The sequence below is a fragment of the Secundilactobacillus silagei JCM 19001 genome (assembly GCF_002217945.1).
GTDB classification, from domain to species: Bacteria; Bacillota; Bacilli; order Lactobacillales; family Lactobacillaceae; genus Secundilactobacillus; species Secundilactobacillus silagei.
The window spans coordinates 115,344-159,007 of sequence record NZ_BCMG01000006.1; the positions used below are offsets into that span (position 1 = coordinate 115,344).

General features: G+C 46.6%; 38 protein-coding genes, 11 tRNA genes, 1 rRNA gene, 1 riboswitch and 1 other annotated feature (1 of these 52 only partly in view). Of the genes, 12 read left to right on the top strand and 38 right to left on the bottom strand.

What is annotated here, in order from left to right; translation table 11 throughout:
* Positions 1-23: the 3' portion of an AEC family transporter gene (locus tag CES79_RS06935; protein ID WP_089136726.1), read on the top strand. 889 nt of this gene lie to the left of the window's left edge; 23 of the gene's 912 nt are visible here — the last part of the coding sequence; the start codon falls outside the window, past its left edge; its stop codon occupies positions 21-23.
* A 116-nt stretch (positions 24-139) separates the two neighbouring features.
* On the opposite strand, the gene CES79_RS06940 is transcribed toward CES79_RS06935, so the two are convergent.
* Positions 140-457 carry a hypothetical protein gene (locus CES79_RS06940; protein WP_089136727.1) on the bottom strand — a complete coding sequence of 106 codons (318 nt, stop codon included), beginning with the start codon at positions 455-457 and terminating at the stop codon, positions 140-142.
* Between the two features lie 135 nt (positions 458-592).
* On the opposite strand from CES79_RS06940, the gene CES79_RS06945 reads away from it, so the two are divergent.
* Together CES79_RS06945 and CES79_RS06950 are read left to right on the top strand one after the other, a co-directional pair.
* On the top strand, positions 593-1,144 hold the full coding sequence (locus CES79_RS06945; RefSeq protein ID WP_089136728.1) for a biotin transporter BioY: 552 nt from the start codon (positions 593-595) through the stop codon (positions 1,142-1,144).
* A gap of 130 nt (positions 1,145-1,274) precedes the next feature.
* Positions 1,275-1,739 (top strand): MarR family winged helix-turn-helix transcriptional regulator, encoded by a 465-nt coding sequence (locus CES79_RS06950; protein ID WP_089136729.1) that lies wholly within the window; start codon positions 1,275-1,277, stop codon positions 1,737-1,739.
* Between the two features lie 68 nt (positions 1,740-1,807).
* Here the strand turns inward: CES79_RS06950 and CES79_RS06955 are convergent, their stop codons facing one another.
* From CES79_RS06955 to CES79_RS06965, 3 genes are read right to left on the bottom strand one after another with little or no spacing between them, the layout of a single operon-like run.
* A complete protein-coding gene (locus CES79_RS06955) occupies positions 1,808-2,515 on the bottom strand; it encodes a CPBP family intramembrane glutamic endopeptidase (protein WP_089136730.1) in 708 nt (235 codons plus the stop codon).
* 38 nt (positions 2,516-2,553) lie between these two features.
* Positions 2,554-2,802, bottom strand: a complete 249-nt coding sequence (locus tag CES79_RS06960) for a hypothetical protein (RefSeq protein ID WP_054654355.1) — start codon at positions 2,800-2,802, stop codon at positions 2,554-2,556.
* A gap of 21 nt (positions 2,803-2,823) precedes the next feature.
* Complete coding sequence (locus CES79_RS06965) at positions 2,824-3,420, bottom strand: hypothetical protein (RefSeq protein ID WP_089136731.1); 597 nt, start codon at positions 3,418-3,420, stop codon at positions 2,824-2,826.
* A gap of 187 nt (positions 3,421-3,607) precedes the next feature.
* Here CES79_RS06965 and mscL point away from each other — a divergent pair, with 187 nt between their 5' ends.
* The 4 genes from mscL (at position 3,608) to pgmB (ending at position 10,046) form a co-directional block, all read left to right on the top strand.
* The gene (mscL, locus tag CES79_RS06970) at positions 3,608-3,973 is read left to right on the top strand and encodes a large-conductance mechanosensitive channel protein MscL (protein ID WP_054654359.1); all 366 of its coding nucleotides are present in this window, start codon (positions 3,608-3,610) and stop codon (positions 3,971-3,973) included.
* A gap of 152 nt (positions 3,974-4,125) precedes the next feature.
* A complete protein-coding gene (locus CES79_RS06975; protein WP_089136732.1) occupies positions 4,126-6,423 on the top strand; it encodes a glycoside hydrolase family 65 protein in 2,298 nt (765 codons plus the stop codon).
* A gap of 210 nt (positions 6,424-6,633) precedes the next feature.
* Complete coding sequence (locus CES79_RS06980; protein ID WP_089136733.1) at positions 6,634-9,351, top strand: glycoside hydrolase family 65 protein; 2,718 nt, start codon at positions 6,634-6,636, stop codon at positions 9,349-9,351.
* Positions 9,352-9,374: 23 nt separating this feature from the next.
* On the top strand, positions 9,375-10,046 hold the full coding sequence (gene pgmB, locus CES79_RS06985; protein WP_089136734.1) for a beta-phosphoglucomutase: 672 nt from the start codon (positions 9,375-9,377) through the stop codon (positions 10,044-10,046).
* A 76-nt stretch (positions 10,047-10,122) separates the two neighbouring features.
* On the opposite strand, the gene CES79_RS06990 is transcribed toward pgmB, so the two are convergent.
* The 3 genes from CES79_RS06990 to CES79_RS07000 form a co-directional block, all read right to left on the bottom strand.
* Positions 10,123-10,773, bottom strand: coding sequence for a TetR/AcrR family transcriptional regulator (locus CES79_RS06990; RefSeq protein ID WP_054654376.1), 651 nt, complete (start codon positions 10,771-10,773; stop codon positions 10,123-10,125).
* A gap of 32 nt (positions 10,774-10,805) precedes the next feature.
* On the bottom strand, positions 10,806-15,158 hold the full coding sequence (locus CES79_RS06995; protein WP_089136735.1) for a 2-hydroxyacyl-CoA dehydratase: 4,353 nt from the start codon (positions 15,156-15,158) through the stop codon (positions 10,806-10,808).
* Positions 15,159-15,431: 273 nt separating this feature from the next.
* A complete protein-coding gene (locus CES79_RS07000) occupies positions 15,432-16,202 on the bottom strand; it encodes a Cof-type HAD-IIB family hydrolase (RefSeq protein ID WP_089136736.1) in 771 nt (256 codons plus the stop codon).
* Between the two features lie 234 nt (positions 16,203-16,436).
* On the opposite strand from CES79_RS07000, the gene CES79_RS07005 reads away from it, so the two are divergent.
* Positions 16,437-17,096: a deoxynucleoside kinase gene (locus CES79_RS07005; protein ID WP_089136737.1), complete on the top strand. Its 660-nt coding sequence runs from the start codon at positions 16,437-16,439 to the stop codon at positions 17,094-17,096.
* 68 nt (positions 17,097-17,164) lie between these two features.
* Here CES79_RS07005 and CES79_RS07010 read toward each other — a convergent pair whose 3' ends face one another.
* Together CES79_RS07010 and pepV are read right to left on the bottom strand one after the other, a co-directional pair.
* Positions 17,165-17,659 carry a universal stress protein gene (locus CES79_RS07010; protein WP_225362343.1) on the bottom strand — a complete coding sequence of 165 codons (495 nt, stop codon included), beginning with the start codon at positions 17,657-17,659 and terminating at the stop codon, positions 17,165-17,167.
* Positions 17,660-17,671: 12 nt separating this feature from the next.
* Entirely contained in the window at positions 17,672-19,087 is a 1,416-nt protein-coding gene (gene pepV, locus CES79_RS07015) for a dipeptidase PepV (RefSeq protein ID WP_054654380.1), read from the bottom strand.
* A 180-nt stretch (positions 19,088-19,267) separates the two neighbouring features.
* On the opposite strand from pepV, the gene CES79_RS07020 reads away from it, so the two are divergent.
* On the top strand, positions 19,268-20,092 hold the full coding sequence (locus tag CES79_RS07020) for an NAD(P)H-hydrate dehydratase (RefSeq protein ID WP_089136738.1): 825 nt from the start codon (positions 19,268-19,270) through the stop codon (positions 20,090-20,092).
* A 124-nt stretch (positions 20,093-20,216) separates the two neighbouring features.
* Here the strand turns inward: CES79_RS07020 and CES79_RS07025 are convergent, their stop codons facing one another.
* The 13 genes from CES79_RS07025 to leuS all read right to left on the bottom strand — a co-directional run bounded on the left by CES79_RS07025 (position 20,217) and on the right by leuS (position 36,180).
* A complete protein-coding gene (locus CES79_RS07025; protein ID WP_408005825.1) occupies positions 20,217-21,881 on the bottom strand; it encodes a putative polysaccharide biosynthesis protein in 1,665 nt (554 codons plus the stop codon).
* Positions 21,882-22,192: 311 nt separating this feature from the next.
* Positions 22,193-23,440 (bottom strand): phosphoribosylamine--glycine ligase, encoded by a 1,248-nt coding sequence (gene purD, locus CES79_RS07030; protein ID WP_089136739.1) that lies wholly within the window; start codon positions 23,438-23,440, stop codon positions 22,193-22,195.
* 22 nt (positions 23,441-23,462) lie between these two features.
* Positions 23,463-24,992: a bifunctional phosphoribosylaminoimidazolecarboxamide formyltransferase/IMP cyclohydrolase gene (gene purH / locus CES79_RS07035; protein WP_089136740.1), complete on the bottom strand. Its 1,530-nt coding sequence runs from the start codon at positions 24,990-24,992 to the stop codon at positions 23,463-23,465.
* A gap of 1 nt (position 24,993) precedes the next feature.
* A complete protein-coding gene (gene purN, locus CES79_RS07040; protein ID WP_225362344.1) occupies positions 24,994-25,584 on the bottom strand; it encodes a phosphoribosylglycinamide formyltransferase in 591 nt (196 codons plus the stop codon).
* Positions 25,556-26,593: a phosphoribosylformylglycinamidine cyclo-ligase gene (purM, locus tag CES79_RS07045; RefSeq protein WP_054654382.1), complete on the bottom strand. Its 1,038-nt coding sequence runs from the start codon at positions 26,591-26,593 to the stop codon at positions 25,556-25,558. Before purM ends, purN begins: the two co-directional genes overlap by 29 nt.
* A gap of 1 nt (position 26,594) precedes the next feature.
* Positions 26,595-28,046, bottom strand: a complete 1,452-nt coding sequence (purF, locus tag CES79_RS07050; RefSeq protein ID WP_054654384.1) for an amidophosphoribosyltransferase — start codon at positions 28,044-28,046, stop codon at positions 26,595-26,597.
* On the bottom strand, positions 28,031-30,250 hold the full coding sequence (gene purL, locus CES79_RS07055; RefSeq protein ID WP_089136742.1) for a phosphoribosylformylglycinamidine synthase subunit PurL: 2,220 nt from the start codon (positions 30,248-30,250) through the stop codon (positions 28,031-28,033). The genes purF and purL overlap by 16 nt, the downstream gene beginning before the upstream one ends.
* A 5-nt stretch (positions 30,251-30,255) precedes the next feature.
* The gene (gene purQ, locus CES79_RS07060; protein WP_290123383.1) at positions 30,256-30,930 is read right to left on the bottom strand and encodes a phosphoribosylformylglycinamidine synthase subunit PurQ; all 675 of its coding nucleotides are present in this window, start codon (positions 30,928-30,930) and stop codon (positions 30,256-30,258) included.
* The gene (gene purS, locus CES79_RS07065) at positions 30,927-31,184 is read right to left on the bottom strand and encodes a phosphoribosylformylglycinamidine synthase subunit PurS (RefSeq protein WP_054654386.1); all 258 of its coding nucleotides are present in this window, start codon (positions 31,182-31,184) and stop codon (positions 30,927-30,929) included. Before purS ends, purQ begins: the two co-directional genes overlap by 4 nt.
* 12 nt (positions 31,185-31,196) lie before the next feature.
* Positions 31,197-31,907, bottom strand: coding sequence for a phosphoribosylaminoimidazolesuccinocarboxamide synthase (gene purC / locus CES79_RS07070; protein WP_408005826.1), 711 nt, complete (start codon positions 31,905-31,907; stop codon positions 31,197-31,199).
* Positions 31,908-31,927: 20 nt separating this feature from the next.
* Positions 31,928-33,049: a 5-(carboxyamino)imidazole ribonucleotide synthase gene (purK, locus tag CES79_RS07075; RefSeq protein ID WP_054654390.1), complete on the bottom strand. Its 1,122-nt coding sequence runs from the start codon at positions 33,047-33,049 to the stop codon at positions 31,928-31,930.
* On the bottom strand, positions 33,033-33,518 hold the full coding sequence (gene purE, locus CES79_RS07080) for a 5-(carboxyamino)imidazole ribonucleotide mutase (RefSeq protein ID WP_054654392.1): 486 nt from the start codon (positions 33,516-33,518) through the stop codon (positions 33,033-33,035). The genes purK and purE overlap by 17 nt, the downstream gene beginning before the upstream one ends.
* A 238-nt stretch (positions 33,519-33,756) precedes the next feature.
* The gene (leuS, locus tag CES79_RS07085) at positions 33,757-36,180 is read right to left on the bottom strand and encodes a leucine--tRNA ligase (protein ID WP_054654394.1); all 2,424 of its coding nucleotides are present in this window, start codon (positions 36,178-36,180) and stop codon (positions 33,757-33,759) included.
* Between the two features lie 71 nt (positions 36,181-36,251).
* Positions 36,252-36,455 (bottom strand) — a binding site (T-box leader).
* 147 nt (positions 36,456-36,602) lie between these two features.
* Here leuS and mnmM point away from each other — a divergent pair.
* Positions 36,603-37,169: a tRNA 5-(aminomethyl)-2-thiouridylate-methyltransferase MnmM gene (gene mnmM, locus CES79_RS07090; protein WP_054654396.1), complete on the top strand. Its 567-nt coding sequence runs from the start codon at positions 36,603-36,605 to the stop codon at positions 37,167-37,169.
* Positions 37,170-37,230: 61 nt separating this feature from the next.
* Here mnmM and CES79_RS07095 read toward each other — a convergent pair whose 3' ends face one another.
* The 3 genes from CES79_RS07095 to metK all read right to left on the bottom strand — a co-directional run bounded on the left by CES79_RS07095 (position 37,231) and on the right by metK (position 40,392).
* The gene (locus CES79_RS07095; RefSeq protein WP_054654398.1) at positions 37,231-37,536 is read right to left on the bottom strand and encodes a DUF960 domain-containing protein; all 306 of its coding nucleotides are present in this window, start codon (positions 37,534-37,536) and stop codon (positions 37,231-37,233) included.
* Between the two features lie 61 nt (positions 37,537-37,597).
* Positions 37,598-39,064: an MDR family MFS transporter gene (locus CES79_RS07100; protein WP_089136744.1), complete on the bottom strand. Its 1,467-nt coding sequence runs from the start codon at positions 39,062-39,064 to the stop codon at positions 37,598-37,600.
* 119 nt (positions 39,065-39,183) lie between these two features.
* Entirely contained in the window at positions 39,184-40,392 is a 1,209-nt protein-coding gene (metK, locus tag CES79_RS07105; protein ID WP_089136745.1) for a methionine adenosyltransferase, read from the bottom strand.
* Positions 40,390-40,486: riboswitch (SMK box riboswitch) on the bottom strand. (Overlaps the previous gene by 3 nt.)
* Positions 40,487-40,609: 123 nt before the next feature.
* Here metK and CES79_RS07110 point away from each other — a divergent pair.
* Both CES79_RS07110 and CES79_RS07115 read left to right on the top strand, forming a co-directional pair.
* Complete coding sequence (locus tag CES79_RS07110) at positions 40,610-41,329, top strand: hypothetical protein (protein ID WP_089136746.1); 720 nt, start codon at positions 40,610-40,612, stop codon at positions 41,327-41,329.
* Positions 41,330-41,428: 99 nt separating this feature from the next.
* Positions 41,429-41,794, top strand: a complete 366-nt coding sequence (locus CES79_RS07115; RefSeq protein WP_054654404.1) for a hypothetical protein — start codon at positions 41,429-41,431, stop codon at positions 41,792-41,794.
* A 51-nt stretch (positions 41,795-41,845) separates the two neighbouring features.
* Here the strand turns inward: CES79_RS07115 and CES79_RS07120 are convergent, their stop codons facing one another.
* From CES79_RS07120 to rrf, 13 genes are all read right to left on the bottom strand, one after another.
* The gene (locus CES79_RS07120) at positions 41,846-42,256 is read right to left on the bottom strand and encodes a hypothetical protein (RefSeq protein WP_054654406.1); all 411 of its coding nucleotides are present in this window, start codon (positions 42,254-42,256) and stop codon (positions 41,846-41,848) included.
* A 160-nt stretch (positions 42,257-42,416) separates the two neighbouring features.
* Positions 42,417-42,501 (bottom strand) — tRNA-Leu (locus CES79_RS07125).
* A gap of 49 nt (positions 42,502-42,550) precedes the next feature.
* Positions 42,551-42,621, bottom strand: a tRNA-Cys gene (locus CES79_RS07130).
* Positions 42,622-42,648: 27 nt separating this feature from the next.
* Positions 42,649-42,720, bottom strand: a tRNA-Gln gene (locus CES79_RS07135).
* Positions 42,721-42,729: 9 nt separating this feature from the next.
* Positions 42,730-42,804: transfer RNA gene (locus CES79_RS07140), tRNA-His, on the bottom strand.
* Positions 42,805-42,817: 13 nt separating this feature from the next.
* Positions 42,818-42,888 (bottom strand) — tRNA-Trp (locus tag CES79_RS07145).
* Position 42,889: 1 nt separating this feature from the next.
* Positions 42,890-42,975, bottom strand: a tRNA-Tyr gene (locus CES79_RS07150).
* A 5-nt stretch (positions 42,976-42,980) separates the two neighbouring features.
* Positions 42,981-43,053, bottom strand: a tRNA-Phe gene (locus CES79_RS07155).
* A gap of 37 nt (positions 43,054-43,090) precedes the next feature.
* A tRNA-Asp gene (locus tag CES79_RS07160) sits at positions 43,091-43,164 on the bottom strand.
* An 8-nt stretch (positions 43,165-43,172) separates the two neighbouring features.
* Positions 43,173-43,245, bottom strand: a tRNA-Val gene (locus CES79_RS07165).
* A 44-nt stretch (positions 43,246-43,289) separates the two neighbouring features.
* A tRNA-Glu gene (locus tag CES79_RS07170) sits at positions 43,290-43,361 on the bottom strand.
* A 17-nt stretch (positions 43,362-43,378) separates the two neighbouring features.
* A tRNA-Ser gene (locus CES79_RS07175) sits at positions 43,379-43,470 on the bottom strand.
* Between the two features lie 66 nt (positions 43,471-43,536).
* Positions 43,537-43,653 (bottom strand): 5S ribosomal RNA (gene rrf, locus CES79_RS07180).
* Positions 43,654-43,664 lie beyond the last annotated feature (11 nt).

Sequence of the window (43,664 nt, forward strand, 5' to 3'; positions counted from 1 at the left end):
CGTTCTTAGTCGCACTCGGTTAAAAATTCTCAACAAATAACCAGCCTAGTAACTCATTTCCTATACTCAGGAACCTAGCTACTATGCTGGTTATTTGTTGGCTATTGAATTAAGAAATCGGTTTTATAGTTGGACAACCTCAGTTATGACTCTCATCCGTCGTTGTATCTTTGGCTGCTTTTTTCGGCAATGCGATTACGGTGCCGTAACCGTGGACCACGAGAAACTTTGGTGCAACGTTCATCCGCACGACCTCAGTGTTGAACGAAACGTCCACCACCCCGTCACCATTGCGCTTCTGTGCTTGTTCAAACAGTTTTTGCTTGGCTTGATCAAACAGGTCATCAAACTTTGAAAATTCATCCGGTCTTTCCGAACTCAGCATCGTGGAAACCGTTACAGCAATCACGCCCTTAATAATATGGGCCTGATTAAAACTACCGGTTGACATAAACATTTTACCAACCCCTCTTTCATTAATTATACCGAATTTGATGATTTAGCGCAGGATTTCATAGAAAAAGCTCATCTTAATACTTGACTATTTCCAGTTTATGCTATAATTTTAATATCCCTTATTTGGAGGTTAATCATGAATCCCAATCATTCTTTGCTCAGTTGGATCCTCGCAAGTCAATTTGCGGCTATTCTGGTCGTCTGTTCCAAGCTGACCATTCCGCTGGGACCAATTCCGCTCACTGGTCAGACACTTGCTGTGGGCATAATTGCCTCACTTTTAACCGTCAGAACTGCTCAAAAAGCCATCTTTTTATACTTGCTGCTGGGCTTAATTGGACTGCCAGTATTTGCCGGTAGTGCCACCAGTCTGGCTGCCCTGTTTGGTCCGACGGCTGGGTATCTGTGGGGCTTTTTCCTCTACGTGACACTTACCAGTTGGTGGTTACGGTCGCGTCGTAAAACCACCATTAACCTGCTAGTCGCCAATTTACCTGGCGCCCTTATCCAATTAGTGCTTGGCAGTCTCTGGCTAACCGTTAGCAACCAGTTAAACTTGACCGCTGCTTTGCTAACCGGGCTTTTTCCCTTCCTGATCCCAGCCGTCATTAAAATTATCATGGTGGCCGCCATCGTTCAATTGGTGCAGCAACGGGTATCATTACCGTTGGGACGCGGAACGAATTAATCGCATAAATGTGATACTAATTACGCCAGGTTGATAGACAAATTAGTCGGAACACGATAAAATAATAGCGACAGAGCAATTTAGTTGCACACGATTAATTACCTGCAATACTCGAAAGGAAGGTTTTCACATGCCTAACTCAACGCCACGCCGATTAGACGACCAGCTGTGCTTCGCCTTTTATAGCGTCAGCAAAAAATTTAACCATTTCTATCAGGATGCTTTAAAACCGTTTCATCTGACTTACCCGCAGTACATCACTTTATTAGCCCTTTGGGAGACTTCCCCCATGACCGTTCGCGAACTTGGCAGTCACTTAAACCTTGATAGTGGCACTTTGACCCCGCTGTTAAAACGGTTAGAAAAACAGGGCTGGATCTCACGCAAGCGTAGTGATCAAGATGAACGCCAAGTCAACGTGGCCCTGACTGATTACGCGCTGCAAAAACGCGATGAGGTGTACGCCCGCGTCAATAGTTGTGTCGATCTCATCTCATTTGATAATATGGACTACCAGCAATTTTTAGGCAGTATTCACCACGTTATGGATGAACTGGATACGATCAGTGACAAAAATCTCATTCACGAATCTTAATTAACCTCACATTGAAAAGGGCTTTGACACCGGTGATTATTCGCTGTGTCAAAGCCTTTTTAATGTCGTTAATGAATCATAGCTGCCATTCCAACCATGGCAATTAAATTATTCAACATATGCAGTCCAATCGACGCCGCTAAATTGTTGGTGCGGCGATACGTGTAGGCCAAAAAACAACCTAACGTCATGTAGATCAAATAACTGATGATCGTGGTACTGGCATGGGCTAACGAAAAGAAGATTGCGCTCACCAGGATGGGCAGCCAAAAGCTCTCCGGTTTAAAGAAGGCATTCATGAGGTAGCCCCGAAACAGCAGTTCTTCGGCAATGGGCGACAGAAAAATACCGGAAAACATCAGCAGATAAAAGATCCAGTGGTCACTGGACAGTAAATACTTAATCGCCTCGTTGTTAGCGGTCTGCGTTTGATGAAAGACACTGCGATTAACCCAATTTAAAACCATTTCAAGGGCAATCGCGCAAACAAACGCCGTCACGATCAACTGAATGTCCTTCAGTGTCGGCCAATGCCAGTATGGCTGACTGGTCACCCGTTTCAAACTGGCATTTAAGGCCAAAATAATGACGATAAACCCACCAATATAAAGTACCGCCAGTAAACTGCGCAGCAAAATCTGGTTTTGAGCTGCTTTGCGGACCCATAAAAGCACCACTGGGACTGCCTCAATCGCAACAAAAAACGTTGCAAATAATAGGATTCTCGTGAACATCGACGGTCTTGCCGGATCACTTGGAAGTTTAAACTGTTGCATGTCACTACCCCTGTTCTATGTAAAGTCAGTCAGCAAGATCAATGCTGGCCTTCCTCGTTATTTTTATTTTGTTCAGCTGTTTTGGCAGCTTTATGCCGTAAAGCGTTTGGCCGATAGATCAGTAACAAATACAAAATGGTCACTAAAATCATCGAAACTAACCAAGCAATCAACCAGGTAATGATGGTCCCCACGCTGGTAGGCACCCAATTGCGAGTCAAATACACCGTGCTGCCAATGATCACTACTGGCAGTAAAACCATTAAAAAATAAGCTAAACCCTTCAAGTGAGAACCTCGGTTTCTAAATTAATGAAAATCTTGTGCCATATAACGTTCCAAAATAGCCGTCATCCCGTAAGTCTTAAAGCTGCCGACCTCAACGTAATTCAAATCAGCGTAGGCTAACTTGACCTGCCAACGAGCTTCTAAATCAGTCGGTTCGACTTCATTGAGCTGCAGCTTGTCGTGCTTTAGAGAAGCAATAAACCCAGTGTAAGTCTTCTCGCTGCGACCCGGGTGAACACCGAGACTAACGACCTGGTCAGCTTTAAACGCCCATCTTAACGTGGCTTTCAAAAGCGAATGCTGACTAAAATCAACGTAACTTAATAGTTTTTCAACGTGCCAAACATCATCATAATGCCGTTTGCAGGCCAGTGCAATGATGGCCATTAGTGATTTTAGATAGTCAGATTCCGTTATCAGCTTAGAAATCGTATTCGTCCGAATGACAATGGCGCCATCCGTCGCCCCATTTTGATTCACCCGCTTGAATAACACAAACTTCTTATCCATCGCAATCACGTTACCAGCTAAAAAATGATCCTCATCACCGTACCGAAAGATGGCCACCAAGCGGCCATCTTCCTGGGCAACTGATAATTGTTCTCGAATTGTTTCCATAATGTTTATCCTCCATGTAAAACATCGATCAGGTCCACTATTTGCCACTTTCAACTTGCTCTGTGATTTAAAGGTAGCAAGTTTAAAACAATAGTTCAAGCAAATAGTCGCCAAACTGCATTTTTATTGCGAAACCAGGACTAAATTCGCTATGATTAAGGTATCAAATTAGACTGAGGTGAACCCTATGTTAAAAGAGTTTAAAGCCTTTATTGCCCGCGGTAACGTGGTCGATCTAGCGGTCGGTGTCATTATCGGGGCTGCCTTCACATCAATCGTCACGTCGTTAACGAAAAACCTGATCAATCCGCTAATTGGCCTGTTCATCGGTAAAATGGATCTGTCAGGTTTAGTTTTCACCGTTGGCAGTGCTCATTTCCGCTATGGGTTGTTTATTGATTCAATCATCAACTTTTTGATCATTGCGCTGGTCGTTTTCCTCATGGTGAAGCTCATTAACCGGCTGATGCCTAGTACTGAGAAACAATCACCAGCACCCTCCGCATCCGAAACTTATCTAAAAGAAATTCGCGATTTACTTCAAAATAAATAGTTTTCATTCATAAAGGCAGCCTGAACTGAAGTTCAGGCTGCCTTTATGAATCCAATCAACTCGTGATTCACCCAATTTAAGATTAAGGGTTAACATCGCAAGCCTTTGCCTTATAATGAGCGTAAATTACCAAATTGATTGGAGATCACTAAATGGACGAAAATAATACCTTTCAGATTCACTTGCAAAAACTCGCACACCAGGATGAAAAAACCTTTGAAACGATCTACACCTTGGGTAATGGTCACTTTGGTGTCCGTGCGTCCAACCCGCTGCAGGGCAATAACAGCCATTATCCCGGCCAGCCAGGACTGTTTGTGAATGGTTTTTACGATTTAACCCAGCTGTCCTACGGTGAGAATTACTCCGGTTACGCACAAAATTCTCAGACCATTTGTGAGGTACCGGACCCGCGGTTCATTATCTTTGAGGTCGATGGCGTCCGTTCTGACGAAACCCCGTATAACGTTAGATTAGTCGATAAAAACCTGGATATGCGGACCGGTGTTTTAATGGATATTTTTGACGTTAAGACGCCGACTAACAAGCAGTTCCGTTTAACGCTGCAATCCTTTGCTTCTCACGCCGATAAACACTTATTTGTGATCAGGTACAGTGTCTCAGCGCTGAACTTTACTGGCCCGATCACGATTATTAAGCAACACCCCTACATCAAGCAGCAAATTCAATCAAACACCACCGATATGCGGGCTGCTCAGCGACAAACCGTATTGGACCGAACATTTATTCAAAGTAAATTGCCGATCATGATGATCAGCACCCGTAAAAGTCAGTTAGCGTTAATCGTCGCTCAGCAGGCGTTAAGTGACAACCCGATGCACGTCACCATGCTCGATGACCTGCCAAGCTACAGCAAAACCTTTGATCTCACTCAGGGGATGACTCAGAGCTTTAGCTTTGCGTATGCCATTAGCTACCCCCATCCGCTGTTGAAGGCCACCCTGTCGCAGCCGGCCATTGCGGCTTCGGCCGAAAAACGTCTGGCAAATAAATCCTTTAAACAGCTCTTAGATGATTCGGCAGCCAAAGTGAATCAGTTTTGGAAGAACAGCGATATCGAATTGACCGGTGATGACGCGCTGGCCAAAGGAATTCGGTTCAATCTCTTTCACTTGTATCAAGCAGCTGGCGGTGACGGGATGACCAGTATTCCGGCGAAGGGGCTGACCGGTCCCGGTTACGAAGGTCACTTCTTCTGGGATGCTGAAATGTTCATGCTGCCATTTTTCACCTATACCGAACCTCAAATGGCCCGACAGCTCCTGCTCTACCGTTACCATACTTTGCCGCAAGCACAGCACCGTGCGCGCGAAATGGGTGTCCATAACGGGGTCATGTTCCCCTGGCGGACGATCAACGGCGAAGAATCCAGCAGCTACTATCCGGCCGGTACCGCCCAAGTTCATATCAATGCCGATATTGCCTATGCCATCGACACCTACGTTCGGGTCACGGGTGACACTGATTTTCTGATGGATTACGGCTATGAGATCATCGTCAAAACCGCTCGCTTCTGGCTGGCATACGGTCATTGGGCAACTGACGATGCTCACGCTGGTAAGTTTGTGATCAACGACGTCACTGGTCCCGACGAATACACTGCAATGGTCAGCAATAATTACTTTACGAACCGGATGGCCCAAAATAATCTCAGTATTGCCGTCAAATATTTTAATCAGATCAAGCACAGTCACCCAGAAAAATTAGTGGAATTAAACGTCACTGATGAAGAAATTGCCCAGTTTAATCACGCCGCTGATGAGATGTACCTGCCCTATGACGAAAAGTTAAAAATCAAAAAACAAGACGATCTCTCCACTAGCAAGCCCGTTTGGCCGATTAAGGAAACCCCACGCAACCTGTTTCCGTTACTCCTGCACTTTCACCCCATGACGATCTATCACTATCAAGTCAATAAACAGGCCGATACGGTCATGACCGACTGCCTGTTTCCAAAGGATCAAGACGAAGCTCAGCTTAAGCGCGACTTTGACTATTACGAAGCCATTACCGTTCATGATTCGTCACTTTCCCGGGCTATCTTTGGCATCCTGGCTCACCGCCTGCACCACGCCGATGACGCCTATGACTATTTCATGCAAACGGTCATGATGGATCTCTCTAACTCGCAAGGCAACACCGGTGACGGGATTCACGCCGCCAATATGGGCAGTACTTGGCTCAGTTTAATTTACGGCTTCGCGGGTCTGGGACTAGAAAAAGAAAGTTTCAACCTGTCACCGGAACTGCCAGCAGCTTGGAACAGCCTGCGTTTTCGGTTCTGGTTTCACGGCCGGCAAATTGAGATCACCATTACTCAGCCCGCCGTTTCGATCAAGTTATTATCCGGTCAGCCCCTGCAATTTTACTTTAAACATAAACCCTTTAAGCTGACTAAGGATCATCTTGTGAATCAATATTTAAAATGACTTTAAGCAAGTCATGCGCATCTTTATACCAGTCCACCCCCTTCTTTGTATTAATTGCACCTTGAGTAAGACGCATCAAAATGATAACCAATCCCTTAAGCATAAGGGATTGGTTATTTTTTCGAGACGTGTTGTTTGCGATATTTCTAGCAAAACTTTATCATTAAGTTATGAGGCATTTAGCATTACTCATAGAAAAGAGGACTGATTATGAGAACAATTGCACTACGAGTCAAACAGGATTCCCTGGAACTGCTGTATTCTGAAAAGGACAATCAAGCCCCTTTCAGAAACTTCATTATCACCTATAATCCTGAACAGACAATTGGCGATAATCTGGAGAAGATCAAGGTCGTGCTGGCCGGTTTAAAAATCGATGCCGCCGTCCTTTTGAATTCCCTAGAATACGAATTTTCGGATACGATCATCGGCATTAATCATAATCGCATCGACATTGGGTTAGCATTAACCAACATGTTGAATATTCCCGTCGTTTCACAAGGCGACGTTGAACGCAACGGCCTGCTTAAAGCCGTTAAACACAAGGAACACTACAATGAATGGCACCTAGACTACTTCGGTGAATACGAGAAGAAACGTAATTACGGTCAAGAAGCCATGCTGACCGTTGGTAACGGCTATTTCGGCCTGCGTGGCGCCTACGTGGAATCACACGCAGATGCGGATAATTATCCGGGTACGTACGTTGCTGGCGTCTATAACCAATTGACTACTAAGATCGGTGACCGCGACGTCACTAACGAAGATCTGGTCAACCTGCCTAACGCCCAATTCATGACGTTTGGGGTCGATGATCAGCCGCCCTTTACGATCAATAAAAAAGACATTCAAGATATCTACCGCAGTCTGGACCTGAAACACGGTGTGTTAAGAACAGCGATGCACGTCCAGCTATCAACTGGCCATGATCTGTCCATCGTCACGACCAAAGTGGCCAACATGAAGAACTGGCACAACTATGCGATCCACTACGCGGTGACCCCGTTAAACTTTAGCGGGTCATTACAAATTTATTCCGAAATTGATGGGACCGTAACTAACGGTAACGTTGAACGCTACCAGGATTTCGACCAACATCATTTACAGATCACTGGCATGAGCTCGCGTGAAGACAAGATGTACATGACCGGTGAAACCAAAAACTCCCACATTCAATTTGTTGTTGGGAGTAATTTGCGTGAATTGAATCAAAAAAAGCAGCCCCAAATTAAGGTCAACAATCTGGAAAACCGGCTGCAGCAAGTCCTTTCAACGGATGTCAGCGTCCATCAGACTTACGAGTTTGAAAAAAACGTCACCATCTACACCGACCGGGAAACCCCAGCTGAGTCACTGATCGATAACGTTAATCACGATATTCAAATCAGCTCTTATGAACAGACCGCTAAACAAAGTGAAGACTACTGGAAGAATGCTTGGAACAACTTCGACATTAAGATCGACACGGATATCACCAGTCAAAAACTGACCCGGGTCAACCTATTTCACACCATGGTCTCCGCTGCTGCGGTGGGTTCTGGTAAATTAGACGCTTCCGTGGGTGCCCGTGGTCTTCACGGTGAAGCTTACCGGGGCCACGTATTCTGGGACGAAATGTTCGTCCTGCCATTTTACACGCTGCATTACCCAACGTTAACCAAACAGCTGCTAATGTATCGCTACCGGCGCTTGGATGCTGCTAGGGCTTATGCCAAGCAGGAAAATTACGAGGGTGCCATGTATCCTTGGCAGTCTGGCGAAACTGGTGATGAGCAGTCGCAGTTCCTGCATTTAAACCCAATCACCCACCAGTGGGATCCCGACAACAGCCGCCTGCAGAGACACGTGTCTCTGGCAATTGCTTACAACGTCATCAACTACACGCAAGTTTCCGGCGACCACGAATTTATGGATAAATACGGTCTGGAAATGCTGCTATCGATCGCTAAATTCTGGATCAGCGCGACTACCTATGATCCTAAGGAAAAGCGTTACAGCATTTCACACGTCATGGGCCCTGATGAATTCCACGAAAACTACCCTAACGCTGACGAACCAGGTCTCACAAACAATACTTATACCAATATTATGGTGGCTTGGTTATTCAACTACCTGGTTGAATTACAGCCACAAGTCCCAAAGAACACTTTCAAGAACGTTCAAAAGAAGAGCGAATTTGATGATTCACTCTTCGATAAGATGACGGATATTTCACATAAACTCAAGCTTGATATCAACAAGAACGGTATTATGGCCCAGTTTGAAGGTTACTTCGACTTACCAGCCTTAGACTTCGATGCTTACCGGCGCAAATACGGTGACATCTCTCGGATAGACCGGATCTTAAAGGCCGAAGATAAGACTCCGGATGCCTATCAAGTTGCCAAACAAGCTGATACGCTGATGGCCTACTACGTACTGAACATCAAGGAAGTCGACCAAATTCTGAATCAATTAGGCTATCATATGCCAAAGGAATACCTCACCAAGAATATTCAGTACTACTTGAACCGAACAACTCATGGTTCAACACTTTCACGGATCGTTTATTCCGTACTGACCGAAATGGACGACAACATGGATCAGTCATGGTCACTGTTCAGTCAGGCCCTGTTCTCTGACTACTATGACATTCAAGGCGGCACTACCGCTGAAGGCATTCACCTGGGTGTCATGGGCGCCACCTTAATGATTGAGACGCGTAACTACGGCGGTGTCGATAGTTTGGGTCGGGAGATCAACCTGCACCCTAACCTGCCAGCCAAGTGGACCTCAATTACCTTCAAGCAGTTCATCCGCGGTCACTGGTATAACTTCATGATCACTCAGTCTCAGATTCACGTCACGGCAGACGCAGATTCCACCGTTCAATTCAAGAACAAACCAATTGAATTGAAGGCTAATCAAGAAAAGGTCATTGATTACTAATTAAACTAATGGGAGTGATTCATATGGCAACATTCAAACAGATTAAGGGTTTCGTATTTGATTTAGACGGTGTCATTACCGATACGTCACTGTATCATACTAAGGCATGGCGGCAATTAGCCGAAAAGCTCGGCGTCACCTGGAATAAAGACTTAGAGGAAGGTCTGAAGGGAATTTCCCGGATGGACTCCCTGGAACTGATTTTAAAGACTGGCGGCAAGCAAAACGACTATTCACACGATGAAAAGGTTGCGTTAGCCACCGAAAAGAACACCAACTACGTTCACGAGATCAAACAAATGACCCCAGAAAACATTTTACCTGGAATTAAAGACTTTCTAGACGACCTACGTGACAAGGGCTACTTGATCTCGTTAGCCTCCGCATCTAAGAACGGTCCTACCGTCTTGAAGCAACTGCAGCTTACCGACTACTTCCCTAAGGTCGTGGACCCTGCAAGTCTCTCAAAGGGCAAGCCGGATCCTGAAATCTATACTAAGGGTGCCGAATTACTGGGCTTAGCACCAGAAACCTGCATCGGTGTTGAAGATGCCGCTGCTGGTATTCAGGCCATCAACGCCGCTAACGAAACGTCAGTCGGCATTGGGAGCGCTGATACCCTGTCGGCTGCGGATGTTCGCTTTGATGATACCTCGCAGATGACCTTAGCCAATATCGAAAAAGCAATGGCTTAGTTTTAACAGAATCAAAAAAGGTAACGTTATCCGCTCACTTTGAGCTGGATAACGTTACCTTTTAATTTACCATAAACTAGTTTCTGGGTCTCAAACCATCCATCAAGAATTCACAAACTTCATCCGTGGTTTTATCCACGTCTAGCGGTGTATCACTCATAATGATGTTGGGAATCAAATACCCAACAATCACCCCGCTGACCATCCTGATAATCCGCATGGAATCCCAGTCAACCAGCTGACCCTTTTTCTTATAATCGCGAAACAGGGTGTCAACGCCGCCTTGAAGCAACTTACCCAGCCGCTTGGTCAGACTAGTCATAATCGAGGGGTCCTTAACCATTTGCTGAATGAAGATCTTCATCTCTGGGCGATTATCCATCGCGTAGACCATGCGATCATGCACGGCATACCTTAAGAAGGAGTCAAAATCATCAAACGGACTTTGGTGTAAGGTAATTAGGAATTCGTCAGCCACGCGGGGAAAAATATCGTGAATAAATGGTTTCAAAATGGCTTGGAGTAAACCATCTTTCGTCTTAAAGTGTTTAAAAACCGTGCCTTCTGATACTCCTGCTAAATGAGCAATATCCAGCGTACTGGTATTTTCATAACCCTTCTGGGCAAACAACGTTAAACTTGCTTGTAAAACCTTCCGCTGCTTCGGTGATAAACTTGTTGTTTTAATATTATTCGCAAATAGCGTTTCAACATCAGTATGTTTCATGGCATTGTCTCCAATTTTAATCTGTCATTTTGTTATCTGCCACTGACCGTACTCCCAACTTCAGACGGTCGTGATCGCACAGCGCGACGATTGTCTGCCGCTGGCGTTGTTTCAGTTGCTGCAGCCGTTTCAGCTGCCAGGTTCTTATTGGCTGTTGCCAGCATCAACCGAATCCGGTTCAGCTGGTTGACCACTGAGGTACCGGGATCATAGTCGATCGGGGCAATGTTAGCACCCTTAAACTGACGTCTGATCTCCTTGATCATGCCCTTACCAACAATGTGGTTTGGCAGGCAGCCAAATGGTTGCATACAAATGATGTTTGGCACACCGCTCTTCAATAGCTCGATCATTTCACCGGTCAAGAACCAGCCTTCACCAGTTTGGTTACCCAGCGATAAGATCTTGCTGGCATCATCGGCCACCTTTTTAATGGCTTCGATACCTTCGAAGCGTTTCGAAGCGTTCAAGGCTTTTTGCATCGGCTGCTCACACCATTTAATAACCTGCATGGCAAATTCAGCAAACCACTTAGCCTTAACAGACGCTCCCAGATGCTGATACTTATAAATTTGATTATACAACGAATAGTTCATGAAACCAACAATATCAGGTACAACTGCTTCGGCACCCTCTTTTTCAAGCAGGTGGACAATGTCGTTGTTCGCAATTGGTGAATACTTCACCAGAATTTCACCGACTAAACCGACTTTTGGTTTACGGACTTCATTGAGTTTAACGGTATCAAAATCCTGGACGATTTCGTTAACGTTACGTTTGAATTCCTTAAAGCTGCCCTTTTCAATGGACGGCCGAACCACCTTTAGCCAATCGGCATGCATTTTATCGATCTGGCCTGGCTTGGTTTCGTAAGGTCTTGTCCGATAAACCACTTGTTCAAACAAGTCACCATACAGGAAGGCAATGGCGACCCGTCGCAGCAACGGTATGGTCATCTTAAAGCCAGGGGTTTCTTCCACACCCTGATTGCCTAATGACAAGGAGACCACTGGTACTTGACCAAAGCCGGCATCCTTTAAGGCTTTACGAATCAGTGGAATGTAGTTAGTCGCCCGACAGCCACCACCGGTTTGGGTCATCATAACAGCGGTGTGGTTCACATCGTACTTACCACTTTGGAAGGCCTCAACCATTTGACCAATGGAAATGATGGCAGGGTAGCAGGCATCGTTGTTCACGAAGCGCTGCCCCACATCGACTGATTTCCGGTCCTTCATTGGCAGATTGACCACGTTGTACCCGGAAGCCTGCAATGCCACGTCAACCAGTCCATGCTGGTGAATGGGTGACATCATTGGCAATAGTAAAGTGTAGCCCTTTTTGTGCATTTCTGGGGTAAAATCAACTGGCGTGTCATTTTCATGGAGCTTCATTGGCATGATCTTACGCTTTTGCCGTTCTTTGACGGCGGCCTTTAATGACCGTAACCGAATCCGGATAGCGCCCATATTGGTGCCTTCATCAATTTTCAGCGACGTGTACAGCCGGTTATACTGGTTCATGATCTCTTCAACTTGATCCGTATCAATGGCATCGATCCCGCAGCCAAAGGAGTTGAGCTGAACGAATTCCAATTGGGGAATCTTAGCAGCCACTCTGGCAGCAGCGTACAAGCGTGAGTGATAGACCCACTGGTTGACGACCCGGAGACCCTTCACATCGCCCAAATGAGCAATTGAATCTTCAGTCAGGACGTGAAAGCCTTCCGCCGTCATGATCTGAGAAATCCCGTGGTTGACTTGTGGATCCAAGTGATAAGGCCGACCAGCTAAAACGATCCCATGCTCGCCAGTGGTCATCAGCATCCGTAAGGTATCTTCACCACGGTTACGAATCTTTTGCTTAAAGTCTTCGAGCGTCTTGTAACCGGCTTCCAGCGCCGTTTTGATCTCAGCTTTACTGATGTCAAACTTACGCAAGGCTTCATACAGATTATCGGTAGTTCCCTTTTTATCTGCTAAGTTCAGGTAAGGTGAAATCAAATCAACCTGACCGGAAGTGATCTCATCGACGTTATTGCGAATGACGTTAGGATAAGACTGCACAATTGGGCAGTTGAAATGGTTATCCGCGTCACCGTTTTCAGCAACTTCATAAACCACGGCAGGATAGAAGATCGTCTTGTAGCCGCGGTCGATCAAAGCTTGAATGTGTCCGTGAACTTGTTTAGCGGGATAGCAAACCGTATCGGAAGGAATGGTTTCCATCCCTTTTTCGTACTGTTTCTCATTGCCCTTTGGTGAAAGCTGTGCCCGAATACCTAAATGACGGAAGAACGTCTGCCACAGCGGGTAGTTTTCGTACATATTTAAGACTCGTGGAATCCCGATCGTGCCGCGGTACGCTAATTTCTTGCGCAATGGCCGGTAGCTGAACAATAGTTTGTATTTTTCAGCAACCAAGTTGACCTTGCCGTTATCCTTTGGTATCCGTTGCTTCATCCCACGGGCTTCGCCACGTTCGCAGCGGTTCCCAGTCACAAAGCGACGGCCATCATTAAAGACGGTAATGGTCAGCGCACAGTTGTTTTCACAGATCCCGCAATGCATGTATTCCTTCTTGAAGCTTAAATTATCCATTTGATCAACGGAGAGTAAGGTCGTCTGGTCGCCAGTCTTATATTCGCCCTTCGCAATCAGAGCAGCACCATACGCACCCATTAAACCGGCAATGTTTGGCCGAACAACTTCCACGCCAGCAATCTTTTCAAAGGCTCGTAAAACGGCTTCGTTGTAAAAGGTCCCGCCTTGGCAAACGATATGGTGACCCATATCTTCTACCCGGCGCATCTTGATCACTTTAAACAGCGCGTTTTTAATAATCGACACTGACAGACCGGCCGCAATGTCACCGATCGTCGCCCCTTCTTTTTGAACTTGCTTAACTTTGGAATTCATAAAGACGGTGCAACGTGAACCGAGGTCTGAAGGATGCTTTGCCAGCAAGGCTGCTTGAGCAAAGTCCTGGATCTTGTAATGTAACGAGGTGGCAAAGGTCTCCAAAAATGACCCGCAGCCTGAAGAACAAGCTTCGTTTAACTTAATCGTTGATAACGCGTTATTCTTGATGGTCATGGCTTTCATATCTTGACCACCGATGTCTAAAATAAAGTCAACGTCTGGTTGGAAGTAGTGCGCAGCGCGATAATGCGCCACCGTTTCCACTTCACCAATATCGACCATCAAGGCATTTTTGATCAAATGTTCACCATAACCGGTAACCGCGGTTTTACCAATGGTGACTCCGGCAGGAATCTTACTGTACATATCCCGTAAAATTTCCTTAGTTTTTTCCAGCGGGTCACCGTCATTATTGTCATAGTAGGTATAAAGAATCTTATTATCGTCGCTCATTAAGGCCACTTTAGTGGTTGTAGAACCGGCATCGATTCCCAAAAAGGCGACACCCTGATAACTATCGAGATCACGGGTCTCAACCTTGGCTTTAGCGTGACGCTTACGGAATTCCTGTAATTCATTGTCATCCTTAAATAAGGGTTCCAGTGAAGAACTGGGATGCATGCCAGAATCGTCACCGTTTAACAATTGATCCAAAAGACCGCCTAAAGTGGTTTCTGGCTGGTCAAAGGCATACAGTGCCGCTCCCTTAGCCACGAACAATTGCGGATCTTCTGGGAAGACCACTTCTTCTGGCGTTAATTTTAACGTTTCAATAAACCGGTAACGCAGTTGATCCATAAAGTACAGCGGGCCACCTAAGAAAGCCACGTGGCCGCGAATCTTATGGCCAGCAGCCAATCCGGAAATCGTCTGATTAACCACCGCTTGGAAAATGGAAGCGGCAATATCAGCTTTACGGGCCCCGTCGTTGATCAGTGGCTGGACATCGGTCTTCGCAAAGACCCCGCAACGACTAGCAATTGGATAAATCGTCTGGGCATCTTTAGCCATCACGTTTAACCCGTTGGCATCCGTCTTTAACAGGGTTGCCATTTGGTCAATAAAGGCCCCGGTACCACCAGCACAGCTCCCATTCATCCGCTGTTCCAGTGAGTCGCCAAAGAAGGTGATCTTAGCGTCTTCACCGCCTAGCTCGATGGCCACGTCCGTTTGCGGGATCAAAGTCTCAACGGTTTTGGTGCAGGCAATCACTTCCTGCACGAATTTGAGCTGCAGCAGATTGGCCAAGCCAATGCCGCCTGAACCGGTGATCGTGCAAGCCAATTTGGCATCTTTGCCAAGTTCGCTAATTGCCTCACGCAGAATTTTTTCAGTGGCACCTTTTACATCTGAATAATGACGTTCGTACCGTGCAAAAACAGTTTGGTTAGCTTGATCCATGACCACGAGCTTGACCGTGGTTGAGCCAACATCGATACCGCCAAAATAATTCGTTTTTGTCATTTCACTCACCTCTACTTATCTGATAACGTGTTGCAAAGTAACTTTTCGTTTGATTATCTAACGTTTTTCTTAACTTTACCCAAAAAAGTAAAGTGACTACTCACTTAGAGTAACCCATGGCTGACACTGGTTTCAATAGCATATACAGTTATTAGTTTTCTAAATAACTAGGCTGGAATTTTTTACCAGAATATTACTGGAATATTATTCCTGAACAAAAAAGACTTGAAGATCGCCCCTTTTAGGAACCTTCAAGTCTTGGTTAACCGTTACTTATTTAATGAGATTATAGTGCTTCAACCCATTAACGATCCCATTATTCATATTGGAAGTCGTTACATAAGCAGCCTTTTCCTTAGCTAATTTGTGGCCATTCGCCATGGCAATTGGGGTATCCACCATGTCAAACATCTGCAGATCGTTTAACTGATCACCAAAGGCGTAAGTCGGTACGTTGCCTAAGTGAGCAGCTTCCAGCAAAATTTGAATCCCGGTCCGTTTAGAAACGCCGGCCTTCATTGTGTCCAGCGCCCGTGGGTTGTTCCGAACCAAAGAAAGCACACCCTTGAACCGTTCTTGATACTGTTTTTCCTTATCTTCATTAAAGACGTTCATAAAATTAATCGGTTCATGATGATAGAAATCGGGGTCAACTTGGGCATCCAGGCGCAACAGCTTAAAGTTCGCGGTCGTCGCGTCATTCGCCTTGTTCAACCGGAAACCGCGGTTATTGAAATAGCCGACCGGGTCTCCTTGCTGATTAGCATACTCGGTAAAGTCGTTCAAAACATCCTCATCAATCACTTCTTGGTGAAGTTTCTTACCTTGGTATTGAACGTAACTGCCGTTGGCACTGACGATGGTATCCAGTCCAGTTTCGTCTAACACATACTGCACTTCAAAAACGTTTCGGCCGGTAGAAATGACAGAAAGAATATTATTCTTTGACATTTGCTTGATTGCCTCAATGCTAGCAGGCAGAACATTCTTCTGGTCATCAAATAAAGTACCGTCCAAATCAAAAAATACGATTGCATCATACATTTCTCAGCCACACTCCTTTTCCCTTTACACTAATTATACTACTAGTCGTTTTTTCAACGGTCACTGACGCTTACCAATCCCCTGCTGCCAATAAAATCACGAATTTAACCCCCGTTAAATGCTGTTTTAACGCGCTTTAAGGCATCAAAACTAAAAAAATAAAAAAGAACATATGGTATCTTGGAAAACTATGGTACACTATATGTTGCATATTTTATTAAAAGAGGGGCTATTATGGTGATTATTACAGCCGGAATGATTGGTGTCGGAAAAACAACTTTAACTGGAATGCTTGCGGAACACTTAGGAACCAAGGCATTCTTCGAACCAGTGGGTGAAAACCCAGTACTGCCGTTATACTATTCGAATCCGAAACAATACGGATTTTTGCTACAAATCTATTTCTTAAATAAGCGTTTTTCGATGATCAAGCAGGCCTTGGCTGATGATAATAACATCCTTGACCGTTCGATCTATGAAGATGCCTTGTTTACTAAAGAAAACAACGCTGAAGGCAACATTAGCGATACCGAATTATCCGTTTACCTGAAGTTACTGGATAACATGATGGGTGAATTGGATCGGTTGCCTAAAAAGGCACCGGATCTACTGGTCTATGCCAACAGTGATTTTGATACGATCCTTTATCGCATCAAGAAGCGTGGCCGGGATTACGAACAAATTGCGAGTCATCCTGAACTGGAATCTTACTACTACAAGATGTGGTCAGCTTACCAAAAATGGTTTGATGACTTTGACGTTAGCCCAAAGATCAAAGTTGACCTGCAGCGCTACAACCTTGAAGATCCCAAGAACGTTGATATCGTGTTAGGCCAAGTGGACGATGCGCTTCGTGACATCAGAAGCACTGACTCCGTTCCAAACGCGATGTAATGTAATGAATACTTTAAATTAAAAAAGTCTCGGTGCATAAATCATGCATCGAGACTTTTTAATTTGCGCTAAAAGACCTTAATCTGCTGATTATCTAAATCCGTTCGTACAATTAAAACATCAACGGCAGCGTTGGTCACAACGTAACTGGCATTGGAGCCCATCATCATCCGTTCCACAACGTTAGCACCAGTCGCACCAAGAACGATCAGATCCGCTCCCAGCAATTGGGGTAAATTCTTAGCCAGCTCCAATTTGGAGTTGCCAAAGGTGACGTGGATCTCAACGTGTTTCAGACCAGCTTGAACGGCAGCATCGCGATACTTGGCAGCCACTTGATCCATGTTGTGCTTAAAATCATCCAGCACCTCCGGATCAACCGCACCAAACCCAAACCGGGACTTGCCGAGACTTGTCAGCTCGCTCACATTGAGAACACTCACGATATACAGGGTGGCCTGATTGCGTTTAGCAACCGCGATTGCTTTTTGAACCGCCCGTTTCGCCTGTTTTGAACCGTCTACACCGACCATCACGTTTTGATAATTACTGAGCTGTGCCAATGCCATCACTTCCTAGTCTGCTAATTCGTTTGCGAGTGCTTCAATTGAACGGCCATAGATCGCCATGGCCAGCATCAAATCAGAAATTGGTTGGAACTCATCCACTTGGTGCATGGTATCTGGTGTGTGATCTTGGAAGAGTGCGCCAAAGGCCACGCCCCGCTTCATCAAACGGCCATAGGTACCGCCGCCGACAACTTCGGGTTGCACCGTTTTATTACCCGTCATTTCCTGGTAAGCACCCATTAAAGTCGTCACAATTGGGTCCTTAGGATCAACGTAGTGCGGTGCCATTTCCCGGCCTTTGCTCAGTTCAAAGTGGTTTTGATCGGCAACCTGCGTCAATTTGGTTTGCAGATCGTCGGCAGTCATGCCCTTTGGATAACGGAAGTTCAGGACGATCTTACCTGGCTTGCCGGCATCAAAGACCATGACACCCACGTTCATAGTCAATTCACCCATGATTTTATCGGTGAAGGCCAAGCCCAGCTTGTGAACTCGGGAATCATCATGCAGGTCGCCACCGAGCAGTTCCAAGAAGGCCCGTGCGTCACCGCCAAAGTCCAACGTCTTTAAGAATGATGCCAAATAAGTACCGGCATTGATCCCGTTTTTAGGCTCCATCCCATGAGCAGCTTTGCCGATCAAATGGAAGTGGACGCCATCTTTGTCAATATTAACGTCACCGGTAACTGGGGCTTCATCCAGAAAAGCCGTGAAGTCACTGACCAAGGCTTCGTTATCGTCAGTTTCAACCACCGCGTGCGCATCACGGGGTACCATGTTTTCACGTAATCCCGCGGTAAATGAGTTCAGCTTATACTGACCGCCATTTGACCCCTGCGTCGTTAACGTAAAGGTAGCGTTCCCCTTTTCACCGTTGATCAGTGGAAATTCAGCATCCGGTGAAAAGCCCATAGTGGGTTCCGGCTGCGTCTTGAAGTAGTGCGTCATGCCAGTCCAGTTACTTTCCTCATCAGTTCCGAGAATAAAGCGGACCTTCTTATTTAGTTTAATGCCCTGTTCTTTTAAGATCTTCAGGCCATAATAACAAGCCAGTGCGGGACCCTTGTCGTCAGAAGTACCACGACCATACAGGTTACCGTCTTTTTCAGTCAGCGTAAACGGCTCGGTGGACCAGCCTTCCCCAGCTGGCATCACGTCAACGTGGGCTAAGATGGCAACGGTCTCGTCACCTTCACCGTATTCAACGAAACCGGCTAAATTATCCAGGTTAGTTGTCTTGAAGCCATCGCGTTTAGCCATGTTTAAAAAGGCCTGCAGTGCCTTAGCTGGGCCTGGTCCTAATGGTGCTTCAGCAGTTTTTTTAGCATCGTCACGGACACTTTGAATGGCGACTAGTTTGGTTAAATCGTCGATGTAAGCTGCTTGGTGTTTCTGCGCAGCTGCTTTCCAATCAATTGACATTTAAGTTTCCTCCAATATTGATTTCTCAAGTACCATTCTAGCATACAACGCCCCTCATGGGGAGCAGACCGCCGGGGGTTCAGGCAAAATTTACACCGCTCTAATCATTAAAATTCGTCACAGGTTTAAACCAGCATGCTATACTCGACTTAAGGATCAATAAATAGGAAGGCGATAATTGTGGAAACACTTACAGACAAAATTCTCTCCGAAACGATTCGGGTTCGGCCCAAAGAAAGTCATAAGGGCACTTATGGCCGGGTCTGTTTAGTTGGTGGCAACGACCACTTTGGCGGTGCGATCTTAATGGCTACTGAAGCCAGCGTATACAGCGGTGCCGGCTTGAATACCACGCTGACAGATTCAAGTAACTCTGTGAGCCTGCACGCTAGAATGCCTGAAGCCATGGTCGCAGATTATACGCACCATCAGGAACTCGTCGAACTCGTTGCCGCTGCCAACACCGTGGTCATTGGCCCCGGGCTGGGAACAACCGCGACGAGTATGACTGTGCTGCGGACGGTCTTCGACACTGTTAAACCGGATCAAACCCTGATCATTGACGGTTCAGCAATTACGTTGGTATCCGAACGCCACCTTAGCTTGCCTAAGGCCAACCTCGTCTTTACCCCTCACCAGATGGAGTGGCAGCGTTTATCCGGTATCAAGATTGCCGATCAGACCGATGACGCTAACGAGGCCGTTCGTCAGCAATTGGGGGGTATCGTTGTGCTCAAATCACATCAAACTAAGGTCTACACCCCCACTGGCAGTTTCTTAAACACGGCTGGCACGCCCGCTCAGGCTACCGGTGGCATGGGCGACACTTTGGCGGGAATGATTGGCGGCTTTACAGCGCAATTTGCGGATCAGACCAAGGCAGTTTTAGCTGCCGTTTATGCCCACAGCGCCATTGCGGACGAATTAGCCCAGACCCAGTACGTCGTTTTACCCACTCAGATCATCCATCAATTACCCCGTTTTATGCATGATCATCAGCACTAAATCAATAACGCGATCAACTTTTAGAGCGTAATCAAATAACGACTGATTTCCCAAGTTTAGGAAAATCAGTCGTTATTTGATTATTCGGCCGAGATCTAAATGATATCTCAGTCCCTTATTCATTTCACTTAATGTGCAGCATGGTTCTTAAGCGACTGGTTCGATCACCAAGGACGGTATCGGCCAAGCGAGTGTGCAGCACCAGATAAACGTAAAGGTAGCCAGCAATACTAACTGCGATGAGGACCACTATCAAACTGCCGATTCGGGAGTCAACCACCATAAAGGTGCCCAGAAGACGTGTTGTCAGTTGAACCAGCAAGTTAGCAACCACGCACATCAGCAACGAGAAGGCCAAAATACCATTGGTCTTCTTGGCAATTCCCGCAAAGTCCACGCCAAACGCCTGATTTAACCAGCGCAGGATCAGATAATTAGCGACCAGGAACCCAAACGTAGTCGCAACTAACGGGCCAAAGACACCCATGTAATGGATGCATGGCCACTGCAGCGCTAATTTTACAATTGTCCCTACCGCAAAGTAGCGAACCGCCCGCTTGTTTTGCGAAACCCCCTGCATAATGGCAGACGTTACACTAAACAGACCTAGCATGATTGAAACAAACGATGAGAAAGCCAGTACAGCAGTTGCCAGTTCCTTGTGTGAGGTCCCATAAAAAATAATGTTTAACGGGTGAGCGATTGCTGCCATACCCAAAGCACTGGGCAGCATCACAAACTCAAATAACAGCATCGCGTTGGTGAGCTGATGGCTGATATCCTTACGGTCGTTACGGGTAAAGGCTTCAGACAGTAGCGGTACCACGGTAATTGCCAAAGCGGAAGACAGTGACACGGTAATCATGATCAGCTTATTGGCGTTCACACTGAACATGGCGAATAAGTTATTCAGCATCACCGTTGAGGTCACCCCAGTACCGCGCATAAAGTTGAAGAACGTGTACTGATCGATCAACTGAAAAATGGTGATTCCAGCACCCAAAACAATAAACGGCAAGGCTTGCTGTAAAATTTCTTGGTAAAGCTGTTTAGCCGGCACCACAATTTCATTTTTACTATTGGCCACTAAATAGTTAAAGTTGGACCGATTCTTTAAATAGTACCACCCCAGCGTCAACGTCCCGGCAATGGCCCCAACACAGGCCGCAAAAGTTGACTGGGAAACCGCCGTGATCCAGTTACCATGCAAAACGCGCATAATAACAAAAGCTGATCCCAGCATATAGGCCACTCGCGCAAGCTGCTCCACAAATTGCGAAATCGCGGAAGGCGCCATTTGCTGATACCCTTGGAAAAAGCCCCGCGAAAGGCTCATCACCGGAATGATCAGCACCGCCCACGCCAGTGAATGCAAGACCGGTACCACCCGTGGATCGCCGCCATCAAACAGCGGTGCGCCAAAGTAGAGCAGACTAGCACAAATGAGACCCGTTATGGCTGCTAAAACAAACCCATGCTTGTACAGTCGAAAGCCCACGCCATACTCATTCATGGCATTATAGTGCGCCACCTGTTTGGCAATTGCTGAGGGAATTCCCGCAATCGCTGCAATCAGGAAAAAGCTATAGATGTTATAGCCCTTCCCATACAGCGCGTTTCCTTGGAAGAAGTAACTGCCAAACCAGATCCCCCAAGGAATGATGTAGATTGCGCCAAGTATCCGTGAAAAGATACTGCCGGCAGTCATCCAGGCAGACCCTTTCACCATTTGGTCCTGTGAATTTGGCACTGTATTACCACCGTCATTATGATTTGACATTTCAGTCATTTTTTAAAAACCTGCTTTCATTCGTCCATTTTTGCAAATTACATATTATTTTAATATTTTTTCGACCATTGAGCAACGTTTATATGTATAAGTCGTTCAATTACTTAACCATGAGCCTAAAGCATAACAGTTTTATGACCAGTCATATCAATATTTAAACATATTTAACAAATTATAAAGATTGTCAAAATTTAAAAGCACTATGACTTCCTCAGCAATGCTGCTGATGGGATCATAGTGCTTTTTTGTCTTCTCTATTTAATCAATTCTCTTAACGTTATGCCGTGTTTTCTCATTATTAACCGTATTAATCAGTCAATCGCGTGAAACCCAATGTCATGTCGAAACGTATAAGCCGTTTGATCGACGTTCGCGTCCAGCACGCCATTCACTGCTGTCCGAGCCGCTTTCAAGTCCTTGGCGTGGGCCGTTACCATGAGTACGCGACCGCCATGACTCACGATTTGACTGCCAGCTTGGCTGACACCCGCATAGCTGACCGTCACTTTAGCATCCGTAATGGTGGGCAACTGCCGACCGTTCACCACTGAACGGGGATAGTCACGGGAGGCAACGACCGTTCCAAGATAAAATTCGTCTTGCTGCCACTGAACCTGCGGCCGTTTCCCCTGCTTCAGTTGCAGAATCACGGCCCCTAAATCAGTTTGCAGCTGCGGCAAAACGACTTGGGTCTCCGGATCCCCCATACGGACATTAAATTCAATCACCTTAATCCCAGCTGGCGTTTTGATCAAGCCAGCGTACAAGAACCCGTTAAAGGGCGTCCCAGCATCGGCCATACCAGTCAAAATTGGTTTGATAATTTCATCAACAGCCGCCTGTTTCAACGAATTATTAATATGCGGGACTGGACTATAGGCACCCATACCACCAGTGTTAGGTCCCTGGTCGCCATCGGCTAAGCGCTTATGGTCTTGCGCAATTGGCATGGTGATAAACGTGGTGCCCTGCACCATGGCGAATAAGGAAAATTCCTCACCCTGCAAATAATCTTCAATCAGTAACTTGTCAGAACCAGCCGTCATCAATTTTTGAACGGCCTCAGCGCCTGCTTGAACCGTGTTGGCAATGATGACACCCTTCCCCGCAGCCAGACCATTAGCCTTGATCACGAGGGGGGGCTGCTGTGTTTGAACGTAAGCTAAAGCAGCCGCCTGATCTGTAAACTCACGGTAATTTGCCGTTGGCACGTGGTGTTGCTGCATCATCTGTTTGGCAAAGACTTTGGATGATTCCAACTGTGCTGCCTGCTGATTAGGCCCAAATATTGGCAGGTCCCGTGCTTCAAAATAATCCACAATACCGGCTGATAAGGGCTGCTCCGGTCCAACAACCGTACATTGAACATGGTGGCCACTAGCAAAGTAAGCCAGCTTTGAAAAGGCCATCTCATCGATTGCAACCGTTTTAACTCGCGGTATTTGATTCATCATCACGTTACCAGGTGCGACGTATATCTGCCGGTCGGGTGCTTTGGCTAACGTTTGTGCTAAAGCATATTCGCGGCCGCCACCGCCGATTACTAACCAGTTTTCCATGTTCACATCTCCCAGTCTGAAATCAGTGCTTAAAGTGCCGAACACCAGTGAAGACTAATGCTACGCCATACTCGTCAGCTTTATCGATGGAATCCTGATCCCGAATGCTGCCACCCGGTTCAACGATTGCTTTAATGTTGTGCTTAGCGGCGTATTCAACGCAGTCATCCATTGGGAAGAAGGCGTCAGAAGCAATAATGGCGTTACCATAATTGGCCTTATCTTCAGCCTTGTCGACCGCAATCTTCAGCGAATCAATCCGGTTCATCTGCCCGGCGCCAACACCTAACGTTTGGTTAGCCGTTGTGACTACAATGGCGTTACTCTTCACGTGCTTGACGACCATTTGACCAAACTGAAGTGCTCTTAACTGCGCTTCAGTTGGCTGCGCCTTAGAAACGACTTTGAAGTCACTGATCGTTTCATGGGTGGTATCAGCGTCTTGATACAAGGCGCCACCCAGTACCGTCACGAGGTCTTTATGGTCGGGATTCATTTTACCGAAGTCCAACGTCATGATCCGCAGGTTTTTCTTTTTGGCTAAAATGGCGTATGCATCGTCGTCAAACGCTGGGGCAATGATAATTTCCAGGAATAACGCGTGCATCTTTTTAGCAGTGGCGAGATCCACCTTGCGATTCAAAGCGATGATGCCCCCAAAAATCGAAATTGGGTCAGATTCATAGGCTAAGTTCCAAGCCGTGAGTAACTTGTCGCTCACACCGATGCCACAAGGATTCATGTGCTTCAAAGCAACGACGGCCGGCTTGTCAAAATCAGCAATCATCCGCAAAGCAGCGTCCGCATCCCGTAAATTATTGTAGGATAACGCTTTGCCATGGAGCTGTTTAGCGTGGGCTAAAGAATAATCTTCCGGAATCGGATCCTTATAGTAAGCGGCGGTTTGATGACTGTTTTCCCCGTAGCGCATATCCTCAACTTTTTCGTAGGTCAGGGTCAGTTTTTCAGGGTAAGCTTCCGTTGTCATGTATTTGGCGATCAAGGCATCATAGGCTGCGGTCTGACGAAAGACCTTCGCCGCTAAGTGCCGACGATAAGCACGATCCACCTGATCAGCGTCGTAGCGTTTAAGGAATTCCGCGTAATCAGCCTGTTCACAGATCACGGTCACATCCTGAAAGTTCTTGGCGGCAGCGCGCAGCATTGAAGGTCCGCCAATATCGATCTGCTCAATGGCCTCCGCGTCCGTGACTCCGTCTTTTTGAATCGTAGCTTTAAAGGGGTACAGGTTGACGCAGATCAGGTCAATTGGTCGAATGCCATTTTCCTTTAACTTAGCCATGTGTTCCGGATTATCACGTTTCGCCAAAATACCGGCATGGATCCGGGGATGCAACGTTTTAACGCGGCCATCCAGCATTTCAGGAAAACCCGTCACGTCCTCGACTGAAGTGGCTTTGACGCCACCGTCGACCAACGTTTTTAGGGTGCCACCCGTGGAGATAATGTCATAACCGCGTTTAGTCAGTTCCGACCCGAACGCCACGATACCGGTCTTATCCGACACACTTAATAATGCTAATTTAGCCAAATTAAAGCACTCCTTTTTTAATTAATTGAGAAACTGTTTGGGGATATAACTGATGCTCAACTGCATGAATCTTGGCCTCTAAACTTGCTAAACTATCCTGTTCACTGCGATAAACCGCTGCTTGCGCAATGATCTCACCGGTATCGACCCCGCCATCCACATAGTGAATCGTGACCCCGGTGACTTTAACACCAGCCTGATACGCATCTTCAATACCGTGCCGCCCCGGAAATGACGGCAGCAAAGCTGGATGAATATTAATAATGTGTCGTGGGAAAACTTTGAGCAGCGTTTCCCCAACGATGCGCATGTAGCCGGCTAACACTAAAATAGTCACGTGAAACGGTGCTAGGTCTTGAAGTAACCGCTGCTCGCGCTGTGCTTTACTGACCCCTTTTTTAGCCACTGACAAGATCACGGGAACCTGATGCCGTTTAGCGCGCTGAATCACTGGTGCATCCGCGTGATCACAAACCAAAACGCAGATCGGTGCTGGTAAATCCGCGTTGACTAACGCTTCAAAATTAGTGCCATTACCGGATGCAAAAATCGCAATTCGTGGATCAGGCTTGATACTGGACTGATTGTTCACGTCGCTTCACCACCTTACCAATGATTTGGTATGCCGTATTCTGCTGCTTCAAACCGGTTTTCACCCGATCAAGATGACTTGGTGAGACCACCAGCACCATGCCGATACCCAGGTTAAATACTTGGCGCATTTCGTCAGTTGATACCTGCCCGGCTTCCTGCAACACTTTAAAGATCGCAGGAACTTGCCAGCTGGCCGGATCAATCAATGCCGTTAGCTTCGAGGGAATCATGCGGCTAAGGTTATCAGCCAAACCGCCCCCAGTAATATGCGCAATGGCGTGCAGCTGACCGGCTTTAACCAGCGGATAGACCGCCTGATAGTAAAGTTTGGTTGGCGTCAGCAGTTCATCGATCAGGGGCTGCTGTAACCCGGGATAAACTCGCTGCAGGTCTAGATCAGCATCCTGAATAATTTTGCGGACCAGCGAATAGCCGTTAGAGTGAACTCCACTGGATTCTAGGCCAATCAGCAGGTCGCCTTCAGCAACGTTCATGGCGCCCAATAGATGGGACTTATCGGCTAAACCAACCGCAAAACCACTGAGATCGTAATCCTTTGAACGATAGATACCGGGCATTTCGGCCATCTCGCCGCCAATCAACGATAAACCGGCTTGCTGACACCCGTTGGCAATTCCTTTGACGATCGTCATGACCTTTTGCGGTTCCAATTCACCTAGACCAATATAGTCTAGAAAGAACAGCGGTTTGGCACCCTGAGCGAGGACGTCATTGGCACACATCGCCACTAGATCAATGCCGATCGTCGCATGCTGATTAGCTTCAATTGCCAGTAATAGCTTGGTGCCAACACCGTCCGTGCCAGAAATCAATACCGGCTGACTAACGCCAGCAAGCACCGAAGTCAATTCATATTCGGCACCAAAACCACCTAAACCGCCCAACACGTTGCTATCATGAGTCTGCGCGACAATCTTTTTGATGTCTTGAACTGCTTCTTCACCTGCATGAATGTTTACGCCAGCTTGTTCGTATTGGCTTGTCAACTTAATTCGCTCCTTCATATAAGCCTAAACGGGCAACGTCTGCATCAAAGCCAGCCTGATAATCGTAAAGCGGGGTTGGGTATTGACCGTCAAAATAAGCGGTACATAAACCATGATTAGGCTGATCATTTAACGCGCCAATTGACTCAACTAAACCGTTAACGCTCAGGTAAGCCAATGAATCCGCCCCAATCAGCTGACAAATTTCTGGTACCGAATGGTTGGCACCAATCAATTCCTTAGTCGTTTGGATGTCGATCCCATAATAACAGGGAAACTTAAGGACTGGCGAAGCAATCCTCACGTGAACGGATTTAGCGCCCGCTCGTTTTAAGAGTCTCACGATGTAGCTGCTGGTGGTCCCACGCACGATTGAATCGTCAACCAGCACAATGTCCTTACCTGCAACCACTGATTTAACCACTGACAGCTTCATACTGACACCGCGCACCCGTTTAGCCTGGGTGGGTTCAATAAACGTACGGGCAACGTACTGGTTCTTGATCATCCCCATGTCGTAGTGAATCCCACTGGCTTGCGCGTATCCAATAGCGGCGGATAAGGACGAATTAGGCACCCCGATAACCACGTCGGCTTTCACCGGCGCTTCTTTAGCAATCGCTGCACCCATCCGCTTCCGCGCTTCATGCACGCTGATCCCACGAATAACAGAATCCGGCCGAGCAAAGTAAATATATTCCATTGAACAAATTGATAGGTGCGTATCGGTCGTAAAATGATCGATTTGCATTCCTTTATCGGTCACAATAATAATTTCACCGGGTTCAACGTCGCGGACAAAGGTGGCGCCGACCTGATCCAGCGCACAGGTTTCACTGCAAACGATCATTGCACCATTCGCTAGTTTCCCCACCACTAATGGGCGAAACCCATTTGGATCTAACGCTGCCACCATCATCTGAGGTGTCATCAGTAAGTAAGCAAAACCGCCGCGTAACTGATTTAAGGACGCCTTTAATTGATCAATGAAGTTGGTTTGCGAACTAGTTTGAATCAGTTCACCTAATAATTCACTGTCAGAAGTCGCCTGAAACTGCACGCCCTTCTTCGTCAAGTCACGACGCAACTGAGTGGCATTCGTCAAATTACCGTTATGGGCAAGTGCAAATTGACCTTCACCAGGATGATCAAAAAACATGGGCTGAATGTTTTTAATCCCATGATTTCCCGCGGTCGCGTACCGCACATGCCCAATGGCTGCTGTTCCTGGCAAAGTAGCTATTTTTTGCGGATCAGCAAAGACCTCAGCTAACAACCCTAAGCCCCGTTGCCGGTGAAATTGGCCGTTCTCGTTGCTCACGATACCAGCGCCTTCCTGGCCACGGTGCTGAAGGCTGTGCAAGCCGTCATAGGTTAACTGAGCAGCGTTATCAGCTCCCCAGATACCAAACAGGCCGCACTCCTCATTCAGTCCCTTTATTTCATTAGGCATCCTAGCGCACCTCCGAAAGTGGCTTTAAGTTCTGAACTGCGAGCTGTTAATTGACCATCGGCGGTCACCAGTTGAACGGCATCTTGATCCGTGGTCCGGCCAAGCAATACCGCTTGTTTGCCAGCTAAGGCTTCAAATTCAGTCTGGTCTTTGGGTTGAACACTAACGATGAACCGTGACTGGGTCTCACTGAATAGCTGACTATTGGTGAGTTCCGTTTGTCCCGTAAAGCCCAACTGATACTCAAATAACGCTTCGGCAAGGGCCACGCCTAGGCCACCCTCACTTAAATCGTGAGCACTTTGGAGCAGGTCTTGACGAATCGCCTGCTGAACTAGTCGCTGGTTAGCCGCTTCGGCATCGAGATTAAAGTTCAATTGACCAATTGGTGTCATCTGGCCCCGTAATTTTTGCAATTCTGAACCGGCAAAATCATTACCGGTGTCGCCCACAAGATAAACCGCTTCACCAGCTGTTTTAAAGGATTGCGTTGTAATCTGGGCCACGTCCTCGATCAGACCTACCATCCCGATCATCGGCGTCGGATAAATGGAACGGCCATCCGTTTCGTTGTACATCGAAACGTTCCCGGAAATCACCGGTGTATCGAACCGTTCACACGCCTGAGCGATTCCTTGAACTGATTGATCCAGTTCCCAGTAGCTCTCCGGATCACTGGGGCTGCCAAAGTTGAGACAGTCGGTAATACCAATTGGAATGCCACCACTAGCCACAATGTTGCGGGCCGCTTCACTGACCGCAATTTGACCGCCAACGTATGGATCAAGGTAAATGTAACGGGCATTGCAGTCAGTCGTCATCGCCAACGCTTTCTTGGTGTGGCGAACTCTGACCACCGCAGCGTCACTTCCCGGTGTCACAGCAGTGTTGGCTTGGACCTGAGAATCATACTGCTTGAACACCGCCTGCTTGGAAGCAATCGTCGGCTGAGCCAATAGATTCTTTAACGTTTCTGCGGGCTGTTGGACAACTGGCGTCTGGGCTGGCTGAACATTTTCCAGCCGCGCCGGCTTCTTTTTGGGCTGTTCGCGCTCGACAACATCGTCAACAAGACTCGTGACCGGCACATCCGTGACGAGTTTGCCATGTTGATAGAGTCGATACTGCCGGTCAGCCGTGACGTGGCCAACAACGACGGCATCCAGGTCGTAACGGGCAAAGATGTCTAAAACGGTCTGTTCTTCACCCTTCTTCACACATAACAGCATCCGTTCTTGAGATTCCGAGAGCATGATTTCATACGCACTCATCCCAGGTTCGCGCTGCGGCACTAAGTCCAGGTTCATCGTAACGCCGCTTTTAGCTTTTGAAGCCATTTCGGCTGACGAAGAGACCAGTCCGGCCGCGCCCATGTCTTGAATCCCCATCAAGATTTCAGAGTGATCATGGATAATTTCAAGGCAGGCATCCGTTAACAATTTTTCCATAAACGGATCACCGACTTGAACGGCAGAGCGGTCAGTCGCTTTTTCGTCGCTAAATTCATTGGAAGCAAACGTCGCCCCGTGAATCCCATCACGACCGGTTTTCGCGCCAACATAAATGATGCTGTTACCCGTACCGGTCGCCCGGCCACGCTTTAGATCTGCCTGATCCATCAGTCCGACACACATCACGTTAACTAGTGGATTGCCATCATAAACGGCATCAAAGCCGATTTCACCACCCACCGTGGGAATCCCAATGCAATTACCATAAGCGGCAATGCCGGCGACACATTCGGTCAATAGGTACCGGTTCTTCGGCTTATCCAGTTCCCCAAAACGCAGACTGTCTAACGACGCAATCGGTTTGGCCCCCATTGAAAAGATGTCTCGGATAATCCCGCCGACACCGGTGGCTGCCCCTTCAAACGGTTCCACAAAACTGGGATGATTATGACTCTCCGCTTTAAAGACTACGGCTTGGTCATCACCGATATCAAGCACCCCAGCGCCTTCACCAGGGCCCTGAATCACCCGTGAACCGTCATTCCAAAACTTACGTAAGATCGGTTTCGAATCCTTGTACGAACAATGTTCACTCCACATCACAGCGAACAGACCCGTTTCGGTATAGTTTGGCAAACGGCCGATCAACTTTTGCGAGATATACTCATATTCACGTTGCGATAGGCCCCAAGCTTCATACGGCTTTTGATCACGAATTTCTGCTGGCGTTGGTTCCGTTTTTAGTTCCTGCATTCCGTTTACACCGTCCTTAAGTGAGCTTGTAACAGTGATTTAAATACTAATAACCCGTCCGTGCCACCCTGAATAGCTTCAACCGCCCGTTCTGGGTGAGGCATCATCCCTAAAACGTTGCCGGCTTCATTGGTGATCCCAGCAATGTCTGACACACTGCCATTGGGATTATGCTGATACGTAAACGCAATTTGATGCCGGTCACGCAGTTTAGCTAACGTAGCAGCGTCACAGTAGTAGTTACCTTCGCCATGAGCAATCGGTAAGGTGATCTGTTGCTGATCCTGGAAAGCAGCGGTAAACATTGTTTGGTTATTGGCCACTAATAACGGTTCTGGTTCACAAATAAACTGCATTTGCCGATTATGCTGTAAGGTACCGGGCAAGAGACCAGCTTCGGTCAGAATCTGAAACCCATTGCAGATTCCCAGTACCGGCTTTCCAGCTTGGGCAAAGGCTTTAACTGCACTCATGACTGGCGCAAACTTGGCAATCGCGCCACCCCGTAAATAGTCACCGTAAGAAAAACCGCCTGGAATCAAGATCACGTCAAATTCCGTCAGGTCCGTTGCGGTATGCGGCACAATCGTTGCATCCTCATGCAGATCATCCGTAATGGCATAGTAGAGATCTTCATCACAGTTAGAACCCGGAAAACTGACCACCGCAAATTTCATCATTGGTTAGCCAGCTCCTTTACTTCATAGCGATAAGTCTCCATATTCGGATTAGCTAACAACTGATCACAAATGGCTTCGATCTGTGTTTCAGCTGCGTCTGAAGTGGGTGCATCCACGGTGATTTCAAAATATTTTCCCTGCCGTACCGCCGTTACCTGATCAAAGTCTAACCGGTGCATGGCGTTTTTAATGGCAACTGCTTGCGGATCTAGAATCGAAGGTTTATAGGTCACGTGTACTTGAGCTAGGAACATGTTTGAGGCCTCCTATTTAACTGTTGCTTCCAGCCGTGAAAGAACGGTCCGGTACCCATCCATAACGTTACCAGTATGTTTTCGAAAGACATCTTTATCTAATGATGCGTGCGTCTGGGCATCAACTAACCGGCAAGAGTCTGGTGAGATCTCATCGCCTAAAATCAAGTTGCCATCCGGGTCAAACCCAAATTCAACCTTGAAATCAACGAGGGTGATGCCGGCTTTCGCAAATAATTGACTCAGTAACTGGTTGATCTTAAAGACCTGATCACGCATGGTACTTAACTGTTCCGGTGTGGCGATCTGTAAAGCGTGAATCTGTGAGTCATTGATGAAGGGATCATCTAAGCGGTCACTCTTGTAGTAAAATTCCTGAACCGGTTCATCAAATTTCAGTAAATAGTCCGTATCGAATTTACGTTGAAAACTGCCGGAAGCGTAATTTCTGACAACGACTTCCAGGCGAACCATCTTCATTTTTTTAACGAGCTGATCACTGGGTGACAACTGCTTGATAAAGTGTGTCGCAATCCCCTGCTGATTCAGGTAGTTAAAGATCAAACTGTCAATTTGGTTATTAACGACCCCTTTATCAGCCACGGGTTCTTTTCGTTTACCATTTAAGGCAGTCGCCTGATTCAAATAGTGCACTTGAATGATATTAGGATCATCCGTTGTAAATAACTGCTTTGCTTTACCTTCATTAATCAATGTTGCCAATCTTTTCAGATCCTTTCTGATTATCTAAACTGACTCACAGATGCTAACAATGATTCAATTGACGGGCCGGTCACGGTGATATGACCCATTTTCCGGTGGTCACGAACTTCTGCCTTGCCGTAATCGTGCAGGTGCCATTCGGGATGTTTCGGCCAATCCGCTCGCGCAACCAGCAAATTCTGACCTAACAGATTCACCATAACGGCGGGTTCAAATTGGCGAATCGGCGGAATTGCAAGTCCGCAGATACTTCTAATGTGCGCGTCAAACTGCGAAACGTTGCAGGCTTCAATGGAATAATGACCGGAGTTATGCGGTCGCGGTGCTAATTCGTTGATCATCAATTCCCCGGATGGCAGTTCAAATAATTCAATGCCAAGCACCCCACGCAGATGCAGCGCTTCAGCGGTCTCAACCGCAATTTGCTGGGCCTTTTTTTTAACCTGATCAGTAATTTGCGCTGGAATGATACTGGTGTGTAAGATATGGTGCTGATGGCGATTTTCGCTGACTGGAAAAGTAATGACCTGGTCTTTTCCGTCCCGGGTGACCATCACCGATAATTCACGAACAAAGTTTTGCTTGAGTTCGTAGATCCAGTCAGTCTGACCAATTTCACTTTTAATTTGGTCCCAGTCGGTCTGGTCGTTAATATCAAACTGGCCGTGCCCATCATAGCCACCTTCGACCGTCTTAAGAATCCCCGGCTGACCGATCTTTTGAATCGCCGTCTGCAGATCTCCCATTGACTCCACCGCTGCAAAGGGCGTCACGGGCAGACCGTGCTGCCGGCAAAAGGTCTTTTCTCGTACGCGGTGACTCGTAATGGTTAATAACTCAATTCCTTGAGGTACACGAGTCAGATCTTCAACTTGCTTTAACGCTTTTTGATCAACGTTTTCAAATTCATAGGTTAAGACATCGCTGCGTTTTGCAAGTTGCCGTAAGGCCGTCAGATCATCATACGCAGCCACAATTTGAAAATCGGCAACTTGGCCTGCCGGTGCCTTATCCGTTGGATCCAAGACACCAACTTTATACCCCATGGCTTTGGCGGATAACGCCATCATTTGACCAAGCTGGCCGCCACCGATAATGCCAATCGTTGCTGGCGGTAAAACCGGACTACCGTAACTGTTCATTACTCTCGGTAGCCTCCTTAGTCTGACGGGCGCGAAACGCCTGTAATTGGGCATCAACCTCGGTGTCTTGCAGGGCCAAAATCTCGGCTGCCAATAACGCGGCGTTCTTAGCACCAGCGCTGCCAATGGCAACCGTGGCAACTGGTACCCCGGATGGCATCTGAACGATCGACAGCAGTGAATCCATGCCGTTCAACGCCTTAGATTGAATCGGAACCCCAATCACTGGCAAGGTGGTATTGGCTGCTAACATCCCCGGCAAATGGGCGGCACCACCGGCTGCAGCGATAATCACCTGGTAATGTTCGTCTTTAGCTGTTTGGCCAAAGTGCTGCAGTTCCTGTGGCATACGGTGTGCAGAAATGACGTGACTGTCGTAACTAACGTGTAATTCACTGAGCAGATCGGCCGTATTCTTAACTTGTGGCCAATCGGAAATTGATCCCATTACAAGTGCAACTTGCATCATCAAAATCTCCTTTGCCTTTGATACCCATAGCGTAACAACAGAAAACATGACTGTCAATACAAAAATCGAACTATATGATAACTTGTATAGCTAATGTTCGTGTTTAAATCGTTTAACCCTCTCAATTTAGCCAACTGTTTGGAAAAATTCTAGCCAGACAAAAAGGGACCCTCATGACCAAGCAATAACTTGGCCATGAGGGTCCCTCAATGATTCTAATTAAACTATTTTTAATCCATTATTTAGCAACAACGATGTTCACGATCTTCTTTGGTACCACGATGACTTTCTTAATGTCGTGGCCATCCGTAAATGATTTAACGGAATCGTCTGCTAAAGCAGCCGTCTTAACCGTATCATTGTCTGCATCCGTGGCAACGGTAATGTGCCCCCGAACTTTGCCATTGACCTGAACTGCTAATTCAATTTGGTCAACGATCAGCTTAGATTCGTCATAGGTTGGCCATTGGGCGTAGGCAATCGACTTGTCATGACCCATAATTGACCACAGTTCTTCAGTAATATGCGGCGCAATTGGTGCCAGCATCTTAACTAGCCCTTCCATGTAAACTAATGGCAGACTGTCAGCCTTGAAGGCTTCGTTAACGAAGACCATCATTTGTGAAATGGCCACGTTAAAGCGCAGTTCTTTCATGTCTTCAGACACCGTCTTGACCGTTTGGTTATAGATCAAGTCCAGCGTGCCGTCGTTGATCGTGGTGACGCGGTCGCGCAGATGGTTATTGTCATCAATAATCAACCGCCATACCCGGTCAAGCCAACGATAGGCACCGCCAATCCCTTCAGAACTCCAAGGTTTGGAGCCTTCCAAAGGACCCATGAACATTTCGTAGACCCGCAGCGTATCAGCACCGTACTTCTCCACGATCTTATCAGGGTTAATCACGTTCCCCTTCGACTTAGACATCTTTTCGTGGTTAGTCCCAAGGATCATGCCTTGGTTAACCAACTTCTGGAAGGGTTCCTTGGTTGGCACAACCCCGATATCGTACAGGAACTTGTGCCAGAACCGGGCGTACAGCAAATGCAAAACAGCATGTTCCGCCCCACCGATATACAGGTCAACGGGTAGCCAGTACTTCAATTTTTCAGGATCAGCGATCATCTTGTCATTATGCGGATCGATGTAACGCAGGAAGTACCATGAACTCCCAGCCCATTGCGGCATGGTGTTGGTTTCACGTTTCCCCTTGCGGCCATTCTTATCCACCACGTTGACCCAGTCGTCGACGTTCGCCAGTGGACTTTCACCCGTACCAGAAGGTTCGAGTTGGTGAGTAGCTGGCAGACGCAATGGTAATTCATCTTCGGGAACTAAAGTGGTTTCGCCGTCTTCCCAGTGAATGACGGGAATTGGTTCGCCCCAGTAGCGTTGACGCGAGAAGATCCAGTCACGCAGCCGGTAGTTCACTTTCTTCTTACCAGCTTTGTGTTCTTCCAGCCAGTCAATGGCCGCTTTAATAGCGGTCTTCTTGTCCATGCCATTTAAGAAACCAGAATTGATATGCTGGCCGTCACCGGTATAAGCAGCTTCATCAATGTTGCCACCTTCGATAACTGGCTTGATCGGCAAGTTAAATTTGTGGGCAAACTCGTAGTCCCGGTCATCATGTGCAGGCACGGCCATAATGGCACCAGTCCCGTATGACGCCAAAACGTAGTCACCGATCCAGATCGGCAATTTTTCACCGTTGATCGGGTTGATGCCATAAGCACCGGTGAAGACACCGGTCTTATTCTTGTTTAAGTCAGTCCGTTCCAAATCAGAACGAGATTCGATTTCTTTCTTATAAGCAGCAACTGCTTCGGCTTGTTCTGGCGTCGTAATCTGGTCAACCAGGTTATGCTCTGGTGCTAAGACCATGTATGATGCACCAAATAACGTATCCGGACGCGTGGTGTAAACTTCAACCTGCTTGTCTTCGTCACCAGCAATCTTAAAGAACACGCTGGCACCTTCTGAACGGCCGATCCAGTTACGTTGCTGTTCCTTGATACTTTCAGGCCAATCCAGGTCATCCAGATCCTTCAGCAACCGATCAGCATACTTGGTGATCCGCAAGACCCACTGCGTCATTGGTACCCGGTAAACGGGGTAGCCGCCACGTTCAGTTTTACCGTCAACAACTTCTTCGTTGGCAACCACAGTACCACCCATGAAATCAGGTGCCCAGTTGACTTCGATCTTATCTTCATAAGCGAGGCCCTTTTTGTATAACTGTTCAAAGATCCATTGCGTCCACTTGTAGTAAGCTGGATCAGTGGTATTCACTTCACGGTCCCAGTCATATGAAAAACCTAAAGATTTAATTTGGCGTCTAAAGACTTTAATATTTTGCGCAGTGAAGTCTTTGGGGTTGTGACCGGTCTTCAGCGCATACTGCTCTGCTGGTAGACCAAAGGCATCAAAGCCCATTGGATGCAAAACATTGAAGCCCTGCATCCGCTTCATCCGGGCAATAATATCAGTTGCGGTATAACCTTCTGGGTGCCCTACGTGAAGCCCCTGACCTGATGGATATGGAAACATATCTAGCGCATAGAACTTCGGCTTAGATTCATCATCATAAGTTTTAAAAGTTTTATGTTCTTTCCAATAATGCTGCCATTTTCGTTCAATAATACTGTGATTGTAAGCCAAACAAACACGCTCCCTTTCTCATGTCGGACAAAATGAAAACTAAAAAAAAGCCTACAAGAAACTAACGTTTCTTGTAGGACGGAATTTCCGCGGTACCACCTAACATTCCCGCATACGCGGGCGCTCATTATTTCGTAACGCGAAAATCACGTCTCAACTTACTCTAATTCAGTTGAAAAACTCAGAGACGAGTTCAGTGCACAGCCGACGGATTCACAACCACCATCCGCTTTCTGAACGGCGAAGCACACCTACTAGTCCTCATCAGTCTTTAATTTTTGTTCAGTGGCTTAATGGTACCAAATTTAAGATGGAGACGCAAGGGCATTCGCCAAGAACACTGACTTTATCGCCATTAATCAAAGACCACTTAAATTTAAGGGTATACTATAAGCAACCTGTCTTTGAAAGGATCCTCTAAAATGAACCTTGAACCAGCCGTTAAATACAGCCACACCCTGCTAAGCCCCATTATTGTTCAGGGTGATACCGTAGTGGATGCGACCGTCGGCAACGGCAACGATACCCTTTTTCTAGCCAGCCGTGTCGGTTCGGCCGGCCACGTTCTGGGCTTTGACGTTCAGCAGCCCGCTTTAGATCGAACCGCCACGCAGCTGACCCTAACCGGCATGACCCGGCAAGTACAGTTGATCCACGACGGTCATGAACATCTTGATCAGTATCTAGAACCGCAGCAGCAGATCACGGCCGCCATTTTTAATTTAGGCTACCTGCCTGGCAGTAATAAACGGATTATTACCCATGGTGAAACGACCGTTAGTGCCTTAAGGATATGTCTAACCCACTTGCGCCGCGGTGGCATCATCGCGCTCGTCGTTTACTACGGTCATCCGGGAGGTGAGCAGGAAAAAGAAACCGTCTTACAGGCCGTCAAACAACTTGATCAGCAACAGTATTCGGTTTTGCAGTACGGCTTTATCAACCAGATCCATCAGCCGCCATTTTTGCTGGCCGTTCAAAAACGGTAACTCAAAAGGCGCTTTGATCGAACTTCTCGACTAATCGAGAAGCCAATCAAAGCGCTTTTGATTACATTTCTTCTTTTGGTAACAGCACAATTTGGCTGCTGCCATCATCATAGACCCAGAGTGTTTTAGGAAAGTCTTCAGCATACGGAAACGGTGTGTCAAAGCTTGCCACAACGTGATCCTGCTGCAAAAAATCAAAGGTTAGATGATGATTGTGATTCGTTAGATTAAAACTGATGATTTCATTCAATTGAAACATGCCTTGTAAATTATGATCAATAATATACCAAATTTGATCAATAATTTCGCCAGGTAAGGAATTTACGATTCCGTAACTAGCGTATCTCGGACGATCATTTTCAAACACGTATATCGTCTCACTTTCTGTTATTATCTAACTTTTAGTATACTTCAATTGGCTAAAAATATCAGGTTTCAGGATTTTGATTACGGTCCATCTGGTTGATGAGATAGCTTAAAATAATCAGTCCCAGCGCCACGATAAAGATCCAGTGTAACCCGCCATACAAAATCTGCCGTAACGGTTTCAGTAACGACTTGCCTAAGGACTTAGCCGTCTGCGGATTGATCAGCCGGTTCATCATCGCCAGATCAGTCCCCTTATGACTGGCAACCCCATTGGCCATTTGAACGTTTAAAATAATCCCAAACACTGAGATCATTAATGTTTGGCCCAGTGTCCGCGCTAATGTATTCAGTGATGTTGCCACCCCAACGTCTTCTTTAGGCACCTGGTTTTGCACCGTTACCGTAGTGGTTGTGATGGTGATTCCAAAACCAGTCCCGCAGATGGCTGCAATCACAAAGAAGCACCAAAACGGCGTACTCTGAGGTGCCAGCGCCATGGCGATCCCGCCCACTAAAATAAAGGTCAGGCTGAAATTAATGATCTGCTTTGGAGATCGATTTAATAACAGCTTTCCAGCGATAAAGGAACCCACGATCCACATCAAAGAACTGGGCGTGATGGCAAAACCCGCCAGTGATGCTGGTAGACCCAGCAATCCCTGTGTCCAGGTCGGCAGATAAACTTCGAACCCCATCAGAAATCCACTGATTAAAGCTGCTACTAAATTTTGGGTCACAAACGTTCGAATTTTAAATAACTTTAGTGGAATAATCGGGTTGGCCACCCGGCCTTCTTGACGGATAAATACCCAAAAGCTCAGGCCTGAAATGCCGAGACTAATGATTAAACTCAGCCAATTGATATGGGCGTCACCCAGGACCTGAAAGCCAAACATTAACGCTAACAGGGCCACGGATAACCAGATACTGCCCAAAACATCCAGAGTCTGAGTACTCTTACGCGGCGTTTCCTTTAAAAAGATCCAAATACCAGCCATGGCTAATAAGCCCACCGGAATGTTAATAAAAAAGATCCAGTGCCAAGACATCTGATCGACGATAAAACCACCTAAAAGTGGTGCCACAATCGACGCGATTCCCCAAGCAGAACCGTTGAAGCCCATCACCTTAGCCCGCTTTTCAAACGGATAGATATCGGCAATGATCGTAAACGAAATCGGCATGATCGAACCGGCACCGATTCCCTGAACAGCTCGCCAGATGATCAACTCCGTCATGCTGTTGGACATGCCAGACAAAGTCGAGCCGACAATAAAGGTCCCCAGACCAAACAGAAATAGTCGCTTACGACCAAACATATCTGACAATTTGCCATAAATTGGTGTTGCCATGGCATTAGTCAGTAAGAAGATGGAGAAGACCCAGTTCATCAGCGCGACCCCGCTTAGATCACCAACGATGGTTGGCATGGCGGTGGAGACAATCGTCCCCTCAATCGCACTCATAAACGTTGCAATGAAGATGGCGCCCGTCACTAACGGGACATTGGTTTTTCTTGAACTCATCATTTTTCCTCGCTTCGCGTTGGCCCGCACCCCCAACGCAGTTTGAGAGTCAGCTACTCCCGCCACAAAAATAACGACCAGCCCGAAAGTTAGTCGTTATCCATTAAATTCAACTGAATTTATTTTTCTGCTGATTCAATCTTTTTAAGCACTGTTTTCAGTTCATCGATCTTATCAGTGTGTTCCCAAGGCAAATCAATATCCGTCCGGCCGAAGTGACCATAAGCAGCTGTCTGCTTATAGATAGGCCGCTTCAAATCGAGCATTTTAATGATCCCAGCTGGCCGTAAGTCAAAAATTTGACGAATGGCTTTGGTCAAGTCAATTTCAGAAACCTTACTGCTACCAAAGGTGTTAACGGAAACTGAAACGGGATGAGCCACACCGATTGCGTAGGCTAATTGAACTTCTACTTGGTGAGCTAAGCCGGCTGCCACAATGTTTTTGGCAATGTATCTCGCCGCATAACTCGCAGAACGGTCAACCTTAGTCGCGTCTTTGCCAGAGAAGGCACCGCCACCATGATGGGCATAACCGCCATAAGTATCAACGATCACCTTACGTCCGGTTAACCCAGCGTCCCCTTGAGGACCGCCAATCACGAAACGACCGGTTGGGTTGATCAGATAACGGGTCTTATCATCGAGTAAATCAGCTGGAATAACTGGTTTGATGACTTTTTCGATGACATCATGACGAATCTGATCCAGTGAAGCTGAGGCAGCGTGCTGCGTACTCAAGACAACCGTATCAACCCGGAAAGGCTTACCGTCATCATCATACTCAACGGTTACTTCAGACTTCGCATCTGGGCCCAGATAGTCCAAGATCTTTTCTTTCCGGACTTTAGCGATTCGCTGCATCAAATGATGAGCAAGCGAAATAGCTAAAGGCATCAGTTCAGGCGTTTCATCAATGGCATAGCCAAACATTAACCCCTGATCACCGGCACCGATCTGATCGAGTGGATCAGTTTCACCGTCACGCTTTTCCAGCGCGTCATTTACACCTTGCGCAATATCTGGTGACTGTTCATCAATGGCAACCAGAACCGCACAGTTATCGCCGTCAAAGCCATACTTGCCATCGGTATAACCAATTTCCTTGATGGTTTCACGGACAATGTGCTGGATATCAACGTAAGCGCTGGTTGAAACTTCACCAAATACTAAAACTAATCCAGTTGTGACTGATGTTTCACAGGCCACGTGAGCATCTGGATCTTGTGCCAGCATCGCATCCAAGATAGCATCGCTAATTTGGTCCGCAATCTTGTCTGGATGGCCTTCAGAAACGGATTCTGAAGTAAATAAATGTCTTTCTTGCATTGTAAAAATTCCCCCAATATCTTTTTTCGGTTACAAGGCATCTTCACTAAGTCAAGCTAGTGAATCCTATCGGGAATGAAGACTCATAACTTTACTAGTTTAACACATTTTTTTCAGCTTAGAAAGGGACGCTGTAACCGCTTGAAAACTTTTGAGAGTTGACCCAAGCCTTGAAAATGGTAAGCTATTCTATATCACTTAAAAGGAATTACTGACTATGTTAGAAAATATTGAAGCGTTCATTGTCCATCATCGCCGATTACTTCAAGGCTTATTCTTCGGTGTCGTTGAGATGAGCGGTTTACTGCTTTACGCAAACGCGAATTCATTTGAATCGTATACCAAACCGCAGCAGCTTCCCTTATCACTATTAGCACTGACAACCGTCCTAATTTTCTTGTGCCTGTACGTCATTAGGACCACATCAATGCAGAGCAGAACTGCCCCGATCAGTTTATTGCTGACGATTGCTTTCATGGCCGTGAGTGTTCCTAAGCTGCCCGTCTTAGTTAACGTCATTAATGGGCTATCGATCATCGTTTTACTACTGATCCGTTATTTACCAAAATGGTTTGAAAATGAACTCGGAATGGCGCTATTAGCGCTTATGCTGGCGAGTTTAGCAGCCGGTAATTTTTTATTGACTCATGACTATTTATCAACCAGCTACCTCACAACGATGATCTTACCGTTATTGCTGTTTAACTATTTTTTCCTGCCGCAAAAAAGCTTTGAAATGATCCTACTCCCTATTGGCCTAATCTTTTTAACACTGGTCTGGCTATTCTTCTTACACCAGAGTGTGATCATGATCCTCTTTTCACTTGCCGTGCAGGTCATTTGGTTCTTTATTCAAGCGTCAAGACGGCCATCACCATCACGCGGCTTACTCGTTGCAGCCGTCTTACAAGCACTGATTTTTATCTGTATGCGTTAATTAAAACTTTCTAAAGCTTCCAATTAATCTTTATGCTAATCTGCAATTTGTCATATTATGAATTGTAGTGTAATCATCATTATATTTGGAGGCTTTTGAGTGACTCAAATAAAAATCGTAGGTGATATTTGGACCGGCAAATATCAGCCTGCACTAACGGGTAACCGAATTGTTGATACTGCCCTGCTGACACAATTTTGCATGAAGTTAACTGCCTTTCTTTCACAACAAAATATCAAGCTATCAGTTAAGGTAGAACGTGAATTCTCGTTGTCGAAAATTAAGAATAACGACACGCTGTTCTTAATTGATGCTAATATTGCAGATGCGTTTCCCCAAAATGACTTACAATCGGTGAACTATTTACCGATTAAACATCAGGATCTTTTACACGGCGATCCCAGTAACAGTTTTCCCTCAATTTTGGAGTGGCTGCGGGTGGACTTAAATCTGCAACAATCATAAAAGGTTAGGTCAAAACATATTCTGTTTTGTACCTAACCTTTTTAGTATCTTTTAAACAAATAATCCGGGGAAAATAACCCCGTTAACATAGGGTTTGGCAATCTGTTTCAGTTCCGGCTCAATGTGACTAATAAAATAGTCCTTATCAACTTTCTGATTGCCCATCCAGCCAACAAAGTATTTGGGCTTATAGCGTTGATCTGAAATTACGAAAGCTTGATACGCCTTTAGCTGGGTCCCCCGATATAAAACCTCTATGGCAGCCCTGCCCCTACGTATCCGTAGTTGTTCGGCCTGTTTCAACTGTTCATTGCGAACATTAATTTCCCGATCATGGGCTTCGTCTTTCAAATGCAGGATGATATCAATCTGACAACTTTCCTTTAAAAATTGCCGGCTATTACGCAATAAATTCAGATATGAGCTAATCAGTTCTTTCAGCGTTATTTCACCGAAGAGCATGGTAGTTACCTCCTAATGGTGTCTATCAGATCTAATCCCATCTCCCGTTTTTATCTGGGCCACAATTTGATTGCACGCAGAGTATACCATGATATATTGGTATAGACAACTAAAAAGCACAAAAAAAAGAACCAAGCACTAACTGCTTGGTTCTAAGTGATACCGGAGGTGGGGTTCGAACCCACACGTCCTCAACGGACACTGGATTTTGAGTCCAGCGCGTCTGCCAGTTCCGCCACTCCGGCATATTCATAATGATGTTAAGTTAAGTAGTCAATCCCACTGGACCGGGAAAGGCGGTAATCGGATTCGAACCGACGATAGAGGTTTTGCAGACCTTTGCCTTACCACTTGGCTATACCGCCATAATCATGATCAATGGGCTCCCCAAACTGGGTTAGCTGGATTCGAACCAGCGCATGACGAAGTCAAAGTCCGTTGCCTTACCACTTGGCTATAACCCAATCATCAAGGGCGGTATGTGGGACTCGAACCCACGCATGCCGGAACCACAATCCGGTGTGTTAACCAAACTTCACCAATACCGCCATTATACCAAAACAGGGATAGCAGGAATCGAACCCGCACTAGCGGTTTTGGAGACCGATGTACTACCGTTATACGATATCCCTATGGTGGATGGGAGTGGATTCGAACCACCGAACCCGAAGGAGCGGATTTACAGTCCGCCGCGTTTAGCCAGACTTCGCTACCCATCCATATATGGCGCGGGACGGAATCGAACCGCCGACACACGGAGCTTCAATCCGTTGCTCTACCAACTGAGCTACCGAGCCATGTATACTATCTAAATTTGTTAATCAATATTAACAACGGTTCGTACGAGACTCGAACTCGTGATCTCCTGCGTGACAGGCAGGCGTCCTAACCAGCTAGACCAACGAACCATCTTTTATGGAGGATACAGGGCTCGAACCTGTGACCCTCTGCTTGTAAGGCAGACGCTCTCCCAACTGAGCTAATCCTCCAAAAACGGTATTGCTATTATTCTGATAATCAATGATTTGATTAATGACCCGTACGGGATTCGAACCCATGTTACTGCCGTGAAAGGGCGGTGTCTTAACCACTTGACCAACGGGTCATACAAAAAGTTGTTGACGGAGAGTGAGGGATTCGAACCCTCGAAACAAGCTTTTACTCGTTTACACCATTTCCAGTGGTGCTCCTTCGGCCAACTCGGACAACTCTCCAAATTATTCCCCCGACAAACTTATAATTCAAGAGTTATCCCAACAACAAAGTTTGCCGGATATATCGCGTGGCAACGTCCTACCCTCGCAGGGGGCGATCCCCCAACTACTCTTGGCGTGCTGAAGCTTAACTACTGTGTTCGGCATGGGAACAGGTGTATCCTTCAGGCTATCGCCACCACACTATTGAGAAC

Coding starts and splice junctions, on each gene's coding strand:
- CES79_RS07000 (WP_089136736.1), bottom strand. CDS start 16,202: ATGTATGATGCAATCGTATTTTTTGATTTGGACGGTACTTTATTTGAT.
- CES79_RS07110 (WP_089136746.1), top strand. CDS start 40,610: ATGTTAGAAAATATTGAAGCGTTCATTGTCCATCATCGCCGATTACTT.
- purL (WP_089136742.1), bottom strand. CDS start 30,250: ATGCAGGAACTAAAAACGGAACCAACGCCAGCAGAAATTCGTGATCAA.
- metK (WP_089136745.1), bottom strand. CDS start 40,392: ATGCAAGAAAGACATTTATTTACTTCAGAATCCGTTTCTGAAGGCCAT.
- CES79_RS06950 (WP_089136729.1), top strand. CDS start 1,275: ATGCCTAACTCAACGCCACGCCGATTAGACGACCAGCTGTGCTTCGCC.
- CES79_RS07005 (WP_089136737.1), top strand. CDS start 16,437: ATGGTGATTATTACAGCCGGAATGATTGGTGTCGGAAAAACAACTTTA.
- CES79_RS06990 (WP_054654376.1), bottom strand. CDS start 10,773: ATGAAACATACTGATGTTGAAACGCTATTTGCGAATAATATTAAAACA.
- purK (WP_054654390.1), bottom strand. CDS start 33,049: ATGAACAGTTACGGTAGTCCGGTTTTACCGCCAGCAACGATTGGCATT.
- purQ (WP_290123383.1), bottom strand. CDS start 30,930: ATGATGAAATTTGCGGTGGTCAGTTTTCCGGGTTCTAACTGTGATGAA.
- CES79_RS06955 (WP_089136730.1), bottom strand. CDS start 2,515: ATGCAACAGTTTAAACTTCCAAGTGATCCGGCAAGACCGTCGATGTTC.
- CES79_RS06940 (WP_089136727.1), bottom strand. CDS start 457: ATGTTTATGTCAACCGGTAGTTTTAATCAGGCCCATATTATTAAGGGC.
- CES79_RS06945 (WP_089136728.1), top strand. CDS start 593: ATGAATCCCAATCATTCTTTGCTCAGTTGGATCCTCGCAAGTCAATTT.
- mscL (WP_054654359.1), top strand. CDS start 3,608: ATGTTAAAAGAGTTTAAAGCCTTTATTGCCCGCGGTAACGTGGTCGAT.
- purE (WP_054654392.1), bottom strand. CDS start 33,518: ATGATGCAAGTTGCACTTGTAATGGGATCAATTTCCGATTGGCCACAA.
- pepV (WP_054654380.1), bottom strand. CDS start 19,087: ATGTCAATTGATTGGAAAGCAGCTGCGCAGAAACACCAAGCAGCTTAC.
- CES79_RS07100 (WP_089136744.1), bottom strand. CDS start 39,064: ATGAGTTCAAGAAAAACCAATGTCCCGTTAGTGACGGGCGCCATCTTC.
- pgmB (WP_089136734.1), top strand. CDS start 9,375: ATGGCAACATTCAAACAGATTAAGGGTTTCGTATTTGATTTAGACGGT.
- CES79_RS07120 (WP_054654406.1), bottom strand. CDS start 42,256: ATGCTCTTCGGTGAAATAACGCTGAAAGAACTGATTAGCTCATATCTG.
- CES79_RS06965 (WP_089136731.1), bottom strand. CDS start 3,420: ATGGAAACAATTCGAGAACAATTATCAGTTGCCCAGGAAGATGGCCGC.
- mnmM (WP_054654396.1), top strand. CDS start 36,603: ATGAACCTTGAACCAGCCGTTAAATACAGCCACACCCTGCTAAGCCCC.
- CES79_RS06980 (WP_089136733.1), top strand. CDS start 6,634: ATGAGAACAATTGCACTACGAGTCAAACAGGATTCCCTGGAACTGCTG.
- CES79_RS06975 (WP_089136732.1), top strand. CDS start 4,126: ATGGACGAAAATAATACCTTTCAGATTCACTTGCAAAAACTCGCACAC.
- CES79_RS06995 (WP_089136735.1), bottom strand. CDS start 15,158: ATGACAAAAACGAATTATTTTGGCGGTATCGATGTTGGCTCAACCACG.
- purF (WP_054654384.1), bottom strand. CDS start 28,046: ATGCCTAATGAAATAAAGGGACTGAATGAGGAGTGCGGCCTGTTTGGT.
- purD (WP_089136739.1), bottom strand. CDS start 23,440: ATGGAAAACTGGTTAGTAATCGGCGGTGGCGGCCGCGAATATGCTTTA.
- purS (WP_054654386.1), bottom strand. CDS start 31,184: ATGTTCCTAGCTCAAGTACACGTGACCTATAAACCTTCGATTCTAGAT.
- CES79_RS07025 (WP_408005825.1), bottom strand. CDS start 21,881: ATGACTGAAATGTCAAATCATAATGACGGTGGTAATACAGTGCCAAAT.